We start from the raw sequence: 55,521 nt of genomic DNA, 5'->3' as shown, positions 1-55,521 counted from the left end.
GTGGGCTGGTACGCGCAGGGCGATCCGGTGCCGGCCCGGTACCGGCGGGCCGGACCGGTCTGGGCGGACCTGTCGTTCGCCGACCTCGCCCGTGTCGTCCGCACCCGGGCGCTGCTCGCCGCCGTACGGGACGCGACCCTGTCGGGTGCCGACGCGGAGGCCGCGGCGGCGCCGTTCGCCGCCGGGACCTGGCTGTTCAGCCACAACGGGGCGGTGCCGGGCTGGCCGGGTTCGCTCGCGCCGCTGGTCGCGTCCCTGCCCGCCGAGGAGGTGCTGTCGCTGGAGGCGCGCAACGACTCCGCGTTCGTGTGGGCGCTGGTGCTCGCCCGGCTGCGGGCCGGCGACGAGGAGGGGCAGGCGCTCTCCGACACGGTCCTGGAGGTCGCCGCGGCGGCCCCCGGGGCCCGGCTCAACCTGCTGCTCACAGACGGTGACACCGTCACCGCGACCGCCTGGGGCGACACGCTGTGGTACCTCGCCCGGACCGGCGGCGGCGTCGTCGTGGCCTCCGAGCCCTACGACGACGATCCGCACTGGCGTGAGGTCCCCGACCGCACCCTGCTCGCGGCAAGCCGTACGGACGTTCTACTGACCCCGCTCAAGGAGCCCCTCACGTGAGTCCGTTCCGCCTCACCCGCACCCTGCCCGAGGACGCCGTCGACGCCGCCCTGCGCGCCGATGTCCGCGAGGGCCTGACCGGCAGCCCCAAGACGCTGCCGCCGAAGTGGTTCTACGACGCACGGGGCAGCGAGCTGTTCGAGGAGATCACCGCGCTGCCCGAGTACTACCCGACCCGTGCCGAACGCGAGATCCTGATCGCCCGTGCCGGTGAGATCGCCGCGGCGTCCGGCGCCCGCACCCTGGTCGAACTGGGCTCCGGTTCCTCGGAGAAGACGCGGCACCTGATCGACGCCCTGGGCGGACTGCGCGCCTACGTCCCCGTCGACGTCAGCGAGAGCGCCCTCACCCTGGCCGGGCGGGCGCTGGCCGCCGAGCGGCCGGGGCTGGACGTGCACGCCCTGGTCGCCGACTTCACCACCCTGCCGACCCTGCCCGACACGCCGGGGCCGCGGCTGGTGGCGTTCCTCGGCGGCACCATCGGCAACCTATTGCCGCCCGAGCGTGCCGCGTTCCTCGCCTCCGTCCGCGCCCTGCTCGCCCCGGGCGACGCCCTGCTGCTGGGCACCGACCTGGTGAAGGACGAGGAGGTACTGGTCCGGGCGTACGACGACGCGGCCGGTGTGACGGCCGCGTTCAACAAGAACGTCCTGGACGTCATCGACCGGGAGCTGGGCGCCGACTTCGACCCGGCCGCCTTCGACCACGTGGCGCTGTGGGACGCCGGGCACGAGTGGATCGAGATGCGGCTGCGCTCCCGTACCGCGCAGACGGTGAAGATCCCCTCACTGGGACTGGCCGTGGACTTCGCGGCGGGCGAGGACCTGCGGACCGAGGTGTCGGCGAAGTTCCGTCAGGACGGCGTGCGCGAGGAACTGTCCTCCGCCGGGATGGAGTTGACCCGGTGGTGGACGGACGACCGGAAGCGGTTCGCGCTGTCGCTGAGCGTCGCGCGCTGACGGGCGCCCCGCCGGCCCGAGGGGTGTGGCGGGAGGCCGTGGTCACGTCCTCCCGCCACACCCCTCAGTCGAAGGCCAGGGCTTCGGTGATGCGGCGGGAGGCGCGGCCGGCCCCGGTGGCCGGGTCGGCCCCGGTGAGCACCTCGGTCATGTACTCCTTGATCGGGTTGTCCGCCTCGACCGCCGCCCACTGGGGTGTGCCGGGGGTCGCCCGGCCCCGTGCGGCTCCGGCCGCCATGGCCGCGACCCCCTCCTCCTCCGCCACCGCCCCGGCGAGTTCGGCCTTGTTGGGGACGTAGTTCATCGTGCGGGCCAGTTCGGTGTTCCACCGGGCGCCGGTGAGCGCGGCGACGACCTCGACGGCGCCCTCCCGGTTGTCGGTCTTGACCGGGATCACGAGGTCGGAGCCGCCGGTGAAGACGGCTCCGGGCCTGCCGGCGACCCTGCCGGGAACGGGGAAGTAGCCCAGCTCGCCCTCCAGGCGCGGGTTCTGCTTGACGATGGCACGCGCCAGCCCCGGCACGGCCACGATCTGCGCGACCTCGCCCTTCGCGAACACGTCCGCCTGCGGCGGGTGTTCCTCGTCGGCGTCGACCGGCCCGTCGCCGAGCGCCTGGAGCCTGCGGTAGAAGTCCATGCCGCGCAGCGCCGCCGGGCTGTCCAGCGTGCCGCGCCAGACGCCGTTCCGTTCCTTGGCGAGGTCGCCGCCCTCCTCCCAGATGAAGCCGGCGAGCGTGTACCAGTCCTGCCCGGCGAGGTAGACGCCCTGGTTGCCGCCGGTGTCGAGCTTCTCGGTGAGGGTGAGCCACTCGTCGCGGGTCTTCGGCGGGGCGGTGACGCCGGCCCTGCGGAAGAGGTCCTTGCGGTAGATGACGACGCGGTTGGCCGCGTACCAGGGGACGCCGTACTGCTGGGAGCCCCACCGGCCGGGTTCGGCGAGGCCCGGCAGCCAGTCGTCGCGGCCCCAGTCGCGCATGGACTCCAGGGTGAGGTCGAGCAGTCCGTCGCCCTCCGCGTAGGTGGCGACCTGGGTGTTGCCGACCTCGATGACGTCGGGGCCGTCCTCCTCGTCCGTCTCCAGCGCCTTCCCCACCTTCTCACCGATGCCGGTCCACTCCTGGACGCGGATGTCGAGGTCGAGCCCGGGGTGCTCGCGTTCGAACTCCTCGGTGAAGCGGCCCAGGTACTCCTGCGAGGCGCTGTGCCGCATCAGCCACACGGTGACCGTGCTCCTTTCGACGTCGCCCGGCATCAGGCCGCAGCCGCTGAGCAGGGAGGCCGACACACAGACGAGGGCGAGCAGACGGCGTCTCACGAGGGGTCCTGTTTCTGTCTGACGGACAGGGCGGGGCCCGGCGTGGGGGGACGAGCGGGGCTCGGGCGGGTGCCCAGCATCTTGGTATGGACCAATGCGTAGGTCAAGGGTGTCAGGCGAACGGCGCCGACGCCTCGCGGTCCGCCGCGTCATGGGGCACGGTGGACCGGGACGAGAGGAGCACGTGCATGTCGAACCACACCTACCGGGTCACGGAGATCGTCGGCACCTCACCCGACGGCGTCGGCCCGGCCGTACGCAACGGCATCGAGCGCGCCTCGCGGACGCTGCGCAATCTGGACTGGTTCGAGGTGACCCAGGTGCGCGGCCAGATCGAGGACGGGCAGGTGGCGCACTGGCAGGTGGGGCTGAAGGTCGGCTTCCGGCTGGAGGAGGCGGACTGAGCCGGCAGGGGGCCGGGCCGCCGCTCAGGCGCGCCTCGCCCTCGGACGGCCCCCGGGCGGCGAGCCGGTCCGGCGCGTCGCGGTGGCAGCACCACGGCGCGCCGGTGACGTCGTGCCGGCGCGCCGTAGGGCGGTGGCGCTACTCACGTCCCTTCCTGGGGACGTCGCGGCCGCGGCGGCCGGACTCCTCGTCCAGCTCCGTCTCGGCCTCGATGCGCTCCTTGCGGACCTGGCCGCGGACGGTCTCCTCGTCGGTCTTCTCCTCCGTGGTCATCCGGACCCGCTCGACCGGCACCGCCTCGGTCTCCACGACCGGGCGCTCCTCGTACAGCGTGACGTCGTGCTCGTCCTCCTTGAAGGCCGGACCCGACATGGCCTCGTCACGGTTGGCGTCCGTGATCGGCTCGCGCTCCACGCGGACCTCCTCGTGGCGCACCGGCACGGTCTGCTGGACCTCCTCCGTGACCACGTACTTGCGCAGCCTGGCCCGTCCGGCCTCGTGCCGCTCGACGCCGACCCGCATGTGCTCCTCGGAGCGGGTCATGGCGTCGTCGCCGTGCCCCCGGGTCCGCGCCTCGCTCCGGTGGCCCGCGGTGCCCGCGGTTCCGGCCGCACCCGCCGTACCGGCCGCACCCGCCGTACCGGCGGCTCCCGCCGTGCCCGTACCGGCCGTGCCGGCTGTACCCATGCCGGGGGACCGGCGTTCGCCGGGTTCGGTCAGCACGGAGTCCCAGTCGATGCCGTAGTAGTCGTACAGACGGTCTTCCTCTTCCACCGACAGGTGGCCGCCCGCGTCGATGTCGACGTTGGGCGCACCCTTGATCTTGTCCTTGCGATAGGGAACCTCGAGGTGGTCCTTCACCAGGGCGGCGTCGCGGATGGGGACGAACGACTCGCTGGAGCCGAACATGCCCGTTTTGACGGTCACCCACTCGGGGCGTCCGCTGGCGTCGTCGAGGAAGACGTGCTTCGCGTCACCCACCTTGTTCCCGTCCCCGTCGTAGACGGGGTGATCCAGCAGCTTCGAGATCTCTTCGCGGGTGATCATCTTCCATCACCCTCCTTTCGAAGGTCGCCTCTCACTGGTTCTCCCGGATCCTCCGCAAAAAACGGCACGAAAGCGACAAAAGGCGCTTAATTTTCCACAGTGCTCACTCGCGGTGACCGTCCTGGTGCCCCACCACCGCCTCCGGCCGCACCCGCTCCTGTTCTCCCGGTCCGGGCCGGCGTGTGCGCGACCGGGACCGGGAGCGCGGACGTGGAGATGCCGAATGCCGGGGGCGGAGAGCGAGACGGGGCCGGAAGGAGCACCTCTCCCGGCCCCGTCCGTCCGCACCTTCGGCGAACGTTCGGTGGAGCGCCCCGCAAGGGGCGCGGGTGTGGCGTCGTGCGGCTCCGCCGCGTGGGCGGCGCGCCCCGGCCACCGGCTGCCCGCGGTCCGTCGACGGCCGTCCGTGCGACGGCGGCTACCGCTTGGGGGCCTTCCGCGTCGCCCTCAGCCACTCCTTGTTCATCCCCGTGATGGAAGCGAGCGGGATGCCCTTGGGGCACGCTGTCGCGCACTCCCCCGCGAGGGTGCACCCGCCGAACCCCTCCTCGTCCATCTGCGCCACCATGTCCAGCACCCGGGTCTCGCGCTCGGGCGCGCCCTGCGGCAGCACGTTCAGGTGGTTGATCTTCGCCGAGGTGAACAGCATCGCCGCGCCGTTGGGACAGGCCGCGACGCAGGCGCCGCAGCCGATGCACTCGGCGTGCTCGAAGGCGAAGTCGGCGTCGGGCTTCGGCACGGGGGTGGCGTGGGCCTCGGGCGCGGAGCCGGTGGGGGCGGTGACGTAACCGCCGGCCTGGATGATCCGGTCGAAGGCGGAACGGTCGACCACCAGGTCCTTCACCACCGGGAAGGCGGCGGCCCGCCACGGTTCGACGTCGATGGTGTCGCCGTCCTCGAAGGACCGCATGTGCAGCTGGCAGGTGGTGGTGCGCTCGGGCCCGTGGGCGTCGCCGTTGATGACCAGCGAGCAGGCGCCGCAGATGCCCTCGCGGCAGTCGTGGTCGAAGGCGACCGGGTCCTCGCCCTTGAGGATGAGTTCCTCGTTGAGGGTGTCGAGCATCTCCAGGAAGGACATGTCGGGTGAGATGCCGTCCACCTCGTACGTGGACATGGCGCCGTCGGCGTCGGCGTTCTTCTGCCGCCAGACGCGCAGGGTGAGCCTCATGCGTAGCTCCGCTGGGTGGGGTGGACGTACTCGAAGACCAGGTCTTCCTTGTGCAGGACGGGAGCCTCGCCGGTGCCGGTGAACTCCCAGGCGGCGGCGTAGGAGAAGTCGTCGTCCTTGCGGGCGGCCTCGCCGTCCGGGGTCTGGGACTCCTCGCGGAAGTGGCCGCCGCAGGACTCGGAGCGGTGCAACGCGTCGAGACACATCAGCTCGGCGAGCTCCAGGTAGTCGACGATGCGGTTGGCCTTCTCCAGCGACTGGTTGAACTCCTCGCCGGTGCCGGGGACCCTGATGCGGCGCCAGAACTCCTCGCGGATCTGCGGGATGCGCTCCAGGGCCTTGCGCAGCCCGGAGTCGGTACGGGCCATGCCGCAGAACTCCCACATGAGTTCGCCGAGTTCGCGGTGGAAGGAGTCGGGGGTGCGGTCGCCGTCGACGGACAGCAGCCGGCCGAGCCGGTCCTCGGTCTCGGCCAGCACCTCCCGCACCACGGGGTGGTCGTCGGTGATCCCGTCCTGGTGCGGGGTGCGGGCCAGGTAGTCGTTGACGGTGGCCGGGAGCACGAAGTAGCCGTCGGCCAGGCCCTGCATCAGCGCGGAGGCGCCGAGGCGGTTGGCGCCGTGGTCGGAGAAGTTGGCCTCGCCGATCGCGAACAGGCCCGGAACGGTGGTCTGGAGGTCGTAGTCGACCCACAGTCCGCCCATGGTGTAGTGCACGGCGGGGTAGATCCGCATCGGCACCCGGTACGGGTCCTCGTCGGTGATCCGCTGGTACATGTCGAAGAGGTTGCCGTACTTGGCCTCGACGGCCGTGCGGCCCATCCGCTTGATGGCGTCGGCGAAGTCCAGGTAGACGCCCTGGCCGCCGGGGCCCACCCCCCTGCCCTCGTCGCAGACGTTCTTCGCGGCGCGGGAGGCGATGTCGCGGGGCACCAGGTTGCCGAAGGACGGGTAGATGCGCTCCAGGTAGTAGTCGCGCTCCTCCTCGGGAATCTTGCTCGGCGGACGGTCGTCGCCCTTGGCCTTGGGCACCCAGATCCGGCCGTCGTTGCGCAGCGACTCGCTCATCAGCGTCAGCTTGGACTGGTGGTCGCCGGTGCGCGGGATGCAGGTCGGGTGGATCTGTGTGAAGCAGGGGTTGGCGAAGTGGGCGCCGCGCCGGTGCGCGCGCCAGATCGCCGTGGCGTTGGAGTTCATGGCGTTCGTCGACAGGTAGAAGACGTTGCCGTAGCCGCCGCTGGCGAGGACGACGGCGTCCGCGAAGTACGTGTCGATCTTCCCGGTGACCAGGTCCCGGGCGACGATGCCGCGGGCCCGGCCGCCGACGACGATCAGGTCGAGCATCTCGGTGCGCGGGTGCATCTCGACGTTGCCGGCCGCGATCTGCCGGCTGAGCGCCTGGTAGGCACCGAGGAGCAGCTGCTGGCCCGTCTGACCGCGGGCGTAGAAGGTGCGGGATACCTGGACGCCGCCGAAGGAGCGGGTGTCGAGCAGTCCGCCGTACTCGCGGGCGAAGGGCACGCCCTGGGCCACGCACTGGTCGATGATCTCCACGGAGATCTGCGCGAGGCGGTGGACGTTGGACTCGCGGGAGCGGAAGTCGCCGCCCTTGACGGTGTCGTAGAACAGGCGGTGGACCGAGTCGCCGTCGTTGCGGTAGTTCTTCGCCGCGTTGATGCCGCCCTGCGCGGCGATGGAGTGGGCACGGCGCGGGGAGTCCTGGTAGCAGAACTGGACGACGCGGTAGCCCTGTTCGGCGAGCGTGGCACCGGCGGAGCCGCCCGCGAGGCCGGTGCCGACGACGATGACGGTCTTGCCGCGCCGGTTGGCGGGGTTGACCAGCTTGGCCTCGAAGCGGCGCTTGTCCCAGCGTTCGTGGACCGGTCCGGCGGGGGCCTTGGTGTCGGCGACCGGCTCGCCGGTCGTGTACGCGGTGTAGGAAGTCATGGTCAGCTCACCACTCCGGTCATGACGCCCACGGGGACGGCGACGAAGCCGGCCGTGAGCAGCAGCGCGAGGGCATGGGCGGTGGTCTTGAGGGCGCGGTCGCGGGTGCGGCTGCCGACGCCGAGGGTCTGGGCGGCGCTCCAGAAGCCGTGCCGGATGTGCAGGCCGACGGCGAGCATCGCCACGATGTAGATGACGTTGCCGTACCAGGTGGAGAAGGTGTCCACGACGTTCTGGTAGGGCTTGCCGGTCTCGAAGCCGCCGGAGTGCACGGTGCCGGTGGTCAGGTCGAGCAGGTGCCAGACGATGAACAGGGCGAGGATGACGCCGCCCCAGCGCATGGTGCGCGTGGCGTAGCTCGCCCGCGGCTTCTTGTGCACGTACTTGCTGGGGCGCGCCTTGATGTCGCGGCGGCTGAGCTGGTAGGCGGAGACGGCGTGGGCGAGGACGGCGACGACGAGGACGACGCGGACGATCCACAACGTCCACTCGTAGTGCATGAACGGTTCGCCGACGGTGCGCAGCCAGTGGGCGTAGTGGTTGAACTCGCCCGCCCCGAAGAAGATCTTCAGGTTCCCGATCATGTGGGCGACCAGGTAGAGCAGCATGACGAGGCCGCTGACCGCCATCACTGTCTTCTTGCCGACGGTCGAGTCCCACACGGTGCGTGCCATGGACGGCCGTCGGTCCGTCCGCGTTGCCAGAGCCATGCCACCAGACGCTAGGGCCGGAAGGACCCATCGGTCCAAGACATGGTCCAGCTCGTTTTGATAGCCGGAGCCTATGCTGGGGGTCATGCAGTTCCAGCAGCTCCAGTACTTCGTGGCCGTCGCCGAGGCCCGGCACTTCACCCGGGCCGCGGAGCTGGTCCACGTCGCACAGCCGTCGCTGTCCCAGCAGATCAAGGCGCTGGAGCGGGAGCTGGGGGCGGACCTGTTCCGGCGGGCGCGCGGGAACATCACGCTGACCGACGCGGGCGAGGCGCTGCTGCCGCTGGCCCGGCGGATCCTGGCCGACACGGACACCGCGCGGCACGAGGTGCAGGAGGTGGCGCAGCTGCGCAGCGGGCGGGTGCGGCTGGGGGCGACGCCGAGCCTGTGCACCGGACTGCTGCCGGACGTGCTGCGTGCCTTCCACGACCGCTATCCGGGCGTCCGGCTGCTGGTCGAGGAGGGCGGCTCGCACGACCTGGTGCGGGAGCTGGCCCGGGGCGCCCTCGACCTCGCCCTGGTGGTGCTGCCGCTGCCGACCCCCTCCCCCGCGCTCACCACGGTGGAGCTGCTGCGCGAGGACCTGGTGGTGGTGTCGTCACCGGACGCCCCGGGGCCGGGAGGGGGCCGGCGCACCGTGCGCGTCGCCGATCTGGAGGGCGAACGCCTGGTGATGTTCCGGCACGGCTACGACCTGCGCGACCTGACCGTGGCGGCGTGCCGGGCGGAGGGCTTCGAGCCGGAGTTCGCGGTGGAGGGCGGGGAGATGGACGCGGTGCTGGGCTTCGTGCGGGCGGGACTCGGGGTGGCCGTGGTGCCGCGGATGGTGGCCGCCCGCTCCGGCCACGGGCTGCGCGTCACCCCGCTGACCCGTCCGGGCCTGGACCGCACCATCGCCCTGGCCCACCGCAGCGACGTGGCCCCGCCCCGCGCGGCCCGCGAGCTGCAGCGGATGCTGCTGGAGCGGTGAACGGCCCGCGCCCGGGCACCGCACCGGTTCAGGTGGTGGGCACGGCACGGGGCTCGCACGCGCGGTGCGGGTGCTCCCCCGGGGACGGGCCCGGGCCCGGATCCGTGCCCGTCGCCGGCCGGCTGTGCGGCCGGCCGGAGCGGGCGCGGCTGCTGCGCTCCGGCGAGGCGGGTGCGGTCCTGCTCCACGCGCCCTTCGACCGCACCGGCCTCGACGGCGAGACCCTGGCCGTCGGGCCGTGCCCCGCCGTCCTCGCCGCGTCCGGGGAGCGGCCTCCCCGGGGCCCGGGGAGCAGCGCGGTCAGCCACGCCCCGAGCCACTGGGCGGCTAGGGCCTCTCGTTTGGATCATGTCGGCGTCGCGGGGCTTGGCACGCGCATCTGCCGCGTTGTCGTCAGTTGCCAACGCTCCGCGTTGGCGCCCTCCTCCGCCTTGCATCTGCACGCACCAAACCCCGCTCGGGTCGGCCACGACGCACCATCGGTCGCGGCCGACCTGATCCAAACGAGAGGTCCTAGCCCGTCGCGTCGACCAGGGCCAGGTCGTGGAGGCGGTCCGGCGGGCCCGGGCGGGCGTAGTACCAGCCCTGGGCCGTGTCGCAGCCGAGGACGCGGAGCTGTTCGGCCTGGGCCCCCGTCTCCACGCCCTCCACCGTCACCGCCAGGTCGAGGCTGTGCGCCAGGGAGACGATCCCCTCGACGATCTTCAGGTCGACGGGGTCGGCCGGGAACCGCTGCATGCTCTGGGTGAAGGAGCGGTCCAGCTTCAGGACGCTCACCGGGAGCCGGCGCAGGTTGGCCAGGTTGGAGTAGCCGGTGCCGAAGTCGTCCAGCGCGATGTCGATGCCCATCTCCGCCAGCCGGCGCAGCGGCTTCAGCAGATCGTCGTCCGCGCCGATCAGCGCCGACTCCGTCACCTCCAGGCACAGGGCGTCCGGCTCCACACCCGTGCGCTCCAGGATCTCCACCGTGTCCTGGACCAGCCCGGGATGCGTGAGCTGGCAGGGCGACAGGTTCACGTTGATGCGCAGTGGCCCGAGCGCCTCACCGCCGTGCCGGTCCCGCCACTCACGGGCCTGCCGCACCGACTGCTCCAGCACCCAGCGGCCCAGCGGAACGATCAGCCCCGTGTGCTCGGCGAGCGGGATGAACCGGTCCGGGGACAGCACCCCGTGCTGCGGGTGCAGCCAGCGCACCAGCGCCTCCGCGCCCCGGACGCTGCCGTCGCCGAGGTGCACCAGCGGCTGGTACTCGATGAAGAACTCGCCCCGGTCCAGGGCCGTCGGCAGCGCCGTGGTGAGCCCGTGCCGGGTGATGGCGCGGGCGTCGGCCTCCGGGTCGGCGAGCTCGAACCGGTTGCCGCCCGCCGACTTGGCCCGGTACATGGTGATGTCGGCGCTGCGCAGCACCTCCGCCGCACTGCGCTCCCCGGCCGGTCCCTCCACGATGCCGATGCTGCCGCGCACGGTCAGCTCCCGGCCGTCCACACCGATCGGGGCGAGCAGCGCGTTCATGATCCGGGCGGCCAGCTCGTCGACGGTGCGCTCGGTGTCGGGACCGGTGGTCAGCGCCACGAACTCGTCGCCGCCGAGCCGCGCCACCATCTCGCCGGACGCGGTGGCGCAGGCCTGCAGCCGGTCGGCGACCTCGACGAGCAGCCGGTCGCCGGCCGCGTGCCCGAGGCTGTCGTTGACGGTCTTGAAGCCGTCCAGGTCGAGGTAGCACAGCCCGAACCGCTGGCCCTCGCCGGCGCCGAGCGCCTTCTCCAGGCGTTCGAAGAAGAACGCCCGGTTGGGCAGCCCGGTGAGCGCGTCGTGGGTGGCCTCGTAGCGCAGCCGGAGGTTGAGCAGCCGCCGCTCGGTGGTGTCCTCCATGAGGGCGAGCTGGTACTGCGGGTCGCCGTCGGCGTCGCGCAGCAGGGACACCGTCAGATTGGTCCACAGGACCGTTCCGTCAGGGCGGTAGAACGCCTTTTCCAGGTGGTAGTGCTCGCGCTCGCCGCTCACCAGCTCCTCGTAGAGCCGCCAGGTCTGCGGGGCGTCGTCGGGGTGGACCCAGTCCCTGACGTTGCGGACGCGCAGTCCCTGCTCGGACAGGCCGAACATGCGCCGCAGCGCGCCGTTGACCTGCAGGACGTTGCCTTCCAGATCGGCGATGCCGATCCCTATGGCCGCGCCCTCGAACACCGCCCGGAACCGGGCCTCGGTGGCGTGCAGCGCCTGCGCCACCGCGCCCTGGGCCTCCAGCGCGGCCCGCGCCACGGCCTCCTGCTCGGCCAGCGTCCGCTCGCGCAGCGCCTGCGCGAACCCGGCGGCCATGGCGTGCTGCAGCCTGCCGGAGCGCGCCCGCAGGTCCTCCCGGTCGCCGTCCCCGCCGCAGTACAGGACGAGATAGGCGTCCACGCAGTCCAGGGTCCGGCTGAGCGCCTCCGGGTCGGTGCAGTGCGCCTCCACCAGCGCGGCGCCGGCCGTCCGGCCCGCGTCCGGGTCGAACGACCGGGCCCGCAGCGCCTCGCTCAGCAGCCGGGCCAGCGGCAGCAGCCGCTCCTCGAACTCCGGGCGGGTCGCCGACGTCGAGGTCACCGGGAAGACCGCCCGGCTCCAGATCGTCGCGAACCGGCGCAGTCTGTCCTCCGGCCCGTCCGGCTCCGCGCTCACGCCGTACGCCCCACGCCCGCGAAACCGGAGAACGCGTAGGGATCCTCGTCCTCCGGTGCGGTGTCCGGCCGCCACTGCGGCATCGGCACCAGTCCGGGTTCCACCATGTCGTACCCCTCGAAGAACCGCGCGATCTCCTCGCGCGTGCGCATGATCAGCGGGTTGCGGATGTCCTGGTACACGTCCACCGCACCCCCGGCCCGCTCCCGCGGCAGCGGGATTCCCTCGTACGAGGCGTGGGTGAGCACGAGCATGCTGCCGGGCGCGAGCGCCTGGCGCAGTTCGGCCACCGCCGCGTACGGGTCGTCCGCGTCTTCCACGAAGTGCAGTATGGCAACGAGGAGCAGCGCCACTGGCCGATTCAGGTCGATCAGCCGGAGCACCTCGGGACTGTCGAGGATCTCCCGCGGCTTGCGGAGGTCCGCCGCGACGACGCCCGCCCCGTCGTTGCCCTCCAGCACGGCCTGGCTGTGGGCCACGGCCACCGGGTCGTGATCGACGTACATCACGCGGGCGTCCGGCAGGGCCGCCTGCGCCACCTCGTGGACGTTGCCGAACGTCGGTATGCCGGAGCCGATGTCCAGGAACTGGGTGATGCCCTCACCGGCCGCGAAACGCACCGCCCGCCGCATGAAGGCCCGGTTCGCCTGCATGATCTTCGGCAGCCCCGGCATGAACTCCATGGCCCGGCGGGCCGCTTCCCGGTCGACCTCGAAGTTGTGCGAACCGCCCAGGTAGTAGTCGTACATCCGGGAGACGCTGGGTACCGAGATGTCGATGCTCCGCGGGGCCCAGGCGGGACGGTCCATGTATCGCTCCAAGGCGTAGGCGATCCGGTGTTCGAGCAGAGGCTACTGATCGCCCGCCAAAGGAGCGACCCCAAACGGAAATTGACCATCCGTTCCCGGTCACTGCCAGCGGCACGTGCCTCCTCGGCTCCCCGGGAGAGCGTGACGACCTGCGTCCGCGGTATTCCGGAGAATTCCGGCACACCGGGAAGTACGCGGAGAAGGGCGCCGGTCATTCCACGGGTGCCGGTGAGTCACGGCACAGCGGTCCGCCCCTCCGCACGCTGCGGAGGGGCGGACACGGAATCGGCGGCGTCCGGGGCGGACGACGCCCGGGAGGGCCGCTACCTCTCCGACGCGCCGACCGGCTTTCCGTCCGGCCGTACGGCGTACCAGGTGCCGCCCACGCCCTGGCCGTTGGTGTCGCCGGGGGCCTTGTCGCCGGCGAAGGTGTAGAGGGGCCAGCAGTTGATCGTCTGCTGCTCGGCGCCGTCCGGGCGGGTGAAGGTCATGTAGCCCTTCTTCCGGATGCCCTTGGTGTCGTCGAAGTCGACCGGCGACACCACCGGCCACTTCTCCAGGCAGGCGCCGGTGCAGGCCGACACGGGCTTCGGCCAGGCCTCGTCCTTCATGAAGCGGTAGACGGTCATGCCGTTCCCGTCGACGACGATCTCGCCCAGCTTCGGGTCCTCACGGGTGGACAGTCCGGGGCGGTCGGCCGCCTGCGCCTTCTTGCCCTGGGGGTTCAGCGCGAACCACTTGCCGCCCACGCCCTGGCCCTTGACGTCGCCGGCGTTGACGTCCTTGACGTAGCGGTAGGCAGGCCAGCCGGCGACGGTGAGCTGCTTGGTGCCGTCGGCCCGGTCGACCGATCCGAGCAGTGCCTCGTCGATGCCCTCGCCGGCCGTGGCGTCGTCGGCGGGCACCGGCGGCCAGGTCTTGGCGCAGTCGTCCTCGCAGTTGGAGGCCGGCGGCTCGGCGGTGTCCTGGTCGAAGCGGTACAGGGTCAGACCGAGGCTGTCGGTCACCACCTTGCCCAGTTCGGCGTCGGTGGAGACGCTCAGCTCGCCCGCCGTGTCGGAGGGGCCCGCCGCCGCCCGGGCGCCCGCGCCCGCCCGGCCCGCGCCGATGTCTCCGACGTCCCCGGCCCCGGCCGTGGCACCCACGTTCTGGCTGGCGGCGGGCGGCGCGGTGTCCTGACCGCACGCCGTGGTCAGGGCCAGCACCGCCGCGGCGCTCGCCACCAGTGAGGCGGTCCGCCAGGAGGTCTTCATCGTCAACTCCACATCATCGCAAGGGTCGTGCAGCGCCCTGCTGTGCCGCCGCTCGACGATGGGTACGCACGAGGGCACGGGTCGTGTTCAACGGTGGGCCGGACTTCTTTTGTTAACTCCTTCGGGGCAATCACCGGGATCCCGGGCGCGGCCCGGCGTTTCACGGCTCATGATCATCGTCGTGCACGCACTCGTACCCACCCAATCCCGCGTTGTCTCACGCGCGTTGGCCGTGACGGCACTGGTCTGGGCGCTCGTCGGCGCACCCGGCACGGCCGTGGCCGACGCCTGCGCGTACGTCTCGGCGGGGCCGGACGGCACGGAGGCGGTGGCGGTCGCGGGCCACCTCACCTGGACGGACCCCCCGTTCTGCTCCCCGTCCCCGTCCCCGTCCCCCACACCGACGCCCACGCCCACGCCCACACCGACGCCCACGCCCACACCGACGCCGACGCCGACACCGAGCCAAACGTCCACGCCGACACCGACGCCCACCCCCTCTCCGGCCCCGCCGTCCGTCCGTCCGGCGTCGCCCGCCCGGCCGGCCACCGCCTCACCGCCCCGCCCGCGTCCCGCGCCGCCGGACCCGGCGCCGTCGGCCACGCCGAAGCCGCGTCCGTCCGTGACGCCCGTGCACTACCCGCGGTACCGGGCGACCCCGGTCCGCCGGCCCTCCGGCGGCGCCACGTCGCCGCTCACCTTCGTCCTGCTGATCACGACGCCCGCCGTGGTGGCGGTCGCCGCGCTGCGTCCGCGCTGAGGCCCGGACCGGTCCGACCCGACCCCTTCTGGAGGCACCTCTTGTCGGAATGGCTTGTTCTCACTCTCGCGATGCTCGCCGCCTGTGTCGTGGTGGTGGTCATCACCCTCGTACGGCACCGCAGGGCGGCCGACGACGAGGATCCCAGCGAGACCCCGGACGTCATCGAGTACATGACGATGTGGATCGGTGTGGTGTACGCCATCGTGCTGGGCCTCGCCATCGCCGGCGTCTGGGAGGGCCGCAGCGCCGCCCAGGAGCACGTACGGGCGGAGGCGGTGGCGCTGCACGAGATCTCGGAGCGGGTCCGGGTCTACCCCGCCGAGGTGCGCGACCGCATCCGGGACGATGTCAACGCCTATGTCGGACACGTCGTCACCACCGAGTGGCGGACCATGGCCGACGACGGGCGGGTCACCGGACGCGGCGGTGAACTCCTCGACCGCGTCCGCCGGGACGTCACCGACTACGAGCCGCGCACGGACTTCGAGGCACAGGCCTACCAGCCGCTCGTGGACCAGGTGGCCGCCGCCGATCAGGCGCGCAACGCGCGGGCCGAGTCGACCGGGGAGACCATGCCGGGCGTGGTGTGGTTCGGGCTGATCACCGGGGCCGCCGTCACCATCGGGATGATCTTCGCGCTGCAGATCCGGCGCACCGCCCGGGAGATGGTCCTCGCCGGGCTGTTCTCGGCGCTGATCGCCTTCCTGCTCTTCCTCATCTGGGACTTCGACGCCCCCTACAGCCGGGGCCTCGCCGCGTCGGCGGACCCGTTCCTGCGGCTCTTCCCGCACATCGAGGGCTGAGGCCGTCCGCGGAGGGCGGAGTGTCGCCCCGGATCCCACGGGGATCCGGGGCGCGTGGGGTGCGAGCGCGTGCGAAACGGCGGTCCGGAGGGGACAGCGGTTCAGATCCGCTTCTCGGCGCGGCGTCGCATCCAGAAGACACCGCTGCCGGCGACCGCGGCGGCCACCAGGGCACCGCCGATGGCCATGTCGGTCGGGGTCGCCCCGCTGGTGCTGCTGCCGCCGATACCACCGCGGACACCGCCGATGACGGTGAAGGCGGCCGGCCGGGTCAGGCTCCGGCCGGAGCAGTGCACCGTGATGTCGTAGGAGCCGGGACGGGCGTCGGCGTCGACGGTGGCGGTCCCCTTCGAGGTGTCGTTGGCACCGCTGATGGGCGTCAGGTTCGTCCGGGGGAAGGCGTTGGAGGTCGCCGTGCCGCCGTTGGGGCAGCCGTCGACCGTGATGGTCAACTGGCCGCCGCGGGGAATGACGCTGGGCAGGGCGACGATGTTGGACGGGTTGGGAACCCGGCCGGCGTCCGCGACCGCCGCCGGGGCGGCGAATCCGAGAACGGCGACCGCGGCGCCGGCGGCCGCCAGGGCACGTGAATTGCGCATGTGATCCTCCGCGGAAGACGCCCCGGGTCCCGTCCCCGGTCGATCGGCGAGAAAACGTCTCCCGGATAGACCCTCAGTTGCCCTGCCCGGCCCCGCATTTCGGCGCTAGTCCGTACCGGTGAGGCACACCCCGCGCGGGAAACCGTGCGAGGGGACATCACCGCAGGTCACGGTCCGTCAGAAAATCTTCGTCCGGTGCCACCCCGGATGGCGCACCCCCGTGCGCCGGGCCACCCGTTCGCCGTCGCCCCGTCGCCGGTCGCGCGTGCGGCATCTAGCGTTTTCGTCATGCGCGAGTGGTACGGCGACGGCCGTGTCGAGAGGGGAAGGCGAATGTCTGCTTTCGAGCCGGCCGAAGCCGAATGGGAGGTACGGCGGAGGAAGCGCGCCCCGTGGGGTGTGATAGCGCTGGTCCTGCTGACCGGCCTCGCGCTCATCCGGAACGGTTCGGGGGAGTTCGACGTGGGCCCGCCGCAGCCGGCCGGCGCGGCCGCCGCCGACAGCAGGGCGCCCGGCGGCATCACGGCCGACGTGGTGCGCCCGCTGCCGTACGCGGTCCCGGACCGGGTCGTGATCCCGGGGATCCAGGTGGACGCGCCCCTCGTCCCGGTGGGCCTGGACGCGGAGGGCTGGGTGGACGCGCCGCCGCCCCAGGACCCCAATCTGGCGGGCTGGTTCACCGGTGCCGTCTCCCCGGGCGAGAAGGGCACGGCGGTCGTCGTCGGCCATGTCGACAACGCGCAGGGGCCGGCCGTGTTCTACGGGCTCGGGGCGCTGAAGAAGGGCAACCGCGTGGAGATCACCCGCGGGGACGGGAAGACCGCCGTGTTCGAGATCTACGGCATCGAGGTCTTCGCGAAGAACGACTTCCCCGGCGACCGGGTCTACGCCTCCAAGGGGGCCGCGGAACTGCGGGTCATCACCTGCGGCGGCGGTTTCTCCAAGCAGAACGGCTACGACGGGAACGTGGTCGTCTTCGCCCGCCTGGCCGAGGTCCGCTGAGCGGACCCGTGCCCGGGCGGGCGGGGACCGTTCAGACGTACTGCCGGCGGGGCACGGTGACGTGGTACCCGGAGTCGAGCAGTCCGGGCAGGTAGGCGCGCAGGGCCCGGACGCTCTGCGAGCGGTCGCCCCCGGCGTCGTGCGAGAGCACCACCACGCCGGGGGCGGCGCCGTCCTCCACCCGGCCGACGATGGTGCGGGTGCCGGGCTCGGTCCAGTCGAGGGTGTCGACCGTCCAGGCCAGCGGTTCCATGCCCAGCTCGGCACCGATCCGGAAGGTGGCGCGGTTCCAGGCGCCGTAGGGCGCGCGGAACCACTCGGGGCGTTCGCCGCAGGCCTGCTCGACGACGTCGCTGGTGCGCTCCATCTCGGAGCGGATACGGCCGCTCCGCAGCCGGGTGAGCAGGGGGTGGGACCAGGTGTGATTGCCGACCACGTGCCCCTCGTCGGTCATCCGGGCCACCAGGTCCCGTTGGTGGGCCACCATCTCCCCGCACACGAAGAACATCGCCCGCACCTCGTACCGGGCCAGGATGTCGAGGATGTGCGGGGTGTAGCGGGGGTCGGGTCCGTCGTCGAAGCTCAGCACCACGGCGCGGCCGTGACCGGGCACGCGCAGCAGCGGTTCGCGCCGTACGGGCGTCCCGCCGCGCGGGGTGTGCGGGGGCCCGTAGCCGGTCAGGGGCCGCAGGCGGTACTCGGAGGGCTTGAGCGGGCGGCGGGCCGCCCGGGCGCCGGCGGCCGGCGGCGGCGCGGGCGCGGCACGGTACCCGATACCCGGCGCGAACACCGCGGCCACACCGGCCGCTCCCAGGGAGACGACGCCGGCGAGCAGCGCCCGGCGCCGGGTGAGCAACTGATCCTTCTGCATGACTCATCAGTCGCCCCGCCGAGGACCGGCGCACCCCGGCGACACCGGTGCGGCGGCACGATTTCACCCGACCGGCGCAGCGCGGGGCGACGGGCCCCGACGGGCGCGGGGAGGCCGGTGCGCCGGTTCGCCGGCCCGGTCGCGGTGCGCCCGGGCCGGCCGGTGGCGGTGGTGCCGTGGTCCTGTACGGATGTGCCCGCGGTGTGCGTGGTGTCTTCCGTCGGCGGCGGGACAGCGGCATCATGATCCGCCGTCAGCCGTTTGCCCGCCGCGAAGAGGTGAGACGCATGGCCCGGCTCCGCATGGGCGAGGGAATTCTCCGCCGCAAACCCATCGAGCACATCGAGACGACGGAAGCCGGCGAGGGCACCCGGCTGGAGCGCACCCTCGGTCTGTGGCAGCTCACCGCGATCGGTGTGGGCGGCATCATCGGCGCCGGCATCTTCACCCTCGCGGGAACGGTCGCCAACGGCACGGCCGGACCCGCGGTGCTGCTCTCCTTCCTGATCGCCGGTGTCGCCAGCGCCGCCGCCGCGCTGTCGTACGCGGAGTTCGCGGGCCTGATCCCGAAGGCCGGCTCGGCCTACACGTACGGGTACGCGGTGCTCGGCGAGCTGGTCGGCTGGTTCATCGGCTGGGACCTGCTGCTGGAGTACACGGCGATCGTGGCGGTGGTCGCGATCGGCATCTCCGGCTACTTCGGCTTCCTGGTCAACGAGGTGGGCGCCGATCTGCCGACCTGGATGCTGGGCGCCCCCGGCACCGGCGACGGTCACCGCGTCGACCTGTTCGCGGCCCTGTTGTGTCTGCTGATCGCCGCCCTGCTGAACCTCGGCATCAAGAACGCGGCCCGGTTCGAGACGGTGGTCGTGGTACTGAAAGTGCTGGTGGTGCTGCTGGTGATCGCGGTCGGCCTGTTCCACATCGACACGGCGAACTACCAGCCGTTCTTCCCCTACGGGGTCGGCGGGGCGTTCACCGGTGCGGCGACGGTGTTCTTCGCGGTCTTCGGCTACGACGCGATGTCGACGGCGGCCGAGGAGTCCAAGGACGCCCAGCGGCACATGCCGAAGGCGATCGTCTACTCGCTGATCATCTCGATGGTGCTGTACGTGGCCGCCTGCCTGGTGCTGACGGGCATGCAGGACTACCGGGAGATCGACCCGGAGAGCGGATTCTCCACCGCGTTCAAGTCGGTGGGGCTGAGCGGGCTGGCGGACGTGATCGCGGTGGGCGCCGTCATCGGCATCCTCACGGTGATGTTCACGTTCATGCTGGGGGTGACGCGTGTCTGGTTCTCGATGTCGCGCGACGGACTGCTGCCCCGCTGGTTCGCCAGGACTCACCCGACCCGGCACGTGCCCACCCGGGTCACCTGGATCGTCGGGGTGGCGTCGGCCGCCATCGCCGGGTTCCTGCCGATCGGCGAGGCGGCCGAACTCACCAACATCGGGATCCTGCTGGCGTTCGTGGTGGTGTGCGCGGCGGTGATCGTGCTGCGCTACCGGCGCCCGGAGCTGCCGCGCACCTTCCGCACGCCGTGGATGCCGGTGGTGCCGGCGGTGGGCGTGGTCTTCTCCCTCTGGCTGATCACGTTCCTGCAGTGGCAGACCTGGGCGCGGTTCGCCGTGTGGTTCGCGACCGGGCTGGTGGTCTACTTCGGGTACTCCCGCCGGCATTCGGAGCTGGCGCGGCGTCAGCGGGACTAGAGGGAGCGGAGGAAGTCCAGCAGGATCCTGTTCAGCTCCTCGGGCCGCTCCAGGTTGGGGTAGTGCGCGGTGCCGTCGATGATCACGGAGCGGCCGTCGCGGACGGTGGCGGCGAACCGTTCCGCCTCGGCGATCAGGTCGGGGGCGTCGAGGGCGCCGTTGACGGTCAGCACCGGCACGTCGATCTCCGGGACGCGGGCCCGGGCGCCGGTCAGGGGCACGTGGTGGTTCTCCTCGTCCGGAGTGTGCTTGGCGAGGGTGCCCAGGGCCATCCCGCGCAGCCGGCCCAGGATGTCCGGGTCGATGTCGGCGGCGGTGCGGTGCTCACCGGGCAGGTAGCGCAGGAACGCGGTGAGCCAGCCCTCCACGTCACCCGCGTCCAGGGCCGCGGCCTGCTCGGCCAGCACCCGGCGGACCCAGGGGTCGGTGTACTGGAAGTCGCTGGTGGCAGCGCCGCAGACCACCACGGCGCGCACCAGCTCCGGGTACTCCAGCACCGTGTCGGTGGCGATGGCGCCGCCCATCGACACGCCGACGAGCACGGCCGGGCCGGTGTCCAGGTGGCGCAGCAGCCCGGCGAGGTCGTCGGCCCAGCGGAACGGCGCGGTGGCGTTGGCCGAGGCACCGTGGCCGCGGACGTCCGGTGCGATCACCCGGTACTCGGCGGCCAGGGCCAGGATCTGGGCGTCGAAGGCCCGGTGGTCGACGAAGCCGGAGTGCAGCAGGACCACCGGATCGCCGGAGCCGGTGTCGAGATAGGCGAGATCGCCGTCGGCGGAGGGGAAGAAGGACAGATCCGAAGCACCATTCATGACAACCAAGGTGTCATTCTTGCTCGGACTTGGCAACCAGGGTGTCATGATGGCGGGATGACGGACAGCGACGCACCCCTCCCCCCGGACGAGCTCGGCCGGCGCCTCACCGAGGTGTACGACCTGGTCGGCCCCCTCTACCGGCGCGCCCAGCGCAGCGTGGAGCAGGGCCTGACCGCCGACGGCCTCTCCGTGGGCGTACGCGCCGTACTGACCCTGCTGCACCGCAACGGGCCGATGACCGTGCCGCAGATGGGCAGGGCGCAGGCGATCAGCCGGCAGTTCGTACAGCGCATGGTGAACGACGCCGCGGCGCAGGGCCTGGTGGAGGCCGTCCCGAACCCCGCCCACCGCCGGTCGTCGCTCATCCGTCCGACCGAGCGGGGCTCCGCCGCGATCACCGCCGTCCTGGAGCGGGAGCACCTGCTCCTGCGGGAGGTCGGCGGTGGCCTCACGGACGCCGACGTGACGGCCTGCCTGCGGGTGCTGGGCGAACTGCTGGAGGCGCTCGACCACGTCGACCTCGGCTGACGGCCCTCACTCCCCCATCACGAGCCCGTCCCCGCGCGGCACCCCGGCTCAGCACCACCTTCCGGATGCGGTCGCGCACCGACCGCACCCCGGCGCCCCGGGCGAGCGCCCGGTCGGGGCCGTCCGGCGTGCGCGAACGGCCTCCTCGACCGTTCGTCGAACCGTTCGTCGACGCGATCGACCGTCCGCCGCACGCTCCTGTGCGCGCTCTGTCCCCGCGTCGCGCCGTGCGTTGCCATACGGCCATGACGGCCGGAACCACACTCATGAACGGGACGACCGCCGAGCACGAGCTCGCCGCACTGCAGCGCGAGCACGGCCGGCCCCTCTTCGCGCTGCTGCTCCGGCTCTGCGACGGGGACCGGCAGCGCGCGGAGGACCTGGTCCAGGAGACCCTGGTGCGCGCCTGGCAGCACCCCGAGGCCCTGCGCGCGGAGAACTTCGACTCCGTGCGGCCCTGGCTGCTCACCGTGGGACGGCGGCTCGCCATCGACGCGCGACGGGCCCGGCAGGCCCGCCCGGCCGAGGTCGGGGACGCCGTGCTGGAGAACGCCCGGGTGGCCTCCGACCACGCCGAGCGGGCCGCGGCCGCGCTCGATGTCCGCGAGGCTGTGAAGACACTCACTCCGGAGCACCGTGACGTCCTGGTGCTCGTGTACTTCCAGGGGGCGAGTGTGGCGGAAGCCGCGACGGCCCTCGGCATTCCGCCCGGTACCGTGAAGTCCCGCGCGTACTACGCGCTGCGCGCCCTGCGTCGGGTGCTTCCCGGATACGCCTCCGACATGCGGTGAAACCGAAGACGGAGTCAAACCTCCGTAAAGCGCCTTGCCGACGCCCCCGGTTGAGTAATCGGCTGTCCTCATCCGTGTTCCGGACCGGGGGCCCGGGTTCGGACGACGCGCACGCACCGGAGGAAGGCAGGAAGGGATGCTGCACAGAGGTCGAGAGAGCACGGACGGCACCGGTGACGGTGAACCGACCGTCCCCATGGCCTGGTTGTACGCGGAGTACATCGCCGACGAGCTGCTGCGCAGCGGCGATCTGATGCCGCCGACGTCCTTCGAGTTCCGGGCCGGCCGGGACGCGCTGGCGCTGACCGTCTTCCTGTCCGACACCGACGGCGAGCTGTCCGGCATCCGGGTGGTCACCCAGCTGGAGACCTGGCTGTCGCTGACCGCGCACGACCAGCCGTGGCAGGAGTGGGTGCAGGGGCGCCTGCGGGACCTGTCCGCGGACGCCGCCGCGGCCGGCCGGGACGGGCGGGACCCGGACCTGGAGCTGGCCGGGGAGGCCTGGCGCTGGCTGTGCGAGACGGAGCTGCTCGCGCCCGACCTGAACGCGGTTCCGGGCGGTGGCGCGACGGCCGGCGAGGACGAGGGGCCCAAGGTGTGGACACCGGCGTGGCAGCTCGGGCTGCCGCTCGGTCACCTCGCCATCCACCTTTTCTAGACTCCCCGCCGATCCGACCGATCCGGGGGCCGGTCGGCTCCGAATCCCTTGGTCACGATTCGGCACGTGGCTTGAGTGATCCGGCCGTCCGGTGCGTACCGGTGGGAGCAAGGAGCAACCCCACCCGCACCCAACGGCACGAGGATTCGGCATGAGGTCCCTGGAGAGGCATCGCGACGTCGGCGCCTACGCGCTCGGCGTGCTGGACGAGGCGGACGCGTTCCGCTTCGAGGACCACCTCACGGAGTGCCCCCGGTGCGCTGTCCAGGTGACCGAATTCGCTCCCGCGGCACGTCAGTTGATGCTGTACCGGAGTTCCACCCCGCGGCTGGTGCACCCGTTGGCCGAGCCCGGTCCGAGGATGCTGGACCGGCTGCTCTCCCAGGTCGCGGCCCGTCACCGCGCGGGGCGTCGCCGGCTGCTGCTGGCGCTGGCCGCCTCGGTGGTGCTCGCGGTGTCCGGGCCGGCGGTCGCGGTGCTGGCGCCGGACCACGGCGGGAGCGCCGTGAGCGTCGCGGCGACCGACGAGCGGTCCGGGGTGTGGGCGCGGGTGACCACCGAGGACGAGGCCTGGGGCAGCAACCTGGCGATCGAGGTCAAGGACGGTGCCGGTCCCCGCACCTGCCGTCTGGTGGTGGTCGGCCGGGACGGCTCCGAGGAGGCGGTGACCAGTTGGAGCGTGCCCCGTCACGACGCCCGCCCCAGCACGGTCCTCGGCGGCTCCGCCCTGCACCCCGAGGACATCGTCCGCTACGAGGTGCGTACGGCGGAGGGCGAGAGCCTGGTGACGCTGAAGCCCCGGTGAGGCCCCGCGGGCGTCGGGGACGCGGCGTTCGCGCGGGCTCAGGCAGGGGCCGAGGCCTTCGCCACCACGAACTCGCTCCACACGCACTTGCCGCCGCCGCGCGCCTCCACGCCCCACACGTCCGTGAGCGTGTCGATCAGGAACAGGCCCCGGCCGGAGACGCCCGACTCGCCCGCCTCCCTGCGGCGCGGCAGGGCGCTGGAGGAGTCCTCGACCTCCACCCGCACGCGCCGCTCGCTGCCCTCGGTGAGGACCCTCAGGGTGAGGACCGCGGAGCCCTCGGTGTGCATCAGCACGTTGGTGATCATCTCGTCGGCGACCAGCTCGATCTCGTCGGCCCGGTCCCGTGCGCCCCAGGTGCCCGCCGTCGCGCGGATCATGTGCCGGGCCTCGGCGAGGGCCTGGGGATCGCCGGGTGCCACACGCTGCTTGAGCCGGCCGCCGGGCCGCGGGCTGTCCAGGACGCGGCGGCGCAGCAGGAGCAGCGCCACGTCGTCGCCGCCGCCGCGTTCCTCGGCCACGTCGATGAGCCGGTCGGCCAGGTCGCGCACGTCGTCGGGGCCGACGGCGATCAGCGCCGCCAGGGTCTCCATGCCGTCGTCGAGGTCGGCGCCGGGCAGCTCGACCAGGCCGTCGGTGCACAGCAGCAGGGTGTCGCCGGGGTCGAGTTCCATCGTGCCGACCGGGTAGTCGAGCTGCCCGAACTCCGCGGACAGGCCGAGCGGCAGCCCGCCGGGGACCCGGACGCGCCGGCAGGAGCCGTCGGTGCGGCGCACCAGCGGGTCGAGGTGGCCGGCCCGGACCACCTGGAGCACGCCGGTGGACAGGTCGGCCTCGGCGTAGAGGCAGGTCGCGGAGCGGTCGGTGTCGAGTTCGTCCAGGAAGGCGGAGGCGCGGGCCATCACGGTGGCCGGCGGGTGGCCCTCGGCCGCGTAGGCGCGCAGCACGATGCGCAGCTGACCCATGACCGCGGCGGCGTGCGTGTCGTGGCCCTGGACGTCGCCGATGACGGCGCCGACCCTCCCTCCCGGCAGCGGGATCAGGTCGTACCAGTCGCCGCCGATGTCCCGGCCGAGGGAGCCGCCGATGGAGGCGGCGCGGTAGCGCACGGCGAGGTCGGCACCGGACACGCTGGGAATGGTGCGCGGCAGCATGGCCTGCTGCAGGCCCTGGGCGAGGTCCATCTCCTGCTCGTAGAACATCGCGCGCTGCAGGCTCTGGGAGATGCTGCTGCCCAGGGCGACGAGGATGTTGCGCTCCTCGGCGGAGAAGCCGCGCCGGTCGCTGTAGAGCAGCCCCATCGCGCCGATGGGACGGGCCTGGACGATCAGTGGCAGATAGGCCGCCGAGGTGATGTTCAGCCCGGTGAGGCCCTGCCACAGCCCGGGATAGCGCTCGGCGAAGTCCTCCGGGGACTCGATGAAGCACGGGCTGAGGGTGCGCACCGCCTCGCTCATCGGGTACGGCTCGTCGATCCGGGTCACATCGGTGCCGGGTATGAAGCTGCCCTCGGGCCCCTCCGCGATGAGCCGGATCCTGCCCGCCTCGACCAGTCCCATCACGAGGCTGGTCGCGCCCAGATGGGTGAGGCCGTGGGTGTCCTTGAGGACGTCGATGACGTCCTGCACGGTGCGGGCGTGGGCCAGGGCGGCGGTGGTGAGCTGGACGACGTTGGTCTGCCGGCGGCGGAGGTCCTCCTGGGCGGCCTGCTCGCGCCTGGCCTCGCTGTCGCCGAGCTCCTGGGTGGCGTCCCGGACGATGCCGATGATGCGGCGGGGCCGGCCGCTCCCGTCCCGGCGGATGTAGCCCTGGGTGTGGGTCCAGCGCAGGGAGCCGTCACGGCGACGGACGCGGAAGTAGGCGCCGTAGTTCTCGCTGCCGTCCTTCAGCGCCCGTGACACGACGGTGTCCAGGCGCAGGGCCTCGCCGGACGGCACCCGGCTCCCCAGGGACTCGGGCCTGTCGTCGTACTCCTCGGGACGCAGGTCGAAGATCTCGTGCGCCTGGGCGTCCATCTGCATCACCCCGGCGTCCAGGTCCCAGTCGAAACTGCCCATGCGGTTGAGCGCCAGGATCGGGTCCGGGTGGTCCGGCCAGTCGTCCGGGAGAGACAGGGGGTTCGCTCCCCGATCAACCATGGGCCTACTTTGTCAGGGTTCGCCCGATTCTTCGACCGCTGGGCGGGGTCGGTGTCCCCCTCCGCGGGCTGCGCGGCCCGCCCGGTGGTATACGGAGAGTCACAGGGGTCCGGCGGGACGAGGCAGGAGGGAGTGCGGGGCCGTGGAGTGGTTCACCGCGTCCGGCTACTGGCTGAGCCGGCTGGTCTTCCAGCGGGCGCTGGCCGGGCTGTACCTGATCGCTTTCCTGACGGCGGCGCTGCAGTTCCGTGCGCTGATCGGGGAGCGCGGCATGCTGCCGGTGCCGCGGTTCGTGGAGCGGGTGCCGTTCCGGAGGTCGCCGAGCCTGTTCCACTGGCACTACTCGGACCGGTTCTTCGCGGGGTGCGCCTGGGCCGGCTGCGCGGTGTCCGCGGCACTGCTCGCGGGGCTGGACTCGCTGCTTCCGCTGTGGGGCGCGATGCTGCTGTGGCTGGTGCCGTGGGCGCTGTACCTGTCGGTCGTCAACGTCGGGCAGACCTGGTACTCGTTCGGCTGGGAGTCGCTGCTGCTCGAGGTCGGCTTCCTGGCCGTCCTCCTCGGCAACGACGAGGTGGCGCCGCCGGTCGTGGTGCTGTTCCTGCTGCGGTGGATCCTGTTCCGGGTGGAGTTCGGCGCGGGGCTGATCAAGATGCGCGGCGACGCGTGCTGGCGGAAGCTGACCTGTCTGGACCACCACCACGAGACGCAGCCGATGCCGGGACCGCTGAGCTGGTTCTTCCACCATCTGCCGAAGCCGCTGCACCGGGTCGAGGTGGCCGCGAACCACGTCACCCAGCTCGTCGTGCCGTTCCTGTTGTTCGCCCCGCAGCCGGTCGCCACGGTCGCCGCCTCGCTGATGATCGTCACCCAGCTGTGGCTGGTGCTGTCCGGGAACTTCGCGTGGCTGAACTGGGTCACGATCGTCCTGGCCCTGCCGGTGATCGCGTTCCCCGTCGACGCGCCCACGGCGCCCGACGCGCCGCTGTGGTACGTGGTGGTCGTCCTCGCGGTGTCCGCGCTGCTGCTCGGCCTCAGTCACCGGCCGGTCCGCAACATGCTCTCCCGCCGCCAGGTGATGAACCGCTCCTTCGACCCGCTGCACCTGGTCAACACCTACGGCGCGTTCGGCAGCGTCAGCCGGGTCCGCTACGAGGTGGTCGTGGAGGGCACGGCGGACGAGGTGCCCCGGGAGGACGGCGACTGGCGGGAGTACGCGTTCAAGGGCAAGCCGGGTGATCCGCGGCGCTGGCCGCGCCAGTTCGCGCCGTACCACCTGCGGCTCGACTGGCTGATGTGGTTCGCCGCGCTGTCGCCCGCGTACGCGAGTCCGTGGTTCGGGGCGCTGGTGGAGCGCCTGCTGGAGAACGACCGGGACACGCTGCGGCTGCTGCGCCGCTCCCCGTTCCCCGCGGACGCGCCGCCCCGGCACGTCCGCGCCCGCCTCTTCCGCTACCGCTACACGACGTGGCGGGAGCTGCGGGAGACGGGCGCGTGCTGGGAGCGGACGTACGTGCGGGAGTTCCTGCCGCCGACCCGGCTGGCGGGGCCCGTTCAGAGGCCGTAGACGCGGGTGGCGGTGGTCTCGAGGAACTGACGGCGTCCGGTGGCGTCGAGGTCGCGGGTCAGCGCCCGCGCGGCGGCGAGGACGTCGCCGTACGACGCCGCGAGGGTGCACACCGGCCAGTCCGAGCCGAACATCAGCCGGCCGGGCCCGAAGGCGTCCAGCACGACGTCGGCGTACGGGCGCAGGCCGGCGACGGTCCAGGAGGCCGGGTCGGCCTCGGTGACCAGGCCGGAGAGCTTGCACACGGTGTTGGGGAGCGCGGCCAGCGCGCGGACGCCGGACGCCCAGGGTTCCAGGGCGCCCGAGGCCACGGGCGGTTTGCCCAGGTGGTCCAGGACGAAGGTGAGCCGGGGCAGCGACGCGGCCGCCGCCACGCAGGCCGGCAGCTGGTGCGGCAGGACCACCAGGTCGTACACCAGGCCCGCGTCGGCCACGGCGGCCAGTCCCCGCCGTACGTCCGGGCGCAGCAGCCACCCGGGATCGGGTTCGCCCTGCACCTGGTGGCGGACGCCCTTCAGGAGGCGTCCGCCGGGCAGCGCCCGCAGCCGGGCCAGTTCGTCGGCGACGTCCGGGCGGGTGAGGTCGGTCCAGCCGACGACCCCGGCGACCAGGGGGTGCGCCTGCGCGAGGGCCAGCAGCTCGGGAGTCTCCTCGGGGACCGTGACGGTCTGCACCAGGACGGTGCGGCCGACGCCGGCCGCGCTCGCCTCGGGGGCGAGGTCGGCCAGGGCGAAGTCGCGCCGCAGCGGCCGCAGACCGGGGCCGGTGATCCAGTCCTGGTCGCGGACGGACAGGTCCCAGACGTGGTGGTGCGCGTCGACGATCACGGCGGCTCCTCCTCGGACGGCAACAGGCCCGCGGCGCGCAGTTCCCGCCACAGGGCGGTGGGCACCGGGGCCGCGAACTGGTCGGCGCAGTCGTGGACCTCGGCGGCCGAGCGGGCGCCGACCAGGACGCTCGCCACCGCCGGGTGGGCGGAGCAGTGGGCCAGGGCGGCGGCGCGCAGGGTGGTGCCGTGCCGCTCGGCGGCCTCCTTCAGCCGCAGGGCGCGCTCCAGCAGCTCGGCGGGCGCCCTGCCGTAGTCGTACGTCGCTCCCGGCCGCGGGTCCGCGAGCAGGCCGGAGTTGAAGGCGCCGCCGATGACGACGGAGGTGCCGCGTTCCAGGGCGGCGGGCAGCAGGTCGGTCAGGGCGCTCCGGTCGAGCAGGGTGTGGCGGCCGGCGCACAGGACGACGTCGACGTCGGTGTCGCGGACGAAGCGGGTGAGCAGGGCTGTCTGGTTCATGCCGGCGCCGATCGCCCCGACGACGCCCTCCGCGCGGAGCCTCTCCAGGGCCGGGTAGCCCTCGCGGAAGGCCTGTTCGGCGTGGTCGTCGGGGTCGTGGAGGTAGACGGCGTCGACGCGGTCCAGCCCGAGGCGTTCCAGGCTCGCCTCCAGGGTGCGGCGTACGCCGTCGGCGCTGAAGTCCCAGACCCGGTGGTGGGTGGCGGGGACGGCGAAGCCGTGGGCGAGGTCGTCGCCGCCGGCGGTGGAGGGTTCGAGGCGGCGGCCCACCTTGGTGGACACGGTGTACTGGTCGCGCGGACGGTCGCGCAGGGCCGCGCCGAGGCGGCGTTCGGCGAGGCCGAGGCCGTAGTGCGGGGCGGTGTCGAAGGAGCGGATGCCGCGTTGCCAGGCCGCCGCGACCGCCTCGTGCGCCTCCTCCTCGCCGACCTCGGTGTACAGGTTGCCGATGCCGGAGGTGCCGAGGGCCAGGGCGGTGACCTCGACCCGGCTGCGGCCGAGCCGGCGGCGGTTCACCGGGTCCCCGGACGCGGCCGCAGCCCCTGCATGCCGCCGTCGACCGCGAGGGCGGTGCCGGTGGTGGCGCCGGACAGGGGGCTCGCCAGGTAGGCGATGGCGCCGGCGACCTCGGCGGCGGAGACCAGGCGGCCGGTGGGCTGGCGGGCCTCGAGGGCGGCGCGTTCTGCGGCCGGGTCGTCGGCGGCGTCGAGCAGCCGGCCGACCCAGGGGGTGTCGACGGTGCCCGGGTTGACGCAGTTGACGCGGATGCCCTCGCGGACGTGGTCGGCGGCCATGGCGAGGGTGAGGGAGTACACGGCGCCCTTGGTGGCGCTGTACAGGGCCCGTTGCGGCAGCCCCGCGGTGGCGGCGATCGAGCAGGTGTTGACGATCGCCGCGTGGACGGAGGCGCGCAGGTGCGGCAGGCAGGCGCGGGCGGTGCGGACCATGCCGAGGACGTTGACGTCGAAGACGCGGTGCCACTCCTCGTCGGAGTTGGCCTCCACGGTGCCCCGGGCGCCGATGCCGGCGTTGTTGACCAGGACGTCGAGGCCGCCCAGGCCGTCGACGGCGGCGGCCACCGCCGCGCGCACCGAGGCGTCGTCGCCGACGTCGGCGCGGTGTCCGGTGAGGGGTGCGCCGACCGTCGACGGGTCCAGGTCCAGCACGGCCACGGTGGCGCCGCGCTCCGCGAGGAGGTCCGCCGTGGCCCGGCCGATGCCGCCGGCGCCGCCGGTCACCAGGGCCGTCAGGCCCTCGAAGTCGCTCATGCGGTCCGCTCCTCGTCCTTCCGCGTGTCCTGGTCGGCGGCCCAGAAACCGCCGTCGGGATAGGTGTAGCGCGCCAGGGACTCCGGTCGCATGGCGGCGGAGAAGCCCGGCGCGAGGGGTGCCGCGTAGTGGCCCTCGCGGATCACCACCGGGTCGAGGAAGTGGTCGTGCAGGTGGTCGACGTACTCGATGACCCGGTCCTCGGTGGTGCCGGTGAGGGCGACGTAGTCGAACATCGACAGGTGCTGGACGAGTTCGCACAGGCCGACCCCGCCGGCGTGCGGGCACACGGGCACGCCGTACTTGGCGGCGAGCAGCAGGACGGCGAGGTTCTCGGGGACCCCGCCGACCCTGGCGGCGTCGATCTGGACGATGTCGAGGGCGCCGGCCTGGAGGAGCTGTTTGAAGACGACCCTGTTCTGCGCGTGTTCGCCGGTGGCCACCTTGACGGGGGCGACGGCGCGGCGGACGGCCGCGTGGCCGAGGATGTCGTCGGGGCTGGTGGGTTCCTCGATCCAGTAGGGGTCGAACTCCGCGAGGGCCGTGGTCCAGCGGATCGCCTCGTCCACGTCCCAGCGCTGGTTGGCGTCGACCGCGATGCGCACGTCGGGTCCGACGGCCGCGCGGGCGGCCCGGCAGCGCCTCAGGTCGTCGTCCAGATCCGCGCCGACCTTGAGCTTGATCTGGCGGAAGCCGTCGGAGACCGCCCGGACGGCGAGCCGGGTGAGCTTCTCGTCGTCGTAGCCGAGCCAGCCGGGCGAGGTGGTGTAGGCGGGGTAGCCGCGCTCCAGCAGCAGGGCGGTGCGCTCCCCGGCGCCCTCCCGGCCGCGGCGCAGCAGGGCCAGGGCCTCCTCGGGGGTGAGGGCGTCGGTGAGGTAGCGGAAGTCGATCTGGCGGACCAGCCACGCGGGGTCGGCCTCGGCGAGCAGCCGCCACAGCGGCTTGCCCGCCCGCTTGGCGGCCAGGTCCCACAGGGCGTTGACGACGGCCCCGACCGCCATGTGCATCACGCCCTTCTCGGGGCCGAGCCAGCGCAGCTGGCTGTCGCCGGTCAGGTCGCGGTTCAGGACGGAGGGGTCGGCGCAGAGCTCGTCGGCGGACCGTCCGACGAGGTGGCCGCGGAGCGCCTCGATCGCGGCGACCTGGACGTCGTTGCCCCGCCCGATGGTGAACGCGAAACCGTGCCCCTCGTGACCGTCGGCGGCGTCGGTGCGCAGGACGACGTAGGCCGCGGAGTAGTCGGGGTCGGGGTTCATCGCGTCGGAGCCGTCGAGTTCGCGCGAGGTGGGGAACCGGACGTCGCGGGTGTCGACGGCGATGATGCGGGCGGGTTTCGGAGGCACGGAGGGCCTTTCGGTGGGCGGCGGGGACGGTACGGCGTCAGTCCTGGGCACGGCGCATACTTATCAGACCACTTAGCGATCGGAACACCCCCGGGGGGCTGATCCTGCGGATTTCGCCCCATGGTGGTCGGGCCAATCCCGTCGCTAGACTGCGCCGGACCGGGTGAGTGGAGGAGTGGCGTGGAGGAGACGGCCCCGCAGAAGGGCACGGTGACGCAGCGCGCCATCGAGCGGATCACGGCGATGATCCGCGAGGGGGAGCTGGAGCCCGGCGAGCGGCTGCCCACCGAACGGGATCTCGCCGCCCGGCTGGGCATCTCCCGCAGTTCGATGCGGGAGGCGGTCCGCGCGCTCACGGTCCTGGGCGTGGTCGAGGCCCGGCACGGCTCGGGCATCTACGTCACCCGGCTGGAGGCCGGGGACCTGCTGGAGACGTTCGGGGTGGTGGCCGATCTGTCCCGGGGGCCGGGCCTGGTGGAGTTGCTGGAGGTGCGCCGCGTCCTGGAGTCGACGGCGACCGCGCTGGCCGCCGCCCGGATCACCGCGGAGCGGCTGGCCGAGGTCGAGAAGCACCTGGACGCGATGAACGCCACCGAGGACCCGGAGGAGATCCTCGCCCACGACCTGGCCTTCCACCGCGAGATCGCGGCGGCCGCCGGGAACGGGACGATGGCCGCGATCCTGGAGGGCCTGTCCTCGCGCACCTTCCGGGCGCGGGTCTGGCGCGGCTACCAGGAGGAGGGCGCCTTCGCCCGTACCCGGCGCGAGCACGCCGCGATCCACCGGGCCCTGGCCGCCCGCGACCCGGAGGCGGCGCGGGCGGCGGCCGCCGCGCACGTGGGCGCCGTGGAGGAGTGGCTGCGCGCCCGGCTGCGGGAGTGAACGGATCGGGTCCGCCGGGAGCGTGCCGCGCCGTGGCCCCGGGGTGCGCGGCGGGGCGGACGCGCTCGTCGAGGACGCGCCCGCGGGGCGGGCCTCGGCCGGGAGCGGGTGGTCATCAGGGGTACGGCTCCCCCGGCGCGCCCCGGTCGCAGTCGGCCGCCGTTCAGTGGGCGGTGCCGCGCCCGTCCGGGACGCCGTCCCGCGTCCGGGCCTGGGCCTCGAGGCGTCGCCTGGCGTCGCCCCAGTCCACCGGCAGCCCGTCGACGGGCACCTCCCAGAAGGTGAACGTCGCATCGCGCATCGTCTCGCGCAGGCCGGTCATGACGCTCTTGTGCGGTTCGGTGCGGGCGTAGGCGTAGAGCGCGTCCCGGCTCTCCCACGCGGACAGCGTGCAGAAGACCCTGCGGAGCGGTCTGGCCTCCAGGGAGGCGCCGAGCGCCCCGGGGGCCTTGCGGACCTGGCCCCAGGCGGAGAGCGACTTCAGGAGGAAGCGGGGGACGTCCTTCAGCGACCGCACCTCGAAGCGCGAGGCCATGACGAAGGCGTGGGTGGTGTCGGGGCTCGCCGGATGCGGGGTGACCCAGGGAAGAGTGGGCACGGTAGTCTCGCCTCCATAATTGGTGAGTGGCACTATCCAGATTAGACAGTTCCACTACCTAATTGCCAGAGGGAAGTGGGAAGCACATGAGGATCTCGGAACTCAGCCGTCGCAGCGGGGTGCCCAACGCGACGATCAAGTACTACCTGCGCGAAGGGTTGCTGCCCCCCGGGCGGGCCACCGCGGCGACCCAGGCCGAGTACGACGAGACCCACCTCAGGAGGCTCCGGCTGATCCGCGCGCTGACGGGGGCGCGGGGGCTGTCCGTCGCCTCGGCCAAGCACGTCCTGGACGCCATGACCGCGCACCGGACCGACCTCCATCGGCTGCTCGGCATCGCCTTCGGCATCCGGCCGCCCGCCGCCGGCACGCCGGAGGAGGGCACGGACCCCGGGGCGGATCCCGAGGCCGCCGCCCTGATCGACGCGATGGGCTGGTCGGTCTCCGAGCACAACCCGGCCCGGCGGACCATCGACGAGACCCTGCGGACCCTGCGCTCACTGGACATCGAGTACGGCTGGGAGGCGCTCCTCCCCTATGCCGAACTCGCGGAACGGACGGCCCGGCACGATCTCGACAGCCTGGAGGCGACAGCGGACCCACTGGAGAAGGCCGAGCGGGCGGTGCTGTTGACCTTCCTCCTGGAACCGGCGCTGACGGCCCTGCGCCGGCTCGCCCAGGAGAACGAGTCGGCCGCGCGCCACGGCGGCGGGCACCCCCCGGCCTGACCGCAACGGCGTTGCGGTGACCGGCCGTCAGGGCCTAGGGTCGGCCGGGTGACTGCCGGGTCGGCCGTGGGCCGTTCATGTGAGGCGCTCCCGGCCCCGGTGTGAGGCCGGTGCGGGGCGCACCCCCGCTCGCGCGTGCCCGTGGGCCGCCCCTCCTCCGCGTGTTCCCGTCCGCCTTGGAAACCGACACCGGAGACGAATCCAGCATGTCCGCAGTACAGCACGTCCAGTTGGACCACACCGTCGTCCACGCCCGTGACCGCCGGCGCTCCGCCGAGTTCCTCGCCGGGGTGCTGGGGCTGGAGGTCGGCGCCCCGTTCGGCCCGTTCCTGCCGGTCGACCTGGGGAACGGGGTGACCCTCGACTACTACGAGAAGCGGGACGAGCCCGTCCAGGGCCAGCACTACGCGTTCCTGGTGCCCGAGGAGCGGTTCGACGCCGCGATCGCCCGCCTGGAGGCGGCCGGGGTCACCTACTACGCGGATCCGATCCACACGGAGCCCGGGCGCGTCAACGACCTCTTCGGCGGGCGCGGCGCCTACTTCGACGACCCGGACGGCCACAACATGGAGATCATGACCCGGACCTACGTCCGGCCGTAGCGACGGGGCGCGCCCCGCCCGCAGGCGCCGTCAGTCGACGCTGGGCAGGATGTGGGGCTCGGCGAGGTCGTCCTCGTAGCCCGCCAGGCGGATCGGGGCCGAACGGGCCCACACGTCGAGACTGCCGAGCTGGCCCGGCCGGCGGGCGGCGCGCTCCGGGTGTTCCTCGGGACGCTGCTCGCTCTTCGTCTTCTCCGGTGTCACCGCGCACTCCTTATGTGTCGGTCACCCTCGGGACGTGCCGCGTCGGCCTGCGCCTGGCGTCCGACGTCCACTCGGGTCTGAAGGGAAAACCGTTCGGACGCGGTGGCGCCGGTACCTCGGGGAGAGCAGGCCGTTGTGAACCGGCTGGTCCCATGACGGACGGTGGGTGCGGGTAGAACCCTGAACTGCTGTCCGTCCGGACCAGGGTAACCAAATGAGCGGCCCCCCGCTCGATAGCAGTGAAAACCGACGGTAACAATCATGTGTCGGAGGGTGTTCGTCAGACCGGAATGCCCCCTGTCTCCCGATAGGGGGGACCGGCCGCCCTCACTCGTTCGACGTACGCGGCCATCGGTGTTCCCGGCCGGGCCGCACGGTCGGGGCGCGGTCCGGGTCCCGCGGGCCGGGCGCGGACCCGTGAGGGGCGCCCGGCGGCGGCCCTCACCACCGGCCGGGCGCGTAGTCCTTCATGAAGACGCCGTACAGGTCCTCGCCCGCCTCGCCGCGCACGATCGGGTCGTAGACGCGGGCCGCGCCGTCCACCAGGTCGAGCGGGGCGTGGAAACCTGCTTCGGCGAGGCGCAGCTTGTCGAAGTGGGGGCGCTCGTCGGTGATCCAGCCGGTGTCGACCGAGGTCATCAGGATGCGGTCGGTGTCGAACATCTCCTGTGCGCTGGTCCGCGTCACCATGTTCATGGCGGCCTTGGCGGCGTTGGTGTTGGGGTGTCCGGCGCCCTTGTAGCCGCGGTCGAACACGCCTTCCATCGCGGAGACGTTGACGACGTAGGCGCGCCCGGCGGTCGCCCGGCGGGCGGCCTCGGCCATCGCCGGGCGCAGCTTGCTGATCAGGATGAACGGCGCCGTGTAGTTGCACAGCTGGGTCTCCAGCAGCTCCACCGGGGAGATCTGCTCGATGGTCTGGACCCAGGTGTTGGTGTCGACGACGTCGGGGAGCAGGCCGCCCGCGTCGATGGCGGTGCCGTCCCGGTGCCGGACCACGCTGGCGTTGCCCGCGACCAGGGCGAGGTCGGCCACCTTCTGCGCGTCGAGTCCGCTGACGCCGGCGGGCAGGGCGGCCAGTCCGTCGACCGCGCCGGAGTTGAAGGCGCCGATGACGTGGTGGGCGGGCAGCTCACCGGCCGGCAGCGGGGCGCTCTCGCCCTCGACGAGCGCGGCGTACGCGGACGGCAGCCGGCGCACGGTCTGGGTGGCGTTGTTGATCAGGATGTCGAGCGGGCCCTGCTCGGCGACCCGGTCGGCCAGCGCGACGGCCTGGGCCGGGTCGCGCAGGTCGATGCCGACGACCTCCAGCCGGTCCATCCAGTCCGCGGAGTCGTCCATGGCCTTGAAGCGGCGGATGGCGTCCTTGGGGAAGCGCGTGGTGATGGTGGTGTGGGCACCGTCGCGCAGCAGCCGCAGCGCGATGTACATGCCGATCTTGGCGCGTCCGCCGGTGAGCAGCGCCCGCTTGCCGGTGAGGTCGGCGCGGGCGTCGCGCCGGGTCCGGTTCTCGGCGGCGCACTTCGGACAGAGCTGGTGGTAGAAGTAGTCGACCTCGACGTAGCGGGTCTTGCAGGTGTAGCAGGAGCGCGGACGCTGGAGTATCCCCGCGATCGCGCCGGGCTCGACGCGGGAGGAGGGCAGGATGCCTTCCGTCTCGTCGTCGATGCGCTCGGCGGAGCCCGTGGCGGTGGCCTCGGTGACGGCCCTGTCGTGGGCGGTCTTGGCTGCCCGGCGCTCCTGGCGGCGGCGCTGCTTGACCGTGCGGTAGATGTGCGAGGTGGCCCGGCGGACCAGGATCGCGTCCGGGTGGTCGACGTCGAGCTCGTCGAGTTCCTCGAGCACGCTGAGACAGACGGCCAGCCGCTCCGGGTCGATGCCGGGCCCGTGCGCCACCGCGTCCGTGGTCTCGGGGCCGTCCTGTGTCACCGTCATCGCCGCTGCCGTTCCCGCTCTGCCGTCGCGGCGCTCCGTTCGCATCCGCTGTCGAACGGGGGATTTTACGGAGCACCGGGCCACATCACCAAACCGGATGCGTCAGTGATCGCAGGCGGCGGTCAGCGCCGTCACCTCCTCGGTCAGCGCGCGGGCCAGCCGGTCGAGGTCCGGGACGGCCGCACCGTCGGCGACCAGGCCGTAGTGGACGCGTCCGCGGTAGGTGGAGACCGCGACCGCGAGGGAGTGGCCGGGGGCCAGCGGCGCGAGCGGGAAGACGGCGCCGAGCGGGTCGCCGCCGAGCCTCAGACCGAATCCGGGCAGCGGCACGCTGGTGACCAGGACGTCGAACCAGAGCCGGGCCGCCTGGCCGAGCAGCGGTCCGCCGAGCCGGTGGCCGAGCGGCGGCACGTGGTCGGCGAGCAGGGCGACGGCGCCCGCGCCCCGGTGCGGTCCGGCGGCCTTGTTGCGGTCCATGGCGGTGCGCACCCGGTCGAGGCGGGCGAGGGGGTCCCGCTCGTCGACGGGAAGCCCTATCAAGTACCCGGAGAGCCGGTTGCCCTGGGGGTGGGCGGTGCGCGGGCGGCGCCGGGAGACGGGGATGAGGGCGCGCGGGACGACGCCCTCGCTGCCGTCGCCGCGCTCGTCGAGCCAGCGGCGCAGCGCGCCGGCGACGACGGCGATCAGCACGTCGTTGACGGTGCCGCCGGCGCTCTTGCGGATCCGGTGCACCTCGTCGAGGTCGACGACCGCGCCGGCGGTGCGGCGGGTGCCACTGGGCACGCAGGTCAACGCGGGCGAGGAGCGCATGTCGAGGGTGGAGCGGGCGACGGCGGCGCCGATGTCCAGGGCCCGGCCGGCGTCGGCGAGGGCGTCCCGGACGAGGCCGGGCACCTCCCGCACGTCCGGGAGGAGACCGCGCGGGGGCTCGGCGGGGCGGGACCGGGGGGCGGGGAGGTCCATCGGGTCCATCAGCGCGGCGGCGAGCGTGAGGGCGCGCAGTCCGTCGGCGAGGGCGTGGTGGAACTTGAACAGGACGGCGAAGGAGGCGCCGTCCTCCCCCGGCAGCACATGGGCCTCCCAGGGCGGCCGGGTGCGCTGCAGCGGGCGGCCCATGAGGCGGCCGGCCGCGGTGTGGAAGTCGGCGGCCGGGGGGTGCAGCCGGACGTGGTCGAGGGGGTCGAAGCCCGGGTCGCTCTCGCGGGTGGCGCCGCCGAAGGCGAGGGAGCGGCGCAGGGCGGAGGCGAGCGGCTGGCGCAGCGCGGCGGCCAGCGGCTCACCGGGGGCCGGCCAGGTGCGGCGGAGCGCCGACAGCGGCCGCCGCAGCGTGAGCGGCTGCCAGGTGTCGCGGATGCGCATGCGCAGCCCGGGCACGGCGGCGGCCCGGGACGCCAGCAGATCGGCCGCGTGAGCCGCCGCGGAGGACGAGTCGGCGGAGAAGACGCCGAGCGCCGCGAGGTGCATGGGATGACCGGCGGACTCGATGTTCCAGAACGCCAGGTCGAGAGGGGCGAGCGGGTCTGCGGTCATGGGCGGTGCCTCGCGTCGACGACGGGAACGGATCAGCAGTCAATCGCTCCCGGCCGATCACGGTCAAGCACGATCCGGCTACTCGTGGTCAACGGCGTGTGGCGTCTCCGCCCCTCCCACCGGCGCGGCGGGAGGGGCGGAACCGGAGTGACCTGCGGGACCGCTGCGGCACGGGCGCCGCCCCACGGGGCGACGGATGCCACCCGGACGGGCGCGGCCCGCCGGAGGAACGGTTCGTCGCGCGGCGTCCTCCTGTCGTCCGGGCGGGGCGGGGCACGGGGCCGGGTGACCGCGCCCGTCCGTCCGGGGACACGGCGAAGGCCCCGGTGACCGCGGCCGGCCGGGACCCCTCGCGTCGCCCCTACGGCACCAGCTGTCCCTTGCCGAGCGCGATCACCCCGCCCTTGGACACCGTGTACAGCTCCGCGTCCCGCTCCGGGTTGACACCGATCGTCGCGCCCGGCGGCACCTCCACGTTCTTGTCGAGCACGGCGCCGCGCACCACCGCGCCCCGCCCGACGTGCACGTTGTCGTGCAGCACCGAGCCCTGCACCACGGCCCCCGGATCGACGACCACACCCGGCGACAGCACGGACCGGGTGACCTGGCCCCGGATCAGACAGCCGGAGCTGATGATCGACTCGCTCGCCATGCCGCCCGCGTTGAACCGGGCCGGCGAGAGCTGGCCGGAGTGGGTGTAGATCGGCCACTGCCGGTTGTAGAGGTTGAAGGCGGGGCGCTCGGCGATCAGGTCCATGTGCGCCTCGTAGTACGCGTCCAGCGTGCCGACGTCCCGCCAGTAGCCCTGGTCGCGGATGGTCTCGCCGGGCACGTGGTTGTCGCTGAAGTCGTACAGCGCGGCCTCGCCCCGCTCGGTGAGCCGGGGCAGGATCGAACCTCCCATGTCGTGCACCGAGTCCTCGTCCTCGGCGTCCCGGTGCAGGGCCTCGATCAGCGCCTTGGTGGTGAAGACGTAGTTGCCCATGGAGGCGAACACGCACTCGGGGTCGTCGGCGAGCCCGGGAGGGTCGGTGGGTTTCTCCAGGAAGCGGTCCACGGACCGGCCGTCCGGTCCCGGCGTGATCACACCGAAGGCGGAGGACTCCGAGCGCGGCACCCGTATCCCCGCCACGGTGACGCCGGCCCCGCTCTCGATGTGCTGGGCGAGCATCTGGCGCGGGTCCATGCGGTACACGTGGTCGGCGCCGAACACCGCCACGTACTCCGGCCGTTCGTCGTGGACCAGGTTCAGCGACTGCAGGATCGCGTCGGCGCTGCCCAGGTACCAGCGCGGGCCGAGGCGCTGCTGGGCGGGGACCGGGGTGACGTAGTTGCCGAGCAGGCTGGACATCCGCCAGGTGGTGGTGATGTGCCGGTCCAGCGAGTGCGACTTGTACTGGGTGAGGACGCAGACGCGCAGGATGTCGCCGTTCACGAGGTTGGACAGCACGAAGTCGACCAGGCGGTACGTACCGCCGAAGGTGACCGCGGGTTTGGCGCGGTCCGCCGTGAGGGGCATCAGGCGCTTGCCCTCGCCGCCCGCCAGCACGATTCCCAGCACCGAAGGCCCACCACGACGCATGGCCGCTCCCCTCACGCCGAATTTCCCCAAGACTGCCCCGGACGGGCGGGCCTAAGCCTGTTCGAGGATCTCCTCGTAGAGCCCGGCCGTGCGGCGGGCCACCGCGTCCCAGCCGAACTCGGTGACGGCCCGCTCCCGCCCCGCCTCCCCCATCCGCCGTGCCGCCTCCGGGTCGCCGAGGACCGAGTCGAGCGCCCGTGCGAGACCCGCCTCGAAGTCGTCGTCCGCGTCCACCAGCACCCCCGTCGAGCCGTCCGCCACCACCTCGGGGATCCCGCCGACCCGGGAGGCGACCACCGCCGTGCCGCACGCCATGGCCTCCAGGTTGACGATGCCGAGCGGCTCGTACACCGAGGGGCAGACGAACACGGCGGCGTGCGTCAGCAGCTGGATCACCTCGGGCCGCGGCAGCATCCGCGGGATCCAGTGCACGCCCGCGCGGGCCCGGCTCAGCTCCTCGTACAGCTCACGGAACTCCCGGTCGACCTCGGGCGTGTCCGGGGCGCCGGCGCACAGCACGACCTGTGCGGCCGGATCGATGCCGCGCACCGCCCGCAGCAGCCGGGGCACCCCCTTCTGCCGGGTGATCCGGCCGACGAACAGCACGTACGGGCGGGAGCGGTCGAGGCCGATCCGGTCCAGGGCGTCGGTGCCGGGGTCGGGGCGGTACAGGCCGGTGTCGATGCCGTTGTGCACGACGTGCACCCGGGCGGGGTCGAGGGCCGGGTAGGAGGCGAGGATGTCCGCGCGCATCGCACCGGAGACGGCGATCACTCCGTCGGCCGCCTCGACCGCGGTGCGCTCCGCCCAGCTCGACAAGGCGTAGCCGCCGCCGAGCTGTTCGGCCTTCCAGGGGCGCAGGGGCTCCAGGGAGTGGGCGGTCATCACGTGCGGAACGCCGTACAGCAGCTTGGCGAGGTGGCCGCCGAGGCCCGCGTACCAGGTGTGGGAGTGGACCAGGTCGCACCCCTGGAGCGCGGCGGCCATGGCGAGGTCCACGGAGAAGGTGCGCAGCGCGTCGTTGGCGCCGTCGAGCGCGGTCCAGGGCCGGTGGCGCAGCACGCCGTCCGCCCCGCCCTCGCCCCAGCAGTGCACCTCCAGGTCCACCAGGGGCCGCAGTTCCCGGGCGAGGAACTCCACATGGACTCCCGCGCCGCCGTACACGTCCGGGGGGTACTCCCGTGTCAGCAGTCCCACTCGCACCCGTGAACCCCCTGTCGATCGGACGCCGGCCTTCATGGTCACCCAGACGGGGCCCGTGGGGAAGAGCGGGGCGGCCGTGCGAAGCAGCAGTCGCCGCAGACTCCCCCGTCCGGCACCCGGTAGTACAGGCAGCAGCTGCGGCGCCGGAAGGCGGTGCCGGTGGGGGTTCCGGCGCCGGCCAGCAGGGGGTGCGCGAGGAGTTCGGCCGCCAGGGAGGCGGCGCGGGCGGCGACGTCCGTACGTCCGTGGCGGCGTCCCCAGCGGTCCAGTTCCCGGGCGGCGCCCGCGAGCGCGGAGGCGGCGTTGCCGCGCAGCAGGCCCGGTGCGAGGCGGTGGCGGGAGCGCAGGGCCGCGGCGAGGGGTTCGAGGTGGCCGTGCAGCACCAGGTCCGCGAGCGTCGCCGCGTCGCCGGGCAGCGGGCGTACCCCGGTCAGCCAGAGGTCGTCGGGGGCGCTGTCCGCCGGGTCCCAGCGCAGCAGCCGCGGGGCGAGGTCGGGGACGGCGCCGTACAGGGCGGCGCAGCCGAGGGCCACGGACCACAGGCGGGCGGCGAGCCCCTGCTGGGCCACCGAGGCGGCGACCCGCGCCTCGGGAGTGCGCAGGGCGCCGGCGACCCGGCGGATCCGCGCGGCCAGGACGTCGCCCTGAACGTCCGGGGGCGGCGGCCCGTACGCCTGGGCGAGCGTGGGCAGGGAACGGCCGGCCGCTTCCGCCGTGCGCAGGACGAAGAAGCCACCGAGGCGGTGAAGGGCGGCGAGCGACGGATCGAGGTCCACGGGACGCAGTAGTACCAGGCCCCTCGGGGATGATCCCCAGGGGCCCTCCGCCGCCGGGCACCCACCCTGGGGATGACGGGGGCGTGGTCGTACTCCATCGGCAGTAGGACTCATTGGGTGCTCAGGGACGACGACGGGAACACGCGGACACGGCATCGTGTTGGTCATGAGAGCCGACCGTTCGCCGCGCCGGGCCCACCGCCCCGGCCTCCCGCAGAGGAGCAGCCGATGAGCGCCCTCGCGTTGTCCGTGCTGCTGTCGTTCGTCTCTGCCGTGGCGTACGCCGGCGGGGCGATCGTGCAGGAGCAGGTCGCGGTGGACTCACCCGGCGCGCAGCAGTTCGCACCGCTGCGCCGGCCGGGCTGGTGGGCGGCGGTCGCGCTCAACGGCCTCGGCGGAGTGCTGCACGTGGTGGCGCTCGCCTACGGCCCGCTGAGTCTCGTCCAGCCCCTGGGCGCGCTGACCATCGTGTTCGCCCTGCCCATGGCCGCGCTGTTCGTCGGCCGCAGGGCGGGGGCGACCGCGTGGCGCGGCGCCGTCATGGCGACGGTGGGCCTCGCGGGGCTGCTCTCCCTGGTCGGCGCCTCCGACGCGCGGTCGCTGGACACCGCGCAGCGGGTGGCGGCGGCGCTGGGGACGGCCGGAGCGGTGGTGGCGCTGATGATCGCGGCCCGGGCCGCGCACCGGCATCCCGCGGTGCGCAGCATCCTGTTGGCCACCGCGTCCGGTGTCGCCTTCGGCATGTCCTCCGTCTTCACCAAGACCGTCGCGGTCGACTGGACCGGTGGCGTCTCGGCGGCCGATCTGCCGTCCCTGGCGGTGATCGGCGTCCTGGCCACGGCCGGCATGCTGCTCTCCCAGGCCTCCTACCGGGGCGCCGGACTCGCGGCGCCGCTGGCCACGCTGACGGTGGTGAACCCGATGGTGGCGGCCGCCGTCGGCATCACGATGTTCGGGGAGTCCTTCCGCCACGGCACGACCGGTACCGCGCTCGCACTGGGCTGCGCCGTGGTGGCGGCCGGCGGGCTGATCCTGCTCACCACGGAGCGGCTGGCACGCGAGCACCGGGAGGCGCGGGAGGCGCAAGCCCCCGTGCCGGAGCCCGCGCCCGTGGCTGCGGACCGGCAGCCGCTCCCCGACCCCGCCGAACGGCTGCTGGCGGCGCTCTCGGTCCCCGAGGACGTGCGGGTGCCGGCGCTCCCCGTGCCGTCACCGGGCGACACGGACACCGCCCTGGTGCCGCCGGTGTCGTACGGGTCCTTCTACAGCGGTCCCTTCTACAAGGGCCTGCGCATACCGGCGGCGGCGGTGGACCGGCACCGGACGCACGTCACATCCTGACGCCGCCCGCCCTCAGGTAGGCGACCGGGTCGATGTCCGATCCGAAGCCGGGGCCGGTCCGCACCTCGAAGTGCAGGTGCGGGCCCGAGCTGTTTCCGGTCGAACCGGAACGGCCGATGCGCTGGCCCGCGCCGACGGACTGCCCGCTCTTCACGGAGATCGCCGACAGGTGCGCGTACTGGCTGTAGCGGCCGTCGGCGTGCCGGACCACCACCTGGTAGCCGAACGAACCCTCCCAGCCCGCGCTGACGACGGTGCCGGCCCCGATCGACTTCACGGACGTGCCGGTGGGGACGGGGAAGTCGACACCCGTGTGGTAGCCCTTCGACCAGGCGGATCCGGCCTTGTGGTACGGCGTGCCGAGCGCGGCGCTGACGGGGGCGACGAGGCCGCCGGTGGTCTTGGTGGAACGGTCGGCCCGGTCCTCGGTGTGCTGGGAGGCCTTCTTCCCGCTCTTCTTCCCGGCCTTCCCCTCGGTCCTCTTCTCGGTCTTCTTCTCGGTCTTCCCCTCGGTCCTCTTCTCCGCCTTCCCGGCCTTCCTCTCCGCCGGCCCGGCCGGTTTCGCGGGTGCCTTCGCCGTTCCGTCGGGCAGGGCGAGGCGCTGGCCCGGCAGGATCAGGTCGGGGTCGCCGCCGACGGTGGAGCGGTTGGCGGCGTACAGCTTCCGCCAGCCACCGCCGACCCGTTGGTCCGACGCGATGCCGGAGAGGGTGTCGCCGCGGACGACCGTGTACATCTCGGCGCGGCCCGCCCGGGACTGGGGCGTGGTCTGCGGTGCGACGTCCGCGACGGAGGACCGGCCGGTCCTTCCGTCGCCGCTCCCGCCGTCGGTCCTCTTGCCGTCGCCGTCGTCTCCGTCGGACTCGGCGGCGGCCGGCCGGATGTCGGGGGTGCCGCCGTCGCGGGTCAGTCCGGCCCGCGACGAGCACACCGGCCAGGCGCCCGGTCCCTGTCCGTCGAGGACCTTCTCGGCGACGGCGATCTGCTGGTCCTTGGTGGCCAGATCCGCTCGCGGCGCGTACCGGGTACCGCCGTACGCCTCCCAGGTCGACCGGGTGAACTGGAGCCCGCCGTAGTACCCGTTGCCGGTGTTGATGTTCCAGTCGTTGGTCGACTCGCAGGCGGCGACCTTGTCCCAGGTCTCCACGTCGGCGGCCTGGGCGGTGCCTGCGCCCAGCAGCGGGAGCGCCATTCCGGCCCCGCCCGCGGTGACCGTGAGCGAGGCACGGTTGATCCTGTTCGGCTGATACCGGCGGTGCCGGCCGCGCACGGCCATGGAATTCCCCCTCGACAACGCGTCAGGAGGGGCAAAAGTAAGCGGTGCGAACTGGCCGTGACAAGGCGGCTATCGGCCGCGCGGATGCGCCAAGTGGCCGGGATTCTTCGTCTGTTGCGCCCCCCTTTGACACCCGCGGGGGGTGTGCGCGGGCGGGTGCGCCCGTCCGCGGGGGCACGCGCGCGGGTGCGCCCGCTGAGTGCGGAAGGGGTGTCCGCGCGTATGTCCCTGGGCGTCTCGCCGTACGATCCGCGCGTGCACGCACGAGTGCGGCACGTCAGGATGGTCGATGGCAGGACCGGCGGGCATCGGGCGGCAGCACCGGGACCCGGCGGTACCGATACCAAGGTCACTAGGAGCCACCCCCATGAGCAGTTCAGCGCAGATCGGCGTCACCGGGCTCGCGGTCATGGGCCGCAACCTCGCGCGCAACTTCGCCCGCAACGGCTACACGGTCGCGGTGCACAACCGGACGGCGGCGCGTACGCACGCGCTGGTGGAGGAGTTCGGACACGAGGGCGACTTCGTGGCGGCCGAGACGGCCAAGGAGTTCGTGGCGGCGCTGGAGCGGCCGCGGCGGCTGGTCGTCATGGTGAAGGCCGGCGAGCCGACGGACGCGGTGATCGAGGAGTTCGCGCCGCTGCTGGAGCCCGGGGACATGATCATCGACGGTGGCAACGCGCACTTCGCGGACACCCGCCGCCGGGAGAAGGCGCTGCGCGAGCAGGGCATCCACTTCGTCGGCATGGGCGTCTCCGGCGGCGAGGAGGGCGCGCTGAACGGGCCGAGCATCATGCCGGGCGGCCCGAAGGAGTCGTACGACTCGCTCGGCCCGATGCTGGAGAAGATCTCCGCGAAGGCGAAGGACGGCTCCCCCTGCGTCACGCACGTCGGTCCGGACGGCGCCGGGCACTTCGTGAAGATGGTGCACAACGGCATCGAGTACGCCGACATGCAGTTGATCGGTGAGGCGTACCAGTTGCTGCGCGACGTCGCCGGGTACTCCCCCGCACGGATCGCGGAGGTCTTCCGCACCTGGAACACCGGCCGGCTGGACTCCTACCTGATCGAGATCACCGCCGAGGTGCTGTCGCACGTGGACGCGGCCACGGGCGAGCCGTTCGTGGACGTGGTGGTGGACCAGGCGGAGCAGAAGGGCACGGGCCGCTGGACCGTGCAGATCGCGCTCGACCTGGGCGTGCCGGTGTCCGGCATCGCCGAGGCCGTCTTCGCGCGCTCCCTGTCCGGTCACGCGGCGCTGCGCGAGGCCTCGCGCGGGCTGGCCGGCCCGAAGGCCGCGCCGCTGGGCGAGTCGGAGGCGGCCGCGTTCGCCGACCGGGTGGAACAGGCGCTGTACGCCTCGAAGATCGTGTCGTACACGCAGGGCTTCCACGAGGTCGCGGCCGGCAGCGAGGAGTACGGCTGGGACATCGACCTCGGCGCGGTCTCCGCGATCTGGCGCGGCGGCTGCATCATCCGCGCGGCCTTCCTGGACCGCATCCGCGCCGCCTACGACGCCCGCGCGGACCTGCCGAGCCTGCTGTCGGACGAGACGTTCGCGCAGGAGATCGCCGACGCCCAGGACGACTGGCGCGAGGTGCTGATCGCCGCGACCCGCCAGGGCGTGCCGACCCCCGGCTTCGCGGCGGCCCTCGCCTACTACGACGCCCTGCGCGCGGAGCGCCTGCCGGCCGCGCTCACCCAGGGCCAGCGGGACTACTTCGGCGCGCACACCTACCGGCGCACGGACCGCGACGGTTCGTTCCACACGCTGTGGGGCGGGGACCGGTCGGAGGTGTCGGCGTAGGACCCCGGTGACGGGGCGGTGGGGCGCCGGCCGGCCCCCCACCGCCCCGTCTTTTCCCTCCGCTCGGATCAGCTCAGCGGCGGGCCCGGTTCCGGGTTCGGCACCGGCTCGGGGCCCGGCGGGATCGGCGACGGGGACGGCTCGGGGGGACCCGGGTGCGGGGGCGTCGGCTGCGGTCCCGGTCCCGGTGGCTGCGGGGCCGGCTCCGGACCGGGGCCCGGCGGCGGAGACGGAGGGGCGGGGTCCGGGTAGGGCTCGGGGTGCGAGGGGTCCGGGCCCGGGGCGGGCCCCGGGGTCGGGCCCGGCGGGACGGGGTCCGGGTACGGGTTGGTCATGGCGCGTGTCCTCCGGCCTGTGGCTCGACGTCGGCTCTGGACTACTCCCCCGCCTACCCGACGGCCCCTTCCCCAGTCACCCGCCCGCGTGACGGGGCGGGGCCGGGTGGCGCAGCCGGGCCGCGGGCCTCAGAACCGCCCGGGACGCGCGGCCGGCCACTCCTTCGCCGCCCGGATCAGCTCCGGCCCGGCCGCCGGGGCCCGGCCGGGATGACGTCCGGCCCACGTGGCGACGTACGGACGGAGCGGGACGACGGCGCTGTCCTCACGGGCGGCGACGGCGTGGAGCTCGCGGGCGAGGGAGCCCGCGATGCCCTTGCCCTCGCGGGAGGGCTCGACGACGGTGCGCACGGGCACGAGCGCGCGTTCGGGGGTGTCCAGCGGGAAGTACTCGATCCGCCCGACGACCTCGCCGTCCGCCACCGCCTCGAGCCGGCCCGCCGCCCGGTCGTCACGGATCTCGATGCCCCCCCCATGGCCACGTCACGCTCCTGCGCCGGTCAGGCCGTGGTGACGGCCCCCGGGCTGCGCTCCTGGTCCGACCCCGGCACCGGCTCGGACGGGTCGGCTCCCAGGGACACGATGCGGTTGTCGCCGTCCACGTGCACCACCCGGGGTTCCAGCGCCCGCGCCTCGGCGTCGGTCACCTGAGCGTAACTGATGATGATCACCAGATCGCCGGGCTGGACGAGGTGGGCGGCGGCCCCGTTGATCCCGATCACCCCGGATCCGCGCTCACCCTCGATGACGTACGTCTCCAGTCGCGCCCCGTTGGTGATGTCGACGATGTGCACGAGCTCACCGGGCAGCAGATCCGCGGCGTCGAGCAGCTCGGCGTCGATCGTCACGGATCCCACGTAGTGCAGGTCGGCCTGGGTGACGGTGGCACGGTGGATCTTGGACTTGAACATGGTGCGCAGCACTGTGGACTCCTGGAGGACGGCTCCCTGCCTGCTTTGTACAGGTCAAGGGCGGTCTCGACTGTACACCGGGGCACGCCGGTCGAGGAAGGTGAGGAACATCGCTCCGCTCGGGCGAGACGGCTTCACGCCTGGGCTTTCGCGCCGCACCGGCGTCTGTTCAGGCAATCCCTCGGGAAAACCCGGCGACTCGTGCTGACCGGGTGCTGACTTACCTGATGAGCCATCAAAGATGCGGGAGACCGCTCTGCACACGGACGACGTGCCTTCACGCACCGACCTGTCGGGCACCGGCATCGCTCTGGTTCGTGGAACATGGTCCCTTTGGCCCTCGACCGGTCGGCGCTCGGCCGCCCCGGAAGCCGGCTCGCTGCCTGCTGCCCGGCCAAGGCCCCTCGGCAGCGTGGAACTCACGAGCGAGGCGGGGCCAAGGTGCCGACACCGGCCCGCCCGGGCCAAAGTCCAGGTCACGCGCCCCTGCGCACTTGTGTGCGCCGCTCCTCCCTTCCGTACGGTCCAGCCGATGGCGAACCGCCCTCGTACACCGTGGAGGAGAGCTGTTGAAGCCGACCGAGGAAGTGCTCCAGAACCTGACCCGGCCCTCGAACGTCTCCGTCCACTCCGACGACGCGCTCGTCGGGAAGGTGAAGGCCGCCATCGCGGCGGACAACGAGAAGCGCAAGGAGAATGAGGACGAGCCGCTCCGCCGGAAGCCCGCCCTCGTCCCGATCCTGCCGACGGAGCTGCCCCGGCAGTTCAAAGTGACCCTTTGGGACGTGCTCCACACCCTCGCCCGGGCCACTGCCCTGTCGTGGCGTGGTGCGGGCCGGGGGCTGGCTGAGCACTGGGGCGCACTCAAGTACGCCCAGGCCCTGGCCGGTGGTCGTAACTCCTTCCTCGGCCTCACCGACGAAGGCCACCGCATCGCGGACCACTACAAGTCGCTGCAGTCCGGCGAGCTCGGCATCGGCTTCGCGCTCACGCTCACCGAGCACATGCTGCGCAGCCGTTTCCCCGACCATTCGGTGACGATCGTCCCCGCCGACACGGCCTTACGCGCGGGCTGGGCCCTCACCAGCAGGGACAAGGGCGAGAAGGTGAAGTACCGCTATCGTCCCCAGTACTTCGCCGAGGTCTGGCGGCCGGGCGAGCCGTCCCTTGCCATCCCCCTCGCATGCAAGGGCAACCACAGCGACTCCGCCACCTCCGCCGAGCAACTGGCCTCCGCCTCGGCCCACGCCGAAGCGGTCCACATCGGCACGTGGAACGAGACCCCCGGCCTGCTGTTCAGCACACAACTCCCGACGGTCGGCGGCACGATGACCGTCCACGCCCTCCAGGCGCCGGGCAGTGGCGGTCGACTGTCCCCGGCAGAGGGCCGGGAAGCGAATCGGAACGCCCCGCCCTTCCAGGCGAACGTGATGCCGGGCATCCATCCGCCGACCGAGGGCCTGGTGGCACCGGAACCCGTACGGGGCTGCCACGTGCAGCCGAAGGACTACGCCTGGTTCCAGGAGTCCCTGGCCCACACCACGGCAGCGGGCCTCATGGCCTTTACCGGCTCCGGCCACGCCACCGCCCGCCACCTGACCGACCGGCAGGGCCGCAAACGCTACACCGGTCTCGAACACGCGGCCAGCATGAGCATCCAGGACGCCGCCCACACCCTCTTCGGCAACGAGTACGTCGGCACCGACCACGTCTTCCGCCTCAACGGCCCCCGCGTCGAGGCGTTCTCCGGCGTGGACGAGGAGGTCTTCCGACTCCTCGCCAGGGGCGACATCGAGGAGTACCGCGCCCTCGTCCACGCGAGCCGCCACGTCCGCCCCCGCCTCACCTCCGACAAGGACTGGGGCGGTCCGGTCTCCGTGCACGCCGACGGCTCCGTCTTCGCCCTGCGGCTGCTGCCGGGGCAGAACGAGGAGCCCTGCGCGTGCTCGTCTCGCTGACGCACCGATGAGACGACAGGTCCGTCCGGACGGCCTCTGGGCGGACGACCAAACCACATGACGGCCAGGAGCGTGGACCTCGACTCGCGGTGACGGTGTAGGCGCGGGCGATGCAGAGCATGGCCTTGCCCACCCCGAAGGACGGCAGCGTCACCCACGACAGTGACCGAGCGGCGTACGAGCGGGCAAATGGCCGGCGCGTCCACGTTGTACGCCGTGTGGGATGCAGTGTTTGACCGTTACCGCAGCCCGGTTTCGCCGTGAGGCCACTGCGGGGTATCGCTCGGCTGCCCTGTACATCGGCCGTGCAGGCAGCCACCACCGTGGACGGCTCCGGGTTGGAACCTGCCGGCTACACCGCATCCTCTCGTTGCAACCGCGCTAGAGAGGATGGACGCGATGACCGCCTCTCAGGCGTTCTCGTCATGGATCCGCGCACCCAGGTCTTCCGCCCACTGCAGCGCCCACACCTTGAGTTCTTCGATCTGCCGGGAGGTGAGCCCGTACGCGGTGCAGTCCTCGTCCTCGTACCAGTCCGCGCCGATGAGCCGGTCCCGGAGGTCTTCGAGGCTGAACTCGTCGTGGGCGCGACGACGGCCCAGGGATTCGAGGTCGGCGGTGGAGCGGTGGCGGGAGGCGGCCTGGACGTCGACGAGGCCGCGGACGGTGCCGCGGTCGGCGAGGGCGCGGACCTTGGTGCCGATCACGTCATCGAGGGAAAGAACGGGGCCATAGGGAGTCTGGGCGGGCGGAGCCCAGAACGCCTCCTTGAGCACATCGACCTCACATTCCTCGCCGGTGTCCGGATCGGTGACGAGGAACCGGCCGCTGAGCGGGTCGGTCTGGACGTGCGCGATCCGCCAACCGCGCGCACAGAGGCCTGCTGTGAGTGAGGCGACGATCTCCTGCATCGGAGCGGGGTTCTCGGTGGCGACGTCGAGGTCGCGGCTGAAGCGTTCGACCAGACCGTGGGCCTGCACGGCGTATCCGCCGGTGAGGACCAGAGGGTAGGGGGAGCCGAGGTCGAGGATGTCGGCGAGGAGACGCTCGTGGAGCGGAGTGAGCTTCACGCGGCGGTCGTGTCGGCCGGAGCGGTGCGGCGCAGCTCGGGGAAGGCGTCCTCCCAGACCTCGCGGATGTAGGGACTGATCAAGCGCCGCAGCACGGGCCACTGCTCGGTGAGCAGCCGGTGGTGCAGGAGGGCCACCAGGTCCTCACTCAGTCCTTCGGCGAGGACGGTCCGATACAGCGTCATGCGGGATTTCGGACGGTCCAGGCTGTAGCTCGTCCGCCCGGACCAGACGATGTGAAGCGGCAGAGCCACGTCGCCCTCAACGGGACCGGCCAGCTCCTGCAAGCGCTCGGGCAGTCGGCTGCGGTAGCGGTCCCGCAGCACCTCGGCGCGGGGGGCGGTGATCGTCGTGTCCATGCATCCAGTATCGCTGCCGGGAGGCGGCGGCATGGCGGATACGGGGGTCCCCCTGTCGTACGTACGGGTTGGGCGGCTGCCCGCCCTTCCCTCGGACATCTCCTCCAGCGGGCCTCCAGCGCATCATCGCCTACCCGCGCAGGCCCCGGGTGGCGCGGCAACCGGGCTGCCCCGCAGGCCCGGACCAGCCCACCCGCGAGCGCGGGTGATCATGACGCAGCAGGCCACGCGGAGGGGCGCCGCGGTGAACCGGCTGCGGCTTCGGTCTCTCTGTCGGAAGTGACGACGGTGCCGAAGCCGAGGCCCATGGCACCGACGTGGGGAACGAGAAGGAAACCGGGGCGGTGAGGTCAGGACCCATACCGCAGTCGAACTGTCGAGTACGCCGCGAGCGTCCCAAGCAAGGGCCGGAGATCTGTCGAGGTCACCGGTCTTGGCGGCCACCTGGTCAGCAAGCTGGGACGCTCCCGCGCCCGATGCTGACCGTTTGCTGACCTGAGCGGGGCCATCAAGCCTCTGGCCTGCCAAAACAGCAAAACGCTAGATCTTGGACTTGAACATGGTGCGCAGCACTGTGGACTCCTGGAGGACGGCTCCCTGCCTGCTTTGTACAGGTCAAGGGCGTCCTTCGCTGTACACGGGCACGCCTCCCGGTCGAAGACCTCGCAGAACATCGTGCACCGTACCGAGCAGGCTTCCCGCCTGGGCTTTGCAGGACAGGGAACGCTTCAAGCAGTCCATGGGCGCGGTCGGCACCAGCATGGACAACGCTCCCGCCGAGTCGTTCAACGCGACCCTCGCACGAAACGCTCCGTGGCGCCCGCCGCTTCGAGGGAGCCCTCGCCTGCCGCCTGACGGTTTTCCGCCGGACCACCCGCCACCACACCCGCCGACGACACTCGGCGAACGGACACCAGGCATCGATCGCCTACGAACAGGTGTCCACTCCCCGGGGACAAGGCCCGATCACTTCTCGAAGACCCTGGCTCGGCGGGCAGCCGGAGATGCCCCTGCGGCACGGCTTGGCCGAGGTCATCTCGTCGTTCAGGGACCTGCGGGCGGCGGCGCGACTCGACGCAGTCGACTGAACGGCGCGCGTCGGCCCGGGCCCTCTGTGCCGCTTCCCGTCCGGGCGGCTGCCGTGCAATCCGAGCCACCGGGTCCCGCCCGAGTGTGCGGGGGCCCGTGCGGCGGACCGCCGTGCGCGGCCACTGATCCGGTGCGCTCCGGAAACCGGCATGCGCGTTAGCGTGATCCTCTGCCGCATGGAGTGTCCATGTGCCGGGTCGGCCCGCACGAGGGTCTGCGACGGAGAGTGACGGAACAGCGATGAGTGAACTGACGAAGCCAGAGGTCGACGTCCCGGAGGGTGTTGCGCCTGCCGAGCTGACCGTCCGGGACCTGGTCGTCGGGGACGGGGCCGAGGTGAGGCCGGGCACGGTGGTCAGGGTCCACTACGTCGGGGTGACCTTCGAGACCGGGAAGGAGTTCGACTCCTCCTGGGACCGTGACCAGCCCTTCAAGTTCACCCTGGGCAGCGGCAGGGTCATCAAGGGCTGGGACCGGGGGTTGAGGGGGATGAAGGTCGGCGGTCGGCGCGAGATCGTCGTTCCCCCGCGTCTCGGCTACGGCAACCAGTCGCCCTCGCCGTTGATCCCGGCGGGCTCGACCCTGGTCTTCGTGGTGGACCTGCTCGACTCGTACTCCGCCGGCACAGGCGGCTGGAGCAACGCCCGCTGACCCAGACCGTTCCTGTTTCCGCGCCCTCGCCCCGGGCGTTCTCGTCATGGATCCGCGCACCCAGGTCCTCCGCCCACTCCAGCGCCCACACCTTGAGTTCTTCGATCTGCCGGGAGGTGAGCCCGTACTCGCCGACCGTACCGACCGCTCTCCGGCCGTCGTTCCCGAACGGTCCTCGGCCGACGGTCCCTCACTCGCACCTGGAACAATGGCGATCAACCACAGCGGGGCGGCGCGATCGATTGCGCACCGTTCTTGCCGCGGCTGGGGAGGGCGGTGCTCGGCGACGGTGTGGCTGAGGGCGGCGATGCCGTCGGAAGACGGGCTGAGGATACGGAGTGCTGCTGTCCATGCGGTTTCGAAAGAGCGCTGTCATCGCGGTTGTGTGTGCCTTGGTCGCTGGTGTCTCGGGGGACCGTGCCGGCACCTCCGCGCCCGCGGGGGGACCTGTGGAGGACCTCCTGAACGGCAGGGACTGGGCTCACTTCGCCGGCGGGAAGCCCACGCACACAGGGGTACGGGTCACACCCCTCGACCGGCGCATCACACGCCAGGACGGTACCGGCGGACAGCCGAACCCACCGGTGAACCTGCGCGGTCCCCACATGGTGTTCCGGGGGGATGTCCGGATCGAAGCCGGCCTGCGGCGCACGGATGACACGGATGCCTACCTGCATCTGTACGGTGAGACGCCGGTCATCTACGACGAATGGCGCTACGAACGGCGCGGCGTGCGCGTCGGCGTGGTCGGCGGAAGGCTCCGGATCGACCGCTGGGACGGGGACTCCGACAGACCTGCGATGACCCGGACCTTCGGGAGCGGCCTGGGGCTCGAAGTCCGCCTCGCCGTCGAAGTCCGCGCAGACAGGCTTGTGCTGGAGGCCGACGGCAGGGTCGTGGGAACCGTTCCCGCGCGGGACGTCTTCGGCAGTGGCCGCATCTGGTTCGGCGCGGACGCGGGAGCCCGCGGGAAGGGCTGGACCCTCAGCGATCTCCACGCGCGGTCACTGGGACGGGGCCGGATGTCCGTCGTGGACGCGCCCGGCCTGCGAGTGCCCCGGTCCAGCGATGCGATGCGGGATCTGGCGGCGGTTCTCCCACGCCCGATCCGTATGGGAACCGCCCTGGCCGCGGGCCCCTTGCTGACTGACAGCGCCTACCGCCGGACGGCGGGTGAGGAGTTCTCCATGCTGACGCCGGAGAACGACTTCAAGCCGCAGTTCGTCCAGCCCCGAAGCGGCGTGTTCGCGTTCGCGGAAGGCGATACCCTGGTGGACTTCGCCGAGGCCAACAGGATGAAGGTGCACGGCCACACCCTCGTCTGGTTCGAAGCCCTGCCCGCATGGATGCGTGCCGAGATGACGCACGAGCAGCGCAGGCGCGTCATGGTGGAGCACATACGCGCGGTGGCGGGTCACTTCCGGGGGAAGGTGGCGGAGTGGGACGTGGTGAACGAGCCCATGTCCGACGAGGATGAGGACTACTCCAACGGCAACCGGGGCGTGCGGCCACAGTTGTGGTTCGAAGCGATGGGCGAGCAGTACATCGACATCGCCTTCCATGCCGCCCGCGAGGCCGACCCGCACGCGGTGCTGTACCTCAACGAGTACGGGGTGGAGGAGGACGGTCCACGCTGGGATGCCCTCTACGCGCTGCTGATCCGGTTGAAGGAGCGGGGCGTTCCGATCGACGGCGTCGGTTTCCAGGACCACGAATACGCCGTCGGCGACCGTACCGACCCCGAGGTCTTCCGGCGCAAGGTCAGGGCTTTGGCCGGGCTCGGCCTGAAGGCCCGGGTCTCGGAGGCGGACGTCCTCGTCGACGAGGACGAAGAGGACGTCCAGGCCCGCCAGCTGGCGGGGAAACTCGCGGTCTGCGGCGAAGAACCCAACTGCACCTCGTTCTCGACCTGGGGTTTCACCGACAAGTACGGCTCCACGGCTGACCTGCGGCACTATCCCCCGAGTCCGGGAAACGCCCTTCCCTGGGACGCGACGTACGAGGTGAAACCCGCCTACTGGGCACTGCGTGACGTCCTGGACGACGCCCGCCGCTCAGGTACTGGATAGGTACGGCGAACACCGCGAACGACCAGTGGGATCGTTTCATCCTGGTTCCGCAGCTCGCGGGGCCGGTGTGGTCCGGGAGCGACGGATTCCTGCCGGTCAGCACCGTGATCACTGCGGGGGTGATCGTCGGTCACCTCTGGACCCGGTGTTCGCGAGGACGAGGAGGGCCCGCAGGAGGGTGGTCGCGTGGCGGGCGTTCCTGCGGACCTCGGTCAGGATGCGCCAGGACCCGAGGCGGGCGAACTCGCGTTCGACGGCGGCGCGTTCGCGGCTGATCAGCCGGTTCGCTTCCTTCGACGACGCGGCTCCGCAGAGGCGGGGAGTCGTCGTCGAGGATCCGTCGGAGCATGGCGAGTCGGCGGTGCCGGTGCAGTGGCGCCTGGTCCTGGGGCGGAACACCGGGCCGTGCCCCAGGTACCAGGAGAAGTCCTCACCGCCCCGGCCATGGGTGACGACCCGGGGACCTTGGGCCCATGGGGTCGTTTCCGCAGGTCGGCATATGACGGCCGGGGCGTCACGCCCGAATCGGCCCAGCTGCCGGCCGGTTAGCCCTTCCCTGACGTCCGAGCCGGGCTTCCGGGCCGTGACGAGCGGTCCTCTGCCTTGCGCGCACCAACTCGGCGAGGAACTGACCGAGCCCTCGCCCCAGGCCGTGGAAGGTGCCCTTGATGAACTCCCGACCCAGGTCGCGACCGGACGGTGTCGGCCGCCCGTCCGACCGGTCACTGCTTGCCGGGGGCCCGTCCTGTGTGCGCCTGGAAGCCATCGTCTCGCGAGCACGAGGACCGGGTCGGCGCGCTCGCCCCCGATCGGATCATGATCAATTTCAGCGCCGACCGCTGCAGCGGTGTTCCCAAGGCCGGAAGGCCGGGGTGCGGTCAGGGGCCGTCGGCGTGGTCGCACAGGACGATGCCCTCGACCGTGTTCCCCTCGGTTCCGTGGCCCGGGAAGGTGAACCAGTTCCGAGGGGCCACCTCCTGGCAGGGGACGTCCGTTCCGTCGCCGTACAGGACCTTCACCCTGTGGGCGGTGGAGCAGTCGTTCATCACGAACGTGTAGCGCCACCCCGGGCTGTACGTCAGGCACGCGGGCACGGAGGTCTCGTTCCCCGCACCCTCCTGGGACCCGGCGTGGGCCGTCGTGGCGGGTGCCGCTACGGCCAGAACCACCGCGCAAGCCATGAAAGTTGAACGTACGAATCGCTTCATCGGAGTGCTCCCCTTCACTTGCCGAACGGACGTCCTCAGGATACGGAGGCCCGAGAGGGGGATGAAAAACATTGCGGCAAGTTCCAGCAAGTTGCGGTACCGGTTTCAATGACCTCGCGAGACGCAGTCCCTCATGAACAGGCAGCTCAGCGGCCCGAGTCGACGACGCGCCGCAGGACGACAGGACACGGCCGGACGGATGAACCCGCGGACCTGGTGGGGTTACCGCCGGATGAAGCGGCATGTCTTACTCCTGCCACCAGGTCGCACTGCCGTCGACAAACGAACACAGGGCTGTGTTCAGTGAGGCGGCCGCGATAAGACCGAAAGCCACCGCCCCCGCCCCGGGTGCCGGCCGCCGAATACGGAAGTGCCCGTACCGGGCTGCCGGCACGGGCACTTCGTGGGCGGTTCCCTGTCAGCGCGCGAAGACCGCCACGGTACGGCCCGGCACCTCGAAGGTGCCGGTGCTCTTCGTATAGGTGGCCGTCCTGACCACACGGTCCGCTCCGGCGGCCTGCACCGGGTGCAGGCGGTAGCCGGTGCCGGCGAGCGCGGTCACGCGCTGTTCCTGCTTCTCGGGTGTGGCGTTGAAGACGACGGCCAGGTC

At 72.5% G+C, this 55,521-nt stretch carries 52 protein-coding genes (1 of these 52 only partly in view); 21 read left to right on the top strand and 31 right to left on the bottom strand.

Translation table 11 applies throughout. From position 1 onward, the window contains the following. Positions 1–618, top strand: the 3' portion of a protein-coding gene (gene egtC / locus ABTY20_RS13255; protein WP_351997091.1) for an ergothioneine biosynthesis protein EgtC. Its footprint begins 138 nt before the window's first position; the window shows 618 of its 756 coding nt (coding positions 139–756); the start codon falls outside the window, past its left edge; it ends in the stop codon at positions 616–618. Beyond that, positions 615–1,577, top strand: coding sequence for an L-histidine N(alpha)-methyltransferase (gene egtD, locus ABTY20_RS13250; protein ID WP_351997090.1), 963 nt, complete (start codon positions 615–617; stop codon positions 1,575–1,577). Before egtC ends, egtD begins: the two co-directional genes overlap by 4 nt. 64 nt (positions 1,578–1,641) lie before the next feature. Here egtD and ABTY20_RS13245 read toward each other — a convergent pair whose 3' ends face one another. After that, positions 1,642–2,892, bottom strand: a complete 1,251-nt coding sequence (locus tag ABTY20_RS13245; RefSeq protein ID WP_351997089.1) for an extracellular solute-binding protein — start codon at positions 2,890–2,892, stop codon at positions 1,642–1,644. Positions 2,893–3,080: 188 nt separating this feature from the next. Between ABTY20_RS13245 and ABTY20_RS13240 the strand changes: the two genes are divergently transcribed. Then, positions 3,081–3,296 (top strand): dodecin, encoded by a 216-nt coding sequence (locus tag ABTY20_RS13240; RefSeq protein WP_351997088.1) that lies wholly within the window; start codon positions 3,081–3,083, stop codon positions 3,294–3,296. A gap of 139 nt (positions 3,297–3,435) precedes the next feature. Here ABTY20_RS13240 and ABTY20_RS13235 read toward each other — a convergent pair whose 3' ends face one another. The 4 genes from ABTY20_RS13235 to ABTY20_RS13220 form a co-directional block, all read right to left on the bottom strand. Then, the gene (locus ABTY20_RS13235) at positions 3,436–4,344 is read right to left on the bottom strand and encodes a DUF2382 domain-containing protein (protein WP_351997087.1); all 909 of its coding nucleotides are present in this window, start codon (positions 4,342–4,344) and stop codon (positions 3,436–3,438) included. A gap of 418 nt (positions 4,345–4,762) precedes the next feature. Next, positions 4,763–5,512, bottom strand: a complete 750-nt coding sequence (locus ABTY20_RS13230; RefSeq protein WP_351997086.1) for a succinate dehydrogenase/fumarate reductase iron-sulfur subunit — start codon at positions 5,510–5,512, stop codon at positions 4,763–4,765. Next, on the bottom strand, positions 5,509–7,458 hold the full coding sequence (locus tag ABTY20_RS13225) for a fumarate reductase/succinate dehydrogenase flavoprotein subunit (protein WP_351997085.1): 1,950 nt from the start codon (positions 7,456–7,458) through the stop codon (positions 5,509–5,511). The genes ABTY20_RS13230 and ABTY20_RS13225 overlap by 4 nt, the downstream gene beginning before the upstream one ends. 2 nt (positions 7,459–7,460) lie before the next feature. Next, positions 7,461–8,132, bottom strand: a complete 672-nt coding sequence (locus ABTY20_RS13220; protein WP_351997084.1) for a succinate dehydrogenase — start codon at positions 8,130–8,132, stop codon at positions 7,461–7,463. A gap of 121 nt (positions 8,133–8,253) precedes the next feature. Between ABTY20_RS13220 and ABTY20_RS13215 the strand changes: the two genes are divergently transcribed. Further along, a complete protein-coding gene (locus tag ABTY20_RS13215) occupies positions 8,254–9,138 on the top strand; it encodes a LysR family transcriptional regulator (RefSeq protein WP_351997083.1) in 885 nt (294 codons plus the stop codon). A 513-nt stretch (positions 9,139–9,651) separates the two neighbouring features. Here the strand turns inward: ABTY20_RS13215 and ABTY20_RS13210 are convergent. From ABTY20_RS13210 to ABTY20_RS13200, 3 genes are all read right to left on the bottom strand, one after another. Then, a complete protein-coding gene (locus ABTY20_RS13210; RefSeq protein WP_351997082.1) occupies positions 9,652–11,793 on the bottom strand; it encodes a putative bifunctional diguanylate cyclase/phosphodiesterase in 2,142 nt (713 codons plus the stop codon). Further along, a complete protein-coding gene (locus ABTY20_RS13205) occupies positions 11,790–12,602 on the bottom strand; it encodes an SAM-dependent methyltransferase (protein WP_351997081.1) in 813 nt (270 codons plus the stop codon). The genes ABTY20_RS13210 and ABTY20_RS13205 overlap by 4 nt, the downstream gene beginning before the upstream one ends. Before the next feature lie 323 nt (positions 12,603–12,925). Further along, a complete protein-coding gene (locus ABTY20_RS13200; protein ID WP_351997113.1) occupies positions 12,926–13,855 on the bottom strand; it encodes an SCO0930 family lipoprotein in 930 nt (309 codons plus the stop codon). Positions 13,856–14,486: 631 nt separating this feature from the next. Here ABTY20_RS13200 and ABTY20_RS13195 point away from each other — a divergent pair. Both ABTY20_RS13195 and ABTY20_RS13190 read left to right on the top strand, forming a co-directional pair. Further along, the gene (locus tag ABTY20_RS13195; protein WP_351997080.1) at positions 14,487–14,615 is read left to right on the top strand and encodes a hypothetical protein; all 129 of its coding nucleotides are present in this window, start codon (positions 14,487–14,489) and stop codon (positions 14,613–14,615) included. Between the two features lie 71 nt (positions 14,616–14,686). Next, the gene (locus ABTY20_RS13190) at positions 14,687–15,421 is read left to right on the top strand and encodes a bestrophin-like domain (RefSeq protein WP_351997112.1); all 735 of its coding nucleotides are present in this window, start codon (positions 14,687–14,689) and stop codon (positions 15,419–15,421) included. A gap of 101 nt (positions 15,422–15,522) precedes the next feature. Here the strand turns inward: ABTY20_RS13190 and ABTY20_RS13185 are convergent, their stop codons facing one another. Continuing rightward, complete coding sequence (locus ABTY20_RS13185; protein ID WP_351997079.1) at positions 15,523–16,020, bottom strand: hypothetical protein; 498 nt, start codon at positions 16,018–16,020, stop codon at positions 15,523–15,525. A 333-nt stretch (positions 16,021–16,353) separates the two neighbouring features. Here ABTY20_RS13185 and ABTY20_RS13180 point away from each other — a divergent pair, with 333 nt between their 5' ends. Further along, a complete protein-coding gene (locus ABTY20_RS13180) occupies positions 16,354–17,022 on the top strand; it encodes a class F sortase (RefSeq protein WP_351997078.1) in 669 nt (222 codons plus the stop codon). A gap of 31 nt (positions 17,023–17,053) precedes the next feature. On the opposite strand, the gene ABTY20_RS13175 is transcribed toward ABTY20_RS13180, so the two are convergent. Then, complete coding sequence (locus ABTY20_RS13175; RefSeq protein WP_351997077.1) at positions 17,054–17,893, bottom strand: polysaccharide deacetylase family protein; 840 nt, start codon at positions 17,891–17,893, stop codon at positions 17,054–17,056. A gap of 287 nt (positions 17,894–18,180) precedes the next feature. Here ABTY20_RS13175 and ABTY20_RS13170 point away from each other — a divergent pair, with 287 nt between their 5' ends. Then, positions 18,181–19,602: an amino acid permease gene (locus ABTY20_RS13170; protein ID WP_351997076.1), complete on the top strand. Its 1,422-nt coding sequence runs from the start codon at positions 18,181–18,183 to the stop codon at positions 19,600–19,602. Here the strand turns inward: ABTY20_RS13170 and ABTY20_RS13165 are convergent. Further along, the gene (locus ABTY20_RS13165; protein WP_351997075.1) at positions 19,599–20,414 is read right to left on the bottom strand and encodes an alpha/beta fold hydrolase; all 816 of its coding nucleotides are present in this window, start codon (positions 20,412–20,414) and stop codon (positions 19,599–19,601) included. The two genes, ABTY20_RS13170 and ABTY20_RS13165, sit on opposite strands and share 4 nt — an antisense overlap. A 57-nt stretch (positions 20,415–20,471) precedes the next feature. Here ABTY20_RS13165 and ABTY20_RS13160 point away from each other — a divergent pair, with 57 nt between their 5' ends. The 4 genes from ABTY20_RS13160 to ABTY20_RS13145 all read left to right on the top strand — a co-directional run bounded on the left by ABTY20_RS13160 (position 20,472) and on the right by ABTY20_RS13145 (position 23,199). Further along, entirely contained in the window at positions 20,472–20,945 is a 474-nt protein-coding gene (locus ABTY20_RS13160; RefSeq protein WP_351997074.1) for a MarR family winged helix-turn-helix transcriptional regulator, read from the top strand. Between the two features lie 245 nt (positions 20,946–21,190). Beyond that, positions 21,191–21,736 carry a sigma-70 family RNA polymerase sigma factor gene (locus ABTY20_RS13155; RefSeq protein ID WP_351997073.1) on the top strand — a complete coding sequence of 182 codons (546 nt, stop codon included), beginning with the start codon at positions 21,191–21,193 and terminating at the stop codon, positions 21,734–21,736. 136 nt (positions 21,737–21,872) lie between these two features. Beyond that, a complete protein-coding gene (locus ABTY20_RS13150; protein ID WP_351997072.1) occupies positions 21,873–22,394 on the top strand; it encodes a hypothetical protein in 522 nt (173 codons plus the stop codon). A gap of 151 nt (positions 22,395–22,545) precedes the next feature. Continuing rightward, complete coding sequence (locus ABTY20_RS13145; RefSeq protein WP_351997071.1) at positions 22,546–23,199, top strand: zf-HC2 domain-containing protein; 654 nt, start codon at positions 22,546–22,548, stop codon at positions 23,197–23,199. A gap of 38 nt (positions 23,200–23,237) precedes the next feature. Here ABTY20_RS13145 and ABTY20_RS13140 read toward each other — a convergent pair whose 3' ends face one another. Beyond that, complete coding sequence (locus ABTY20_RS13140) at positions 23,238–25,337, bottom strand: SpoIIE family protein phosphatase (protein WP_351997070.1); 2,100 nt, start codon at positions 25,335–25,337, stop codon at positions 23,238–23,240. A gap of 142 nt (positions 25,338–25,479) precedes the next feature. Between ABTY20_RS13140 and ABTY20_RS13135 the strand changes: the two genes are divergently transcribed. After that, positions 25,480–26,901, top strand: coding sequence for a lipase maturation factor family protein (locus ABTY20_RS13135; protein WP_351997069.1), 1,422 nt, complete (start codon positions 25,480–25,482; stop codon positions 26,899–26,901). On the opposite strand, the gene ABTY20_RS13130 is transcribed toward ABTY20_RS13135, so the two are convergent. From ABTY20_RS13130 to ABTY20_RS13115, 4 genes are read right to left on the bottom strand one after another with little or no spacing between them, the layout of a single operon-like run. After that, on the bottom strand, positions 26,889–27,728 hold the full coding sequence (locus ABTY20_RS13130; RefSeq protein WP_351997068.1) for an amidohydrolase family protein: 840 nt from the start codon (positions 27,726–27,728) through the stop codon (positions 26,889–26,891). The genes ABTY20_RS13135 and ABTY20_RS13130 overlap by 13 nt on opposite strands. Beyond that, positions 27,725–28,702 (bottom strand): aldo/keto reductase, encoded by a 978-nt coding sequence (locus ABTY20_RS13125; protein ID WP_351997067.1) that lies wholly within the window; start codon positions 28,700–28,702, stop codon positions 27,725–27,727. Before ABTY20_RS13125 ends, ABTY20_RS13130 begins: the two co-directional genes overlap by 4 nt. After that, positions 28,699–29,454, bottom strand: a complete 756-nt coding sequence (locus ABTY20_RS13120) for an SDR family NAD(P)-dependent oxidoreductase (protein ID WP_351997066.1) — start codon at positions 29,452–29,454, stop codon at positions 28,699–28,701. The genes ABTY20_RS13125 and ABTY20_RS13120 overlap by 4 nt, the downstream gene beginning before the upstream one ends. Then, positions 29,451–30,797, bottom strand: a complete 1,347-nt coding sequence (locus tag ABTY20_RS13115) for an enolase C-terminal domain-like protein (protein WP_351997065.1) — start codon at positions 30,795–30,797, stop codon at positions 29,451–29,453. The genes ABTY20_RS13120 and ABTY20_RS13115 overlap by 4 nt, the downstream gene beginning before the upstream one ends. A gap of 180 nt (positions 30,798–30,977) precedes the next feature. On the opposite strand from ABTY20_RS13115, the gene ABTY20_RS13110 reads away from it, so the two are divergent. Further along, positions 30,978–31,679 (top strand): FadR/GntR family transcriptional regulator, encoded by a 702-nt coding sequence (locus ABTY20_RS13110; RefSeq protein WP_351997064.1) that lies wholly within the window; start codon positions 30,978–30,980, stop codon positions 31,677–31,679. A 163-nt stretch (positions 31,680–31,842) separates the two neighbouring features. Here ABTY20_RS13110 and ABTY20_RS13105 read toward each other — a convergent pair whose 3' ends face one another. Continuing rightward, positions 31,843–32,277, bottom strand: coding sequence for a DUF3291 domain-containing protein (locus tag ABTY20_RS13105; protein WP_351997063.1), 435 nt, complete (start codon positions 32,275–32,277; stop codon positions 31,843–31,845). Between the two features lie 86 nt (positions 32,278–32,363). Between ABTY20_RS13105 and ABTY20_RS13100 the strand changes: the two genes are divergently transcribed. Both ABTY20_RS13100 and ABTY20_RS13095 read left to right on the top strand, forming a co-directional pair. Next, complete coding sequence (locus ABTY20_RS13100; protein ID WP_351997062.1) at positions 32,364–33,005, top strand: MerR family transcriptional regulator; 642 nt, start codon at positions 32,364–32,366, stop codon at positions 33,003–33,005. Between the two features lie 206 nt (positions 33,006–33,211). Next, positions 33,212–33,607: a VOC family protein gene (locus ABTY20_RS13095; protein ID WP_351997061.1), complete on the top strand. Its 396-nt coding sequence runs from the start codon at positions 33,212–33,214 to the stop codon at positions 33,605–33,607. Positions 33,608–33,637: 30 nt separating this feature from the next. Here the strand turns inward: ABTY20_RS13095 and ABTY20_RS13090 are convergent, their stop codons facing one another. The 6 genes from ABTY20_RS13090 to ABTY20_RS13065 form a co-directional block, all read right to left on the bottom strand. Next, positions 33,638–33,811 carry a hypothetical protein gene (locus tag ABTY20_RS13090; RefSeq protein ID WP_351997060.1) on the bottom strand — a complete coding sequence of 58 codons (174 nt, stop codon included), beginning with the start codon at positions 33,809–33,811 and terminating at the stop codon, positions 33,638–33,640. A 441-nt stretch (positions 33,812–34,252) separates the two neighbouring features. Next, a complete protein-coding gene (locus tag ABTY20_RS13085; protein WP_351997059.1) occupies positions 34,253–35,746 on the bottom strand; it encodes an SDR family NAD(P)-dependent oxidoreductase in 1,494 nt (497 codons plus the stop codon). 102 nt (positions 35,747–35,848) lie between these two features. Then, entirely contained in the window at positions 35,849–37,276 is a 1,428-nt protein-coding gene (locus tag ABTY20_RS13080; RefSeq protein WP_351997058.1) for a wax ester/triacylglycerol synthase family O-acyltransferase, read from the bottom strand. A gap of 361 nt (positions 37,277–37,637) precedes the next feature. Beyond that, positions 37,638–38,858 (bottom strand): glucose-1-phosphate adenylyltransferase, encoded by a 1,221-nt coding sequence (glgC, locus tag ABTY20_RS13075; RefSeq protein WP_351997057.1) that lies wholly within the window; start codon positions 38,856–38,858, stop codon positions 37,638–37,640. A gap of 51 nt (positions 38,859–38,909) precedes the next feature. After that, positions 38,910–40,061 (bottom strand): glycogen synthase, encoded by a 1,152-nt coding sequence (gene glgA / locus ABTY20_RS13070; RefSeq protein WP_351997056.1) that lies wholly within the window; start codon positions 40,059–40,061, stop codon positions 38,910–38,912. Between the two features lie 38 nt (positions 40,062–40,099). Continuing rightward, a complete protein-coding gene (locus ABTY20_RS13065; RefSeq protein ID WP_351997055.1) occupies positions 40,100–40,837 on the bottom strand; it encodes a (2Fe-2S)-binding protein in 738 nt (245 codons plus the stop codon). 228 nt (positions 40,838–41,065) lie between these two features. Between ABTY20_RS13065 and ABTY20_RS13060 the strand changes: the two genes are divergently transcribed. Continuing rightward, positions 41,066–42,178, top strand: a complete 1,113-nt coding sequence (locus ABTY20_RS13060; protein WP_351997054.1) for a DMT family transporter — start codon at positions 41,066–41,068, stop codon at positions 42,176–42,178. Here the strand turns inward: ABTY20_RS13060 and ABTY20_RS13055 are convergent. Then, positions 42,168–43,454, bottom strand: a complete 1,287-nt coding sequence (locus tag ABTY20_RS13055; protein ID WP_351997053.1) for a transglycosylase family protein — start codon at positions 43,452–43,454, stop codon at positions 42,168–42,170. The genes ABTY20_RS13060 and ABTY20_RS13055 overlap by 11 nt on opposite strands. Before the next feature lie 367 nt (positions 43,455–43,821). Here ABTY20_RS13055 and gnd point away from each other — a divergent pair, with 367 nt between their 5' ends. Further along, a complete protein-coding gene (gene gnd / locus ABTY20_RS13050; RefSeq protein ID WP_351997052.1) occupies positions 43,822–45,261 on the top strand; it encodes an NADP-dependent phosphogluconate dehydrogenase in 1,440 nt (479 codons plus the stop codon). Between the two features lie 464 nt (positions 45,262–45,725). Here the strand turns inward: gnd and ABTY20_RS13045 are convergent, their stop codons facing one another. Together ABTY20_RS13045 and panD are read right to left on the bottom strand one after the other, a co-directional pair. Next, a complete protein-coding gene (locus ABTY20_RS13045; RefSeq protein WP_351997111.1) occupies positions 45,726–46,061 on the bottom strand; it encodes a GNAT family N-acetyltransferase in 336 nt (111 codons plus the stop codon). 35 nt (positions 46,062–46,096) lie between these two features. Beyond that, positions 46,097–46,519, bottom strand: a complete 423-nt coding sequence (panD, locus tag ABTY20_RS13040; RefSeq protein WP_030871672.1) for an aspartate 1-decarboxylase — start codon at positions 46,517–46,519, stop codon at positions 46,097–46,099. A gap of 557 nt (positions 46,520–47,076) precedes the next feature. On the opposite strand from panD, the gene ABTY20_RS13035 reads away from it, so the two are divergent. After that, on the top strand, positions 47,077–48,465 hold the full coding sequence (locus ABTY20_RS13035) for a hypothetical protein (RefSeq protein ID WP_351997051.1): 1,389 nt from the start codon (positions 47,077–47,079) through the stop codon (positions 48,463–48,465). A gap of 410 nt (positions 48,466–48,875) precedes the next feature. Here ABTY20_RS13035 and ABTY20_RS13030 read toward each other — a convergent pair whose 3' ends face one another. After that, complete coding sequence (locus ABTY20_RS13030) at positions 48,876–49,535, bottom strand: nucleotidyl transferase AbiEii/AbiGii toxin family protein (protein ID WP_351997050.1); 660 nt, start codon at positions 49,533–49,535, stop codon at positions 48,876–48,878. Further along, complete coding sequence (locus tag ABTY20_RS13025; protein WP_351997049.1) at positions 49,532–49,894, bottom strand: hypothetical protein; 363 nt, start codon at positions 49,892–49,894, stop codon at positions 49,532–49,534. The genes ABTY20_RS13030 and ABTY20_RS13025 overlap by 4 nt, the downstream gene beginning before the upstream one ends. Before the next feature lie 1,329 nt (positions 49,895–51,223). Here ABTY20_RS13025 and ABTY20_RS13020 point away from each other — a divergent pair. Both ABTY20_RS13020 and ABTY20_RS13015 read left to right on the top strand, forming a co-directional pair. Next, positions 51,224–51,634, top strand: coding sequence for an FKBP-type peptidyl-prolyl cis-trans isomerase (locus ABTY20_RS13020; RefSeq protein ID WP_351997048.1), 411 nt, complete (start codon positions 51,224–51,226; stop codon positions 51,632–51,634). 338 nt (positions 51,635–51,972) lie between these two features. After that, positions 51,973–53,703 carry an endo-1,4-beta-xylanase gene (locus ABTY20_RS13015; protein WP_351997047.1) on the top strand — a complete coding sequence of 577 codons (1,731 nt, stop codon included), beginning with the start codon at positions 51,973–51,975 and terminating at the stop codon, positions 53,701–53,703. 108 nt (positions 53,704–53,811) lie between these two features. Here the strand turns inward: ABTY20_RS13015 and ABTY20_RS13010 are convergent, their stop codons facing one another. The 3 genes from ABTY20_RS13010 to ABTY20_RS13000 all read right to left on the bottom strand — a co-directional run. Further along, positions 53,812–54,102: a hypothetical protein gene (locus ABTY20_RS13010; protein ID WP_351997046.1), complete on the bottom strand. Its 291-nt coding sequence runs from the start codon at positions 54,100–54,102 to the stop codon at positions 53,812–53,814. A gap of 479 nt (positions 54,103–54,581) precedes the next feature. Then, a complete protein-coding gene (locus tag ABTY20_RS13005) occupies positions 54,582–54,872 on the bottom strand; it encodes an alpha-amylase inhibitor (RefSeq protein WP_351997045.1) in 291 nt (96 codons plus the stop codon). 457 nt (positions 54,873–55,329) lie between these two features. Continuing rightward, positions 55,330–55,521 (bottom strand): alpha-1,6-glucosidase domain-containing protein (locus ABTY20_RS13000; RefSeq protein WP_351997044.1); only part of this gene is annotated, 192 nt, incomplete at its 5' end.

The organism is Streptomyces sp. NPDC126497 (assembly GCF_040302425.1).
Lineage (GTDB): Bacteria > Actinomycetota > Actinomycetes > Streptomycetales > Streptomycetaceae > Streptomyces.
The sequence above is the reverse complement of the archived record's forward strand: the minus strand, read 5'-3'. Positions and strand labels throughout refer to the sequence as shown.

Excerpts from the sequence above, each read along its gene's own strand:
- ABTY20_RS13240 (WP_351997088.1), top strand. The coding sequence starts at position 3,081 with ATGTCGAACCACACCTACCGGGTCACGGAGATCGTCGGCACCTCACCC.
- ABTY20_RS13235 (WP_351997087.1), bottom strand. The coding sequence starts at position 4,344 with ATGATCACCCGCGAAGAGATCTCGAAGCTGCTGGATCACCCCGTCTAC.
- ABTY20_RS13230 (WP_351997086.1), bottom strand. The coding sequence starts at position 5,512 with ATGAGGCTCACCCTGCGCGTCTGGCGGCAGAAGAACGCCGACGCCGAC.
- ABTY20_RS13225 (WP_351997085.1), bottom strand. The coding sequence starts at position 7,458 with ATGACTTCCTACACCGCGTACACGACCGGCGAGCCGGTCGCCGACACC.
- ABTY20_RS13220 (WP_351997084.1), bottom strand. The coding sequence starts at position 8,132 with ATGGCACGCACCGTGTGGGACTCGACCGTCGGCAAGAAGACAGTGATG.
- ABTY20_RS13215 (WP_351997083.1), top strand. The coding sequence starts at position 8,254 with ATGCAGTTCCAGCAGCTCCAGTACTTCGTGGCCGTCGCCGAGGCCCGG.
- ABTY20_RS13205 (WP_351997081.1), bottom strand. The coding sequence starts at position 12,602 with ATGGACCGTCCCGCCTGGGCCCCGCGGAGCATCGACATCTCGGTACCC.
- ABTY20_RS13200 (WP_351997113.1), bottom strand. The coding sequence starts at position 13,855 with ATGAAGACCTCCTGGCGGACCGCCTCACTGGTGGCGAGCGCCGCGGCG.
- ABTY20_RS13190 (WP_351997112.1), top strand. The coding sequence starts at position 14,687 with ATGCTCGCCGCCTGTGTCGTGGTGGTGGTCATCACCCTCGTACGGCAC.
- ABTY20_RS13185 (WP_351997079.1), bottom strand. The coding sequence starts at position 16,020 with ATGCGCAATTCACGTGCCCTGGCGGCCGCCGGCGCCGCGGTCGCCGTT.
- ABTY20_RS13180 (WP_351997078.1), top strand. The coding sequence starts at position 16,354 with ATGTCTGCTTTCGAGCCGGCCGAAGCCGAATGGGAGGTACGGCGGAGG.
- ABTY20_RS13175 (WP_351997077.1), bottom strand. The coding sequence starts at position 17,893 with ATGCAGAAGGATCAGTTGCTCACCCGGCGCCGGGCGCTGCTCGCCGGC.
- ABTY20_RS13170 (WP_351997076.1), top strand. The coding sequence starts at position 18,181 with ATGGCCCGGCTCCGCATGGGCGAGGGAATTCTCCGCCGCAAACCCATC.
- ABTY20_RS13165 (WP_351997075.1), bottom strand. The coding sequence starts at position 20,414 with ATGAATGGTGCTTCGGATCTGTCCTTCTTCCCCTCCGCCGACGGCGAT.
- ABTY20_RS13160 (WP_351997074.1), top strand. The coding sequence starts at position 20,472 with ATGACGGACAGCGACGCACCCCTCCCCCCGGACGAGCTCGGCCGGCGC.
- ABTY20_RS13155 (WP_351997073.1), top strand. The coding sequence starts at position 21,191 with ATGACGGCCGGAACCACACTCATGAACGGGACGACCGCCGAGCACGAG.
- ABTY20_RS13150 (WP_351997072.1), top strand. The coding sequence starts at position 21,873 with ATGCTGCACAGAGGTCGAGAGAGCACGGACGGCACCGGTGACGGTGAA.
- ABTY20_RS13145 (WP_351997071.1), top strand. The coding sequence starts at position 22,546 with ATGAGGTCCCTGGAGAGGCATCGCGACGTCGGCGCCTACGCGCTCGGC.
- ABTY20_RS13140 (WP_351997070.1), bottom strand. The coding sequence starts at position 25,337 with ATGGTTGATCGGGGAGCGAACCCCCTGTCTCTCCCGGACGACTGGCCG.
- ABTY20_RS13120 (WP_351997066.1), bottom strand. The coding sequence starts at position 29,454 with ATGAGCGACTTCGAGGGCCTGACGGCCCTGGTGACCGGCGGCGCCGGC.
- ABTY20_RS13100 (WP_351997062.1), top strand. The coding sequence starts at position 32,364 with ATGAGGATCTCGGAACTCAGCCGTCGCAGCGGGGTGCCCAACGCGACG.
- ABTY20_RS13095 (WP_351997061.1), top strand. The coding sequence starts at position 33,212 with ATGTCCGCAGTACAGCACGTCCAGTTGGACCACACCGTCGTCCACGCC.
- ABTY20_RS13085 (WP_351997059.1), bottom strand. The coding sequence starts at position 35,746 with ATGACGGTGACACAGGACGGCCCCGAGACCACGGACGCGGTGGCGCAC.
- ABTY20_RS13080 (WP_351997058.1), bottom strand. The coding sequence starts at position 37,276 with ATGACCGCAGACCCGCTCGCCCCTCTCGACCTGGCGTTCTGGAACATC.
- glgC (WP_351997057.1), bottom strand. The coding sequence starts at position 38,858 with ATGCGTCGTGGTGGGCCTTCGGTGCTGGGAATCGTGCTGGCGGGCGGC.
- ABTY20_RS13060 (WP_351997054.1), top strand. The coding sequence starts at position 41,066 with ATGAGCGCCCTCGCGTTGTCCGTGCTGCTGTCGTTCGTCTCTGCCGTG.
- ABTY20_RS13055 (WP_351997053.1), bottom strand. The coding sequence starts at position 43,454 with ATGGCCGTGCGCGGCCGGCACCGCCGGTATCAGCCGAACAGGATCAAC.
- gnd (WP_351997052.1), top strand. The coding sequence starts at position 43,822 with ATGAGCAGTTCAGCGCAGATCGGCGTCACCGGGCTCGCGGTCATGGGC.
- ABTY20_RS13025 (WP_351997049.1), bottom strand. The coding sequence starts at position 49,894 with ATGGACACGACGATCACCGCCCCCCGCGCCGAGGTGCTGCGGGACCGC.
- ABTY20_RS13020 (WP_351997048.1), top strand. The coding sequence starts at position 51,224 with ATGAGTGAACTGACGAAGCCAGAGGTCGACGTCCCGGAGGGTGTTGCG.